Source organism: Psychrobacter sp. K31L, assembly GCF_017942195.1.
GTDB classification, from domain to species: domain Bacteria; phylum Pseudomonadota; class Gammaproteobacteria; order Pseudomonadales; family Moraxellaceae; genus Psychrobacter; species Psychrobacter glaciei.
This window is the reverse complement of record NZ_JAGKSC010000004.1, coordinates 230,686-288,356: the sequence shown is the minus strand read 5'-3', so window position 1 is coordinate 288,356 and position 57,671 is coordinate 230,686. Positions and strand designations below refer to the sequence as shown.

The following is a 57,671-nucleotide window of genomic DNA, read 5'->3' as shown; positions in this document are numbered from 1 at the left end:
CCGCTGACAAACGCCACAATATGGTTATCTTGGGTAATATCAAGCTACAGTTGTCTGAGTCAGCGCTTATTTTGACCGCTTCTGATTTAGAGGTAGAGCTGACATCGACGTTGAAATTGCCTGCTGGTGCTTGCGTGGAAGCAGGTACATCCACCTTACCTGCGACCAAGCTGAGAGATATCTGCAAATCTTTACCAGCACAAGCACAAGTTAGTCTTGCCACCCAAGAAAACGAGCGCTGCTTGCTGACCAGTGGTAAGAGCCGTTTTACCTTGGGTACATTGCCTAGCGAAGATTATCCAAGCTTGGGCAATCCTGAAAATATCACACCGTTGACCATCAGCCGTAGCCGTCTTACTGATTTGATTCATAAAACCCAGTTTGCCATGGCGATTCAAGATGTCCGTTATTATTTAACTGGTATGCTGTTTGATGTTTCACAGCAGCAGCTAACCACCGTTGCGACTGACGGACATAGACTGGCATTGGCGCGTAGTGTCATTGATGTGAGTGCAGATCTGAACATGCAAGCCATCCTGCCGCGTAAAGCGGTGATTGAGCTTGAGCGTTTGGCCTCTGAGCTTGGTAAAATGCTAGGTGATCAAGATAACGCAGTAACGCTAAGTTTCGGTCGCGAGTTTTTGCAAGTAAGCTTGCCATTCGGTGAGGTGGATAGTGCAGGGCAGGTGAGTGATAATCTAATGGTTACCTTTACCGCGCGTCTGATCGACGGTAAGTTCCCTGACTATCGCCGTGTCATGCCAAGCAATACCGATAAATTGGCTTTGTTTAATCAAGAAAAAATGACGGATGTGCTACGCCGTGTCGCGATTTTGAGTAACGAAAAATCACGTGGCGTGGTGTTTAATTTTGCCAGCGACGGTATGGTAGAAGTACGCGCTAATAACGCTGAGCAAGATGAAGCAGTTGAGATGATACAAGCTAAGTATCAAGGAGAGCCGATGGAGCTGTCCTTTAATGCCGCCTATCTGCAAGATGTGCTAGGTGTCATCCAAGGTGACCTACAAATGCATATGAGCCAATCTAACGCCTCAGTGCTAGTGAATCAGCTGAATGATGAATTTCATCAATATGTCATTATGCCAATGCGTATATAGTACTTTTAGTTTTGTAGAAAGCTGTACAGTTAGACCGTGGCACTTATCGAGTTAGACGGTGTCGCTATCTTTATAGCGTTGTTTTAAAGACCGTTTTTACATTCAAAACTAACATCTGCAACCTCGAAAAATCTTTAATTAATTAAACTTTTGCCTGCTAAAATGTAGGTGGCGAAAATAGGCGGCTGTCGACATTATGATTGAACGTCTACAAATCTCACACCTACGTAACCTCAGCCAAGTTAATCTACCTGCCACTGCTTGCAACGTCATTATCGGCGCGAATGGTAGTGGCAAAACCTCGCTATTAGAAGCGATATTCTTATTATCAAGAGGTAAAAGCTTTCGTCATCACCAGCCCAAACGCTATATTCAGCATCATAAAGACAACGCGACGGTACATGCTAAGCTCAGTGACAGCAGTGCTTTAGCGATTCAAAAGCAAGCCGATGCGACGACGATACTACGCCTCAATCAAACCACGGTCTACAATCAAAGCATCTTAACCGAACAGCTCCCCACACTATTGATAGATCCTTCTACGATGGACATGTTAGAGCAGGGCAGTGCCAGTCGTCGACAGCTATTGGATTGGTTGGTGTTTCACATGAAACAAGGATTTCATCCGCAGTGGGTGGCTTATCAACGCCTGTTAAAACAGCGCAATAGTTTGCTAAAAAAATCGCGTCATTTGACCCAAGTTCAACTCGCTGAGCTAAAAGCATGGGACAAAGGTCTGAGCAATCATGCCGCACTTATCCATCACTATCGAGAACGAATATTTAGCGAATGGCAGCCTTATTTTGCTCAAAGCATTGCTCAGTTATTGCCTACTTATGCGGAGCAATTAAGCTTGAGCTATAGCGCCGGTTACGACACCAATGTTGCGCTCGATGTGCAGCTTAATGAACGCTTAGAGCAGGATTTGCAGCTGGGCTATACCCGCATCGGTAACCACCGTGCTGATATTCATGTCCATTGGCGCTCTAGCGAGCCGCTAGCCATGCATGAAGGGCAGGAAGCTAAAAGCACGACAGTAGAAGGTGATGTGCACACGAAATTACCCGTTTTAAAAGAGCAGGCCGCTAATGTGTTGTCGCGTGGTGAAAAGAAACTATTGATTACCGCATTGCGCTTATCACAGTTGCCGCTGCTACTTAATACTGAAAAAGGTACTGATACCTCTAATAATGATTTTAAATCACGAGTGACACCCGTGGTACTGTTAGATGATATCACCGCAGAGCTGGATGATAGGGCGATTGAGATTTTATTGTCAACGCTAGCACAGCTGCCCTGTCAGGTATTTATGACCAGTTTGACCGAGGATATCGTGCCGCTAGTCAACAAATTATGGTCAGAACCTAATTTGTTTCATGTGAAACAAGGTCAAATCTCATCTGCCCAATAGCAATTATTTTTGACATTATTGCCTCCTTGCTTTGTCGTCAACTCTGCATTTGACCTATAAACTCCACCCTTACTCCAGCATAATTTTCACTATCCTAAAATACTTGACGAATAGTGATAAAACTGCCAGTAAACAGTGACTTAGAAGGGAAAAAATGCTAAAATGGGGCTTTATTTTTGTCCTATTCTCAGCAAGTTATCTTATGGCGTGATATAGAGTTTTTTTATTATCTATAAAATTCTAAGTGGCTGATAAACATGCGTTTTATTTATTTTACTTGGCTTCAATAATGTTCAAAAAAACAGAAGCTAGTATTAAAAAACTGAGCGCTAATTTTATGTCTTTAAAGACACGCCACAAAGTTGTAGCTAACGCTATTTAGCTACTAATACGCATGAAAGACTTTGACCATAAAACGTTAAGTCTAAGATAACATCGTGAGGCGTCACCGTAATGGTGCGCCCGTGATGGGCTGATGATGGCTAGATTAAGGAATGCACATGAGTGATTCATTACCTACCGATTACGAGCAATTGACAGCCGATACGACAGTTTCAGATGCTATGGTGTCAGATACTGTCGTTGACACGATTGTCCCTGCTGCCGTTCCTGAGAGTTTACCTTCTGATTATAGCTCCAAAGATATCCGTGTCTTACGCGGTTTAGAAGCCGTGCGCGTGCGTCCTGGGATGTATATCGGTGATACCGATGACGGCACTGGCTTGCATCATATGGTCTTTGAGGTAGTGGATAACTCTATCGATGAAGCATTGGCCGGTCATTGTGATCAGATCGATATCGTCATTCACGAAGACGAGTCGGTCAGCGTCATGGATAATGGTCGCGGTGTCCCTGTCGACATCCATCCAGAAGAGGGTGTGTCAGCGGCGCAGGTTATTATGACTGTCCTGCATGCAGGCGGTAAGTTCGATGATAATAGCTATAAAGTCTCAGGCGGTCTGCATGGTGTCGGCGTTTCGGTCGTTAACGCCCTATCTAAAAAGCTGGAAATGAATATCTGGCGTGAAGGCTATCACTACCATCAGACGTATACCGATGGTGTGCCTGATGCTGACATTCAGCAAATGGAAGCGACGGATAAAACCGGTACTCAAATCCGCTTTTACCCTAGTAACGACGTATTTACTGGCACTATCTTCGAATATGATATTTTAGCCAAGCGTTTGCGTGAGCTGTCGTTTTTGAACTCAGGTGTACGCATCGTCTTGACCGATGAGCGCATCGATAAGCGTCATGAGTTTGAGCATAAAGGTGGATTGTCAGAGTTTGTGAGCTATATTAATGCGGGCAAAGATGGCGTCAACGAAGTCTTTCATTTTGATAGTGAGCAAGATGACGGCATCAGTGTCGAAGTGGCCTTGCAATGGACTGATACTTATAACGAAAAAGTATTGTGCTTTACCAACAACATCCCGCAGCGCGATGGTGGTACGCATTTATCAGGCTTTCGTTCGGCATTGACCCGTTGTCTAAACAGCTATATGGATCGTGAAAACTTATTTAAAAAAGAGAAAGTGACCGCGACGGGCGACGATGCGCGTGAAGGTTTGACCGCAATTGTCTCGGTTAAAGTGCCTGATCCGAAATTCTCTAGTCAAACCAAAGATAAGCTGGTCTCAAGTGAAGTAAAGTCTGCTGTTGAATCGGCAATGCATGATAAGTTCAACGACTTTTTGTTAGAAAATCCAACGGCTAGTAAAGCCATTGCAAATAAAATCATTGATGCGGCACGCGCTCGTGACGCAGCTCGTAAAGCGCGTGAAATGACGCGTCGTAAGACTACTTTGGATATCGCCGGTTTGCCTGGTAAGTTGGCCGATTGCCAAGAAAAAGATCCAGCGCTTTCAGAACTTTATATCGTGGAGGGTGACTCTGCAGGTGGTTCAGCGAAGCAAGGTCGTAGCCGTAAGACTCAAGCGATTTTGCCACTAAAAGGTAAAATTCTAAACGTTGAGCGTGCGCGTTTTGACAAGATGCTGTCGTCTGCGGAAGTGGGTAATCTAATTACCGCGCTTGGCTGTGGTATCGGCCCTGATGAATATAATCCTGATAAAGTACGCTATCATAAAATCATCATCATGACCGACGCCGACGTTGATGGGTCACACATTCGTACCTTGCTGTTGACCTTCTTCTTCCGTCAAACGCCAGAGCTGATCGAGCGTGGCTATATTTATATCGCTCAGCCACCACTATATAAAGTGAAAAAAGGTCGTCAAGAGCTGTATCTAAAAGATGATGAAGCGCTTAAAGCGTATCTACTGTCATCGACAATTGACAATACCAAGCTACATATTAGTGAGGATGCACCTGCAATTACTGGGCAAGCGTTAGAGACGCTATTGAATGATTATAACCAAACGCAGCTGATTAAAGCCCGTTTGCAAATTCGTTTTCCAGCGGTGATTTTGGATGCTTTAACGCATACGCCGAAGCTTAGCACCGACATGACTTACGATAAGTCTGCTATGCAAGGGTGGCAAGAGACTATGCAAACTCAGCTTGAGCACTTCGGTAGTGATCTGAGCCCTGAGATTGAATTGATTAATATTCATGCGCCGCAACCAAAAAATATGGATGCAGCCGCTGCAGATTTATTGGGTATGAAACCTGCCGTAGCAGCTGAAGATGGCGACACTTCTGACGGTGAAGCGTTATCGGCTAAAGCACAATGGTTACCTCGCATCACGGTTTATGTGCATCAATTGGCCCATCATTATCTGCTAGATGCAAGCTTTATCAATTCAGGCGAATATACCAAGTTGCTACGCTTATCGGCGGAATGGAACACTTTGCTTGAGGATAGCGCATTTATCCGCCGTGAGAATACTACGGGGGCTAGCAAAGATATCCCAGTCCGTGACTTTGATTATCTCTGGCAGCAGATGATGCTTGATGCGCGTCGTGGTCTAGCCATCCAGCGCTACAAAGGGCTAGGGGAGATGAACGCCGATCAGCTGTGGGATACGACGATGGACCCTGAAAACCGTCGTATGCTACGTGTTACTATTGAAGATGCCATCGCCGCGGATCATATGTTTACCTGCCTAATGGGCGATCATGTTGAGCCACGTCGTATCTTTATCGAAGAGAATGCGTTAACAGTCTCTAACCTAGATATTTAAATAGCATAATATTGTGACTCGCTAAAAAACCACCGCTTTGGTAATCAATGCGGTGGTTTTTTAATGTTAAGGTTGTTTCACGTGAAACTTAATCAAAAATAATATCCTGCTGATATAAAATTTTCTCGCTTGCTGTGCGCTGCGCACTCTAGAGGCTTCGAAAAATTTATTTCAGCAGCATTGTAGTCTTTTTAAATTGAAACGACTATAAACCTTCATTAAACTGTCTCAGTTATAAATTATTAGCATAAGTGAAAAAATAAAATGATTGAAGTCGTGCTACTTGCTGTTGCTCTAGCCATGGATGCATTTGCCGTCGCGATTGGGCTGGGTGCTAAGTCGCAAAAACAGAGCAAGCAATATTTGCTGCGTTTAGCTGTCTATGCGGGCTTATATTTTGGTATTGCGCAGGGTATTATGCCGCTTATTGGCTATTTGTTAGGTGCGGCTTTACTAGGTTGGCTGGCTGCTGCTGCACCTTGGATCGGTGGCATTATACTGATCGGTCTCGGTGGCAAAATGCTGTATGAGGTGTTTGCTGGCGATGGGGAGGATGCGGTAGACAGCGCGCTTCATCTAAAAGCCCATGATATTGATATGGCTGGTGACGAAGTGGCAGTCATTCATACTGGAAACAACCATATCAATCATCGCACTATGCTTACGCTCGCAATTGCTACTAGTATTGATGCCATGGCGGCAGGGTTTACGCTTAACTTATTGGCGTTGAATGCTTGGTTGGCTTGTTTAATTATCGCTGTAGTCACTGCTGTATTTGGGCTGTTCGGTGTTTATTTAGGCTGGCGCTCTGGCACATGGTTAGAGGATAAAGCCGAAGCATTAGGTGGTTTGGTGCTTATTTTAATTGGTGTAAAAATCATGTTTTTTGGCTAAATAACTATAGTGAGTGAAAAGTAATATCGATACATGACGCACTGCTGATATCAATTTTTCTTGCTTGCTGTGCCTGCGCAGACAGAGGCTACAAAAAATTGATATCAGCAATACCGACGCGTTTTTAGAATATTTTGACTATATTTCATTTCAACCCATTTTCTCAATAAAAAGCACCGCTCTGGGTTCTAGAGCGGTGCTTTTTATGTTTCACGTGAAACTTTAAAAATTAAAAACGGTTGTTGCTACTCTTCGTCAGTGTTAAAACGCCATGCCAATATACGGGTATTTTTCTGCCCTTGGCTCATCTCAATAATGCGCATCTGTGTGACATCGAGCTGCTTTAACAATAGTTGTAAAGGCTTAACATTTTCAGATTTTGAGACCAAGCTAGTAAACCAGCCAACATGCTCAGCAAAGTCTTGGCTCTCTTTTATCATTTTGGTTAAAAAGGTAATCTCGCCGCCTTCACTCCATAGCTCTTTATGCTGACCGCCGAAGTTTAGATTTTGTGCGGCATTGCCAGATTTCGTTGAGCTACGGCTTACTTGCTCGCTTTCGTTCTTACCACGATGTCTTTGCAAATTATGCTGCTTGCGAGTATTGGATTCCATCGCTTCTTCTAATGAAGCGTGGAACGGAGGGTTACAAACGACCACATCGAAGTAATCTTGACGACCGATGATGCCTGCAAAAAACTTTTTGGGGTTGGGTTGTAGTTTAACTTTCACCGCGCCTTTTAGCTTCGGATTGGCATCACAAATCAATGCTGCGGTATTGACCGAAATAGGGTCGATATCGCTCGCGGTAAAGCGCCAACCATAGCTTTGACTACCGATAATCGGATAAATGGCGCTGGCACCCGTACCGATATCTAAAGCGTGGATTTCTTTGCCCGTTGGCGGGAGGTTGTCGTTATTTGCATGACTGGTTTGCGCAAGTAAGTCGGCAACATAGTGAATGTAATCTGCGCGTCCCGGAATCGGTGGACATAGGTAACCTTCGGGAATGTCCCAAAACTTGACACCATAGTAATGGGCCAATAGCGCCTGATTAAGCACTCTTACCGCTTGATGATCAGAGAAGTTAATCGTTGGCTCGCCATTAGGATTGGTAATGGTATGCTTGGCAAGCTCTGGCAAGGCACGGGTCAATACCGCAAAGTCATAGCGACCTTGGTGCGGATTGCGCGGATGTAGCTGACCGAGTTTTTTAGCAGTCTCAGGCGATCTGTTTCTGTGATTGTTGGCGGTCGGGCGACGGTTCATAGGCTTACTGGTCATAGTATCGGGCTTTGATGTTTGAATATAATGCACCATTTTAGCAGATTTCGTAGGTAACGAAGGTCTTATCGGCTACGTAAGATAAGATTTAATCCCAATACAATCATCGCTGTACCCAAGACGCGGTCTATCCAATGCTCAAAGCATTGAAAGCGGCGATGAATCGCAGGGATAGAAAGTAACATCACCACCGTGCTAAACCATGCCATCTGCAAGACCATCATCCATACGCCATAGATTGCTAACTGCCAAAGCGGTATGTCAGGTGACAGTACTAAGGTAAATATGGCGACAAAATACACCGGCGCTTTTGGGTTAAATACATTGCAAAAAAAGCCGCGACGTAGAATGGCGAAAGTTGAGTCGCTATTAATAGAAGGTTTTTTGGTAGAAAGCAGCTGTGCTTGCTCGGTAGACTTAGTGTTTGAAGTATCAATGCCTACATTTTCTGAATCTGCTAAATCTAATGGTTTTTTTGGTTTGGCTTGAATACCTTGCCATCCGAGATAAATCAGATAGCTACCACCCAACCATTTAATAGCAGTCAATAGCGGCTGTGAATGGGCAATCACTGTTGCCAGTCCCAGCACCGAATAGATAATGTGTATTGCTAAACCAAAAGTGATACCAAGGCTACAAATCAAACCTGTGCGTCGACCTTTTGCCAATGTCTGCTGTGATACCAAGACAAAATCAGGCCCTGGAGAGGCAGCAGCGAGTAGATGGACGCTAGTGATCAGCAAAAAACCGTGCCAAAATTCCATAAAATACTCTGAGTCATGTCTTAGTTTGAATAATAGTTGCACTTATCGCAAATCAGGTCAACTAATATTGATGTCAGCTATTCATCAACGCGAAAACGGTGCTTGCGTTGCAGAGGGTGTATGTCTATATTAAAAGTAAGTCGAATAAATCTTTAGCAATATTGATTTGGCATAGGGTGAACCCTGCAAACTAGCATTCTAAAAAGGATAAGACCATGACTATGGAAAATAATAACTGCACAGACAATCGCATTACCCAAGAAACAGACGACCATATTTGCCTGATCGGGCTAAATCGAGCCGACAAACGCAACGCCTTTGACAGTCATATGATAGCGCAGTTATCTGAAGCGCTCACTCGCTATGAGGAAGATGACAATTTACGCTGTGCCTTAATATTTGCTCATGGAGATCATTTTACCGCAGGTCTGGATTTGGTAGAGCTGCAAGACAAGCTAAATGACGGTGTGTTTGAGTTTGACGATAACCAAATCGACCCGTGGGGCATCAGTGGAAAATTGCGCACCAAGCCAGTAGTAGTAGCAGTAAAAGGCACTTGCTTTACTGTGGCTATCGAGCTGATGCTCAATAGTGATGTGGTCATCGCTAGTGATAACTGCAACTTTGCACAAATGGAAGTCCAGCGCGGTATCATGCCATTTGGTGGTGCAACAGTACGGTTTGTAGCAGCAGCTGGCTGGCAAAAAGCCATGCCGTATCTACTCACGGGTAAGGCGTTCGATGCGCAAACGGCTGACAGGCTGAATTTGGTCAGCGAAGTGGTGGCTAATGGGACTGAGTACGATCGGGCATTGACGTTGGCAGAAGAAATTTGTAAAGCCGCGCCTTTAGGTGTGAGAGGTGCTTTATCATCCGCGCAAGATGCCAGTCGCAATGGCGCAGCAACGGCATTGGCCAATATTCATAGCTATCTGCCGCCGCTCTTTCATTCAGAAGATGCAAAAGAAGGCGTGATAGCGATGGTTGAGAGACGTGAGGCTGAGTTTGTGGGGAAGTAGGAATTTACGACGTTTAATGTCGTATATCAAAGTATTCAACTTGCCATCTAATTTTGTATCATTCACAATGCTCTACTATCGTAATTTTTAAATTCCATAAGGTTTAGACTAGTCCATGAGCATGGTTCAAGAAGATATTTTTGAAGAGCAAGTACCGTTTCCAGCGCCTATAAATCCTGATTTTACATTTATTGACTTATTCGCAGGAATAGGTGGGTTTAGACTTGCTTTGCAAGATTTAGGGGGAAAGTGTGTTTTTACTTCAGAGTGGAATAAGTTCTCTCAAGTTACTTATGAAGTAAATTATGGTGATAAACCTCTTGGAGATATTACGTTAGAAGAAACTAAACAAGATATACCTTCTTCATTTGATGTTTTATGTGCTGGCTTTCCTTGTCAGCCATTCTCTCAAGCAGGTTTGAAAAAAGGTTTTGAAGATACAAGAGGCACTCTATTTTTTGACGTGGTGCAAATACTACAAGAAAGGAAGAAAGCTGGTAATCCAGTGAAAATAGTTTTTCTTGAAAATGTTAAAGGACTAAGAAACCATGACAAAGGTAGAACACTTTCCATTATAACTCGCACTTTAAATGAGCTTGGTTATGAAGTGAAAAATGAAGTGCTCAATTCTAAATATTTTGGTGTACCTCAAAATAGAGAACGAATTTTCATCGTTGCATGGCTGAAAGATTCTAATAAAGAGTTTTCTTTTCCTTACGGGCTAACACCTAAAGATGAACTAATTTTTGATAAAGAAACTCTTCAAACTAATGCTAAAAAAGTGAGTCTCGGCGATATATTAGAAGAGAATGTGCCTGAAAAATACACAATATCTGATAAGTTATATGCAGGTCATTTAAGAAGAAAAGAAGAGCATAAAAGAAAAGGCAATGGTTTTGGCTTTAGTTTGTTTGATGCAAGCTCGCCTTACACAAGCACGATATCAGCACGTTACTACAAAGATGGTAGTGAAATAATGATAGATCAAAAAGGAAAAAATCCTAGAAAGGTCACACCTAGAGAAGCTTGTCGCTTACAAGGATACGATGACAACTTTGTTATTCCAGTGTCTGATACACAGGCTTACCAGCAATTTGGTAATAGTGTGTCAGTGCCCGTGATTAGATCTGTGTTTTCAGAGATTAAGAGGCAGTTATTATGATTAAGGAGTTAGAACATTATTTAAAAGATATTTCAGAACATGAGAAATTTAAAACGGAGATCAATACTCGATGGGGTTATTTGAGGTTTAGTAATACAAGCGATAAGTATTTTGCAATAGGTATAGATGCAGTTTTACAGACTTTAAAAGATATTAATCAGAATCTGAGTTTATTCCAAGGTAATGAAATGTATGTTGAAAAGACTTGGAGAGATTTAGGTAGTGAATTCTATACTGACAGTACAGCTAATGCTATGGCTACTGTACAGACTAAGCCACTATTTTGTACGCTTAGTAAAATAATTAGCTGGGCTAATAACTTTACTATTGAGGATTATGAACACAAAAAAATATTTTTAGATTTACAAGAGCTTGATATTACAATTGCAAAACTTGAAGATTTATTAATTGAATATCCTGAGCCAGATGCTGATATAAGGATATATTTCCCTAATAAAGAACCTAATACTATTTACTATGGTGCACCTGGTACTGGTAAGTCACACACTATCAAAGAAAAGCTTGAAGCTGTACCTAATGGAAATAAAGAGACAGTTACCTTCCATCCTGACTATGATTACGTATCATTTGTCGGTGGCTATAGACCTACCAGTGATGAGAATGATGAAAACAACATCAAGTATAGGTTTGTTCCTCAAGTTTTTACAAACATGTATGTTAGAGCATGGAAAAATCCTCAAGAGCAATTTTATTTAGTTATAGAAGAGATCAACCGTGGTAATTGTGCTGAAATATTTGGTGATATCTTCCAATTACTAGATCAAAATCAAAATTATACGGTTACGCCATCTAATGAGTTAAAAGCTCATCTAGTTAGCGAACTTTCAGATAGTCATGAAGGGATTGTTGATGGCCTAAGAATGCCTAATAATCTGTCAATTTTGGCAACCATGAATACCTCAGATCAATCGTTATTTCCAATGGATAGTGCTTTCAAGCGTCGTTGGGACTGGGAATATATACCTATAAATTATGAAGTTAGTGAAGATAACCCATCGTCGAAATTCAAGGTTTTTGTTAATGATCAAGAATATTTCTATTGGTTAGACTTTATCAGAAAAGTTAACTCTGAGATTAAGACTAATCCTAATTTGGGTATGGATAAATGCATAGGTAATTACTTTATCAAGCCCCAAACAGATAGCATTACCCTGAAAATATTCATAAATAAAGCAATGTTCTACTTGTGGAATGATGTGTTCAAAGATGAGTTTGGAAGTGAGTCAATATTCGCAGAAGATGTGACTTATGAAGACTTTTTTCCTATTGAGACGAACGGTAAGTCTCAAATTGAAAGTATATTAGTAAGTTTAGATATTGAAGTTCATACAGTAATGGATACAGCTTCAAATGAAGATACTAATTGAAGGCGAAGCCTACCCACTGCTGCTTTTAGCAGAAATACTAGAAGACGCTAGCTTTTACACGCAAGATAACTTTAAGGGCACAATAACCACAGTAGGTTATTACTATTCGTCTAAAAAGAAATCTTTAGTTTATATGTTGCCTAAAGTTTTTATGCGTGAAAATGGAAACACAGTATTTGATATAGATGTACTAGAGTTAGTAAATATAGACTCAAATGATACTTTTAAGCACGATGATAAGTATCAATGGGTACGTCAACTATTGGTTTATTTCTATAACAGTCTTAAGGAGTTTAAACGCAGACACAGTGAAAGTATTTTACTTCATAAAAGCGATCAGACTCTACTAAACTCAAATATTACTGAGCAAGAATACACTTATTTAGACTTGTTACTTACTTTCGTAAATTTTTATAAAAAAAACAAAAACCCAATCCTATATAGGCATATTCAATCAATTTCCAAGACAGCTAAGCGAACTAACTGGCCTAAAACTATTCGTAAACAACTGCCTCTGATAAATAGTGCAGGACAACCTGTATATCATCAGTTTTTAAATAAAAACAAAACAGTAAATAGACAAGAAGAGCTTTTAATATATTTCTTCTCTATCTTGGAGTATTTTAACCAAGAACATGGCTTAAATATAGCTATTGATAAAAGTTATAGTCTTATAAAGGGCAAAGCTTTTGAAACACTCAAAAGTAATGGGTTGAGCAAGTTAAAAAAAATAAAATATCGTTACTTCTCTGACGTCTATAAAAAAATGTACCGCTTATGCGAATTATACTTTACTAAAAATGATTTAGGTTCAAGATCAAATATCAATCAAGAATTTATAACGATCGATAATTATAATATAGTGTTTGAAGACATGGTAGATAAGCTGTTTTCCAATCCTACAACAGACAATATTTCTGTAGAGAATAGAGAAGGGCTTTCACTCAAGAAATTGAAAAACCATCCAGATGGAAAAATCATAGATCATATATATTCTGATAAATCATTGATTGATAACTCTAATATTTTTTATATTGGTGATTCTAAATATTACAAATCTGTGAATAGTGCTGGGCAAATTTCAAAATTTAAGCAGTTCACCTATGCTAAAAATGTCATTCAATTTCACATTGATGTTTTAAACCAAAAATCGAAGCTACCTGATGGATTAAGATATAGAGATGATATTACAGAAGGTTATAATATAAGTCCTAACTTCTTTATTTATGGGTATATTGATAATTACCGTATATTTGAAGAGCCCCTGTTAAAGGTGAAAGGCAACAAACCTACTAAATCAGCACACTTTCCTGAGCGTCTGTTTGATAGAGATACCTTGTTTATTCATGAATACAAATTAAATTTTTTATATATCCTTAAGTCATATACTTCAAGCAATGAGTCGTCTATACAAGAGTTTAGAAATAAAACCAAAAAGCACTTCCGAGAAAAATTTGTACAGTTTTTTAACTCTCCTAGTGATTCTGGCTTTTTTGTTGTTAAAGATGAGTTTGAAGATCAATCGAAGCTTAAGAGCTACGTTGATGCTAACTTTAAAAACTTAAACGGTAGATGTATAAGCGTTGGCAATACATTATTAACTGCTAAACCATTTAAACTTCCTATAACAGAAGATGATAGAAGTAAGCAGTATCTTTTTGAATAAACCTTTTTTATTTTATCGGTAAACTTAGCTATATAGAGGTTTTTTAGCCGTGACTGACGCGGTATCCTGTGCGACTAAGCGAGTTGTGGGCACTCGACTGAGGGTAGTATCGAGAATACAGGAATGCCATCAGCCGTTAGTGCCCGCCTCGCTTAGGGGTGCAGATACAAGCAAAAGGCGCGATCAGCTCCAACCCTTTATTAGGATTATGACTACCTTCGATTTTTAGATGATTCTCAACCTGTTCGGCGAGTTACGCCGCGCCAACCACACCTTACGACCTTTCTAATACTTTTAACCTGAACAATAAAAACCCCGCCATGGCGAGGTCTCATTATCTTATCGAGTGTGTCTGGTCATAGTTGCACCAGCGTTAGCAACTTAGCTCTGATTGATTATTATTTAGCCGACTTGTAGTAGTCAACCATCATAGTGCCTAACGTGCCGTTGTCATCGATAGTGACGATTCTGACCGTACCTGACTGTGCTGCGGTACTGGACTGCACTTGTCCGGCATTACCTAAGACGACTTGGTTGGTTTTGGCTGCCATTGCTCCGTTACCGATAGCGATGCTATTCATGCCAGCTGCCATAGATTTATTACCAACAGCGACTGAGTTTGCACCTTGTGCTGCAGCCGCTTCACCGACTGCCGTAGCACGAACACCACTAGCGTCAGCTAAATGACCAAACGCTTGTGCGCGCTCGCTTGTGGCTTTGGATTTCCAACCGATAGAGGTTGAGCCTAAACCTGCGGCATTGGCTTCGCCGCCGACAGCCGTTGCTGAATTCAGACCTGCATTGGCTTTATTACCAACAGCGACTGTGTCATTGGTGCCACCAGCCATAGCGGCTTCACCGACTGCGGTAGAGCGAACACCGCTAGCATTGGCCAGATGACCAAATGCTTGCGCGCGTTCGGCAGTGGCTTTTGACTGCCAACCGATAGACGTTGAACCTAGACCTGCCGCATTGGCTTGACCACCGACAGCGGTTGCTGAGTTCAGACCTGCATTGGCCATATTACCGATAGCAACCGTGTCGTTAGTGCCGCTAGACATAGCACTATTGCCTAAAGTAATGGCAGTAGAGTTAGCGTTTGCCATCATTTGAGCGTTTGCAGTAATGGGCTGAGCCTCAGCGCCTGTTGCCATAGCAGTGCATGCAGAAGTGGCAGCAATGGCTAGGGTAAGCGCACTAATTTTTAGTGCTGAGCATGGTAGAAAATCCGTTTTCATAATGCTATATCCTTTTTTAAAAGCCCTCGGGGCTAATTGGTTGGTAGAGGTCAATGTCTATCTTAACGCTCGTCATATCAGCGTACTCTGACGTAAACGACTAGGGCGTGTCATCATTTAGATTGTGAGGCTTAAACTGAGGAAAATTGCAGCCAAACAAGAAAGAAATTGCCGTAAATATGAACATATTGACAAGGTTTCTGACGATGTTTGGCTAAATTTAGCCATTTTAAAACCACTAAATGTATCCATGTGTTAATTGATGACACGCCCTAGATACTATTCAGAATTCGCAATATAAATGTAACATTAATATTTGATGAAAATTTAATTATTGTTAGCATTATTTACTCAAAGGTCGTTTAAGCCGATGAATAGATAATTACGGTTGAAAGAGGCTAAGACTGCTAGGGCGTGTCCTAATCATTCAAACAGTAAAGACAACGCTATTATCTAGACTATAATAAGTGACCACTATCTGTTAGGAGAATGTCAGTGCTATATAACTTTGATGAGATAATTGATAGGCGTGATACGGGGTCAGTCAAATGGCACTATACCGATGACACGATTCCACTATGGGTGGCAGATATGGATTTTAAGGCCGCCCAGCCGATATTAGACGCGATTGAGAAAATTGCGCAGCATGGCATATTGGGCTATACCAAACCTACTGCGGCTTTGTATAAATCGATTATTGGCTGGCATGGTAGTCGTTATGATTTGTGGTTGGATGAGCAGCATATTTTGTTCTCACCCGGTGTCGTGCCAAGCTTGGCGCTGATGATGAGCGTATTTACTGAAGTAGGGGATGCGGTACTGGTCAATGATCCCATTTACACCCCTTTTATGACTAAGGTGGAGCAAAACGGTCGCAAGCTAGTGACCTCTGCATTAAAAGAAATTGAGGGTAAATATCAACTTGATTTGGCCGATATCGAAGCCAAAATAGTTGAGCATAAGGTTAAGCTTTATCTCCTTTGTAATCCGCACAATCCTGGCGGGCGCGTGTGGACGAGAGAGGAGCTAGCAGCACTGCTTGCGGTTTGCAAAAAGCACAATGTAGCGATTGTCAGCGATGAGATTCATCAGGATTTAACCTTACAAGGTTACACATTCACGCCTTTTTTGACGCTAGCAAAAGATTATGAGCACAACGTAGTAAGCCTTACTTCTATGACCAAAACTTTTAATATCGCTGGTATCAAAGGCTCACTGATATTTGCTAAAGATGAGTCATTAATCAAAAAAATCAGCCAACGGCAGCAATTAAATGACGAGTATGAGCTGAATTTATTTGCTTATGCAGCTATGCGTAGTGCTTATGAACAGGGCGATGAGTGGCTTGAGCAGGCGCTTGGTTATATTGAAAAAAATATCGAATTAACGATTCACTTTTTAGAAGAGCATTTACCTAAAATTAAGGTGATGCGCCCAGAAGCGTCGTATTTAATCTGGCTCGATTGCTCGGCATATGGCGAGGATGATCAGACGCTTTATGACACGCTTAGAGACGCTAAAGTTGAGCTAAATTCTGGTATCAAATATGGTAATGAGGGACACCTTAAAATGCGTATTAACGTGGCCTGTCCTCAAGCGGTGTTGGTAGAAGGCTTGAACCGTATTTATACAGCCTTAAATAGTGATGACAATTAAACAGCAACGCAAGCCATCACTCCTAATCAATATTAAGGTTAGGCTGACGCAGACGTTTTATCTTATTTGGCAGGGTAGCCGGTGATGTCTTGAATACTATGATACAAGGGCTGTAAGCGCTCGTACATCTTTAGATAGACTTCATTATACAAGCGCTTGTAGAGCTGGACATTGGCATCAATGGGTAAGAATTCATCGCCCAAATGGGTCATCGCTTGTGTCGCGGTTAAATGGTCAGGATAAACGCCAAGACCCACCGCACAGTTGATGGCAGCGCCTAAGCCTGAGGCTTCATAAGTATGCGGTCGGTAGGCGGGCATGCCAAAAATATCTGCTGTGAGCTGCATGGCTGAGTCACTTTGGGAGCCGCCGCCAGAGACGCGCAAGTGTTTGATGGGCTTGCCCGTGCGCTTCTCAATGGTATCAAAACCAAGCTTAAGCTCGTAGGCCAACCCTTCTAAGATAGCGCGGTAAACGTGCGCTCGCGTGTGCACGTCACCGAAGCCAATGAGCGCGCCTTTGCCCTCAAGCCCCGGATGACGAACACCGGGCGACCAATATGGCTGCATCATCAGACCCATAGACCCTGCCGGAATGTCTTTGACCGCTTGATCGAGGAGTTTTTCGGTATCGATACCTTGAGTCTGCGCCAGCTGCTCCTCGTAGTGAGCAAACTGCTCTTTAAACCAGCTGACCATCCAAAAGCCACGATAGATCATATACTCATGGTTGTAATAGTTTGGCGCGGCGGCGGTGTAGGCGGGCATGTGCTTGAGGACTTCGACGTAATCGGTAGAGATGGTGTTAATAGTGGCAGTGGTACCAAAGCTTAAGCAGGCCGTATCAGTAGCGAGACCCGCTGCCCCTAGAGCTTCGCAAGCTTTATCGCTGGCGGCAGCAATCATCGGTGTGCCCTCAAGGATACCTGTGGCCTCGGCGGCTTGAAGACTAATTTGACCGAGCTTTTGACCGGGCGAGATAATTTTGGGCATTTGATCGGGGGTACAGCTGAATAAGCGCCATTTGAGATCTGTGGGTTTTAGCCACTTTTGTGCTTTAAAGTTGTAAGGCAGGTAGCCAACCGAATGGCCTGTCGAATCAGCGAGTTCGCCTGTGAGCTGGTAGGTGAGGTAGGCGGAGAGATTGACATAGTGCGCAGTCTTCGCCCAGATTTCAGGCTCGTTTTGCGCGAGCCAATTACAGCGGGCTTTTTGCTGCGCCTCGGAGACTAGCTCGCCCATGCCGATGATTTTGGTCAATGGATTTAGGAAACCAATATCATTGGTCTCAGCGCGGCGCAAATCCATCCAGACGATAGCAGGGCGCAGCGGCTGTTTATCCTTATCCAAACAAATCATCGTATAGCGCTGGGTCGCGAGACTGACACCGGCGATTTGTGCTGGGGTGACATCGCAGCTTTGCCATAACTGCTGACATGCCTCGCTGAGCTTTTGCCAATAGTAGTCGGCATGTTGCTCGGCATAGTTGGGCTGCTTAGAGAAATACGGCTCGATAGGCACACGGGCTTTGGCGATCTCAGTGCCGAATTGATCAAAGATAAGCGCTCTAACGCTTTGGGTGCCGTTATCGATAGCTAAGAAATAAATCGGGTCATCAGGAGTGGTCATAGTTGTCCTTAACTATGTGGTGATAATCGTAAATGTCAAAACGTGCTACTGAAATAAACTTTCCTTGCGTGCTGTGTCTTATCTGCTTTGGCGCTGACAGAGGCTGCGTAACTTTTGTTTTAAAAGCAGGTATTCCAGTAGCACTGACTTCGAATGTTAAGTTAATTGAGAATATTAAGCCGCAGGCAGATGATAATAACGCTGCCATAATTGTTGATAACGCTCTGCTTCTTGCTGCCACCTTTGCTCATCCCATCCCAGCTCCTCTTGGCAGATTTGCTTCAATCTGGCGCTAATCAATGGCGTCATCGCGCCGTGCGGTAGTATCAAACCTAAGCGCGTACGCCGCAATAGTAAGTCATCTAAATGAATCACTTGCTCATAATACGCGGCAAATCGAATCTCCGCCCAAATGGTATTGCTATCGGTGACGTAAGCTAAATCTTCGTCGTGGGCGAGTTCAAGCAAGCTGTCAAGTTGCCTGCCATAGAACCCTTGTAAGCGCTGTTGTAAAGGTTTTGGTAAAGCCGCAAATTTAGGATTGGTTGGGATTTGATTACTAAAAACTTGATCGCTGTCTAGGTTGTTGTTTTGAATAACTGATTCATCAAGGGCGAGCACTTCTTGACACTTTTTAAGGACATCAAGCGCAATGAGGCGAAAGGTCGTGAGCTTACCACCGCTGACGGTCACTAGGTTGTTATCTAGCCACACGCTATGGTCGCGTTTTTCTTTGCTCGGACTGACGCGCTTACCATCGCCGCCTTCTGATATCAGCGGACGCACGCCTGCCCAAGTGCTGATCACATCCTCTTGGTTTAGGTTGACGTCATCAAAGAGATCGTTGGTCGCGGTCAACAGATAATCCACCTCTTCGCTGGTGATGCCGACCTCTTCATCGCCTAATGGCGGATGATCTAAATCGGTGGTGCCAAGGACGGTGCGGTTCTCCCAAGGAAAGACAAACACTGCTCTTTTATCGACAGGGTGCAAAAAGGTATAGGCTTGCGTAAGCGGTAAACGCTCTTGGCTAACCACCAAGTGACTGCCGCGAGACGGACGAATTTGCTTATTAAAGGTTTGCTCGGTTTGTTGGCTGGCTTGCATCCGTAAGTTATCCGCCCAAGCGCCCGTCGCACTGACCACGACTTTGGCATGAACGTTATAAGTCTGAGCGTTGTTAGCAGTTATAGAATCTGAATCAGCGGTATCTTTTAGCGCTGCACCTATTACTAAGCCCTGCTCATTAGTGAGTAACGACTCAGCTTTTAAGTAGTTAATCGCCTGCGCACCGTCATGTATCGCTTCGTCTAGCACGCGCATCACGAGTCGCGAGTCATCGGTCACCGCATCACTAAACTGACTGGCACCCAAAAAATTATTTTGCTTGATATGAGGATTCAGACGCAAAAAAGCGTCCTTTTTAAAGTAGGTAAAATAGCGCTTACCTGCCAGCTTATCGTAGACACGAAGCAAAGTATTAAATATCCATGGCGGTGGAAACTTGCCTTTATAATGCGGCATAACGAAATGCATCTCGTTGACCAAGCCGCCAGCCTCACTCAGCATGCGCTCACGTTCACGCACGCTAAGCAAAGTGGTCTTATAGTCGCCTGATGCGATGTAGCGCAGCCCACCATGTACCATTTTACTAGAGCGGCTGGACGTGCCCCAAGCAAAGTCTTTTTGCTCGATAAGTAATACCGCCAAGCCGCGCCGTGCTGCTTCGCGGGCAATCCCAGCACCAGTAATACCGCCGCCAATAATGAGCATATCCCAAGGTTCTGAACGTGATAGAGCGGCTAAAGCTTGTTGGCGTTGTTTGGTTTGGTTCATAGATGATTCATCTTAGTTATCCATTGATATGACATAGGCAGTTTTAAACAAAAAAGCGTCATGATTACGGTGTGCTACAGCAATAATTTTTTCTTGCGTGCTGCGTGCTGCGTGCTGCGTGCTGTGCGCTTCGCCAGACAGAGGCTGCGTAAAAAATATTGCTATAGCACTTATCGTTCCTCTTTTTAAGCAATCACTCTGCAAGTAAAACGCCCGGATTCATACGTTGTTCAGGGTCTAAGCTTTTAATCATATCACTGGTGACTTGTAGGCCAAGCGCGCCTTTTTCAGCGCCAAGATAAGGGGCGTGATCACGACCAACGCCATGCTGATGCGATATCGTGGCTGTACCATTAGCCAAACTAACACTGGCGGCATGTTTGATTTTTTGCCAGCGTTTTAAGGTAGCAGCGTGATCTTTTGCCGCTCTAAAAAAGTAAGTGGTATAAAGACTGGCACCTTGCTTATAAACGTGCGAGATATGAGTAAAGGCCATCACTTCTTCGCCTTCATCCGCGAGCGAAGTTTTCACCGCATCCTGCATCTGCGCCATTTGCTCATCGATATTAATCCAGTTGGTCGCGGTTTCAAAGGTATCGACCATGATGCCTTTTTCCCACAACGTACCACGCAAATAAGGAAACTTAAAACGTCCATGTGCCCAGATATTGCCCATGATATCGGTCAGCTTACCAGTGACACTACCGTGCTGCTTTAGTAGTTTTTTAAACTGGGTAAGTGCCAATTTATTCTGTGCTTTGTCACCTGAGACGCCATAAGTCAGCATGACTTTATCTGAGCTGAGTCCGCGCGCTTTTAGATAAGTGCTAATAGCCAAGAATTGACTAGGCGTAGTGCCCAGATGCAAGTGCGCGTCAGTCTCGACCGCATTGCTCAGGCGTAGCATAGACAGGCGAATGTTACTTTGCACGGCTTGTTTTAGTACGGCTTTACCTGCTGCCCAATTGGGTAAAAAAGCAACTTTGAATAGCTCTTCTTCTGGTTGTGACTGTACGCGCATTTTGACTGTCGTAAAGATGCCAACACGACCTTCGGTGCCCATCATCATCTCACGCAAATCAGGCCCTGCCGATGACGCCGGAATATCAGCGATATTTAGCACACCTTGTGGGGTAACTAGCGTACCGCCCGCAAACATCTGCTCGATACGCCCGTAGCCCAACGACTGCTGACCACTAGAGCGCGCGGCGATCCAACCGCCAAGGGTTGACAGCTCCCAAGACTGAGGATAATGTCCTAAACGGTAACCGTGCTCGTCCAATTGTGCCTCAACCGCAGGCCCTTGCGTACCCGCACCAAAAGTCGCGATTTGACTCTCGGTATCTAAGTCAATCAGCTGATCCATCTTGCTCATGGCGATAGTTAATACGGCACGCGAGCCTTTTTGTGGATTGATATGACCGACGACTGAAGTACCGCCGCCAAACGGAATGACGATAAGATCATGCTCTTGAGCTAATTTAAGTAATTGCTCGACATCATCAGTCGATTCAGGGAAAGCGACACCATCAGGGAAGACTTCAAAGTCGCCACCATGCATAGCGATCCAATCGGGGAAGCTTTGCCCACGCGCGTGTCTGAGCCTGACCTCTTGATCGACCGACACCGTATCAAGATCGGTAAGGGCAGTAGGCAAGCGCGATTTGGGCACAGTTTTGAGCACTTGTTGCAAGCTCACAGATTTTAGCTTATTGGTTTTACCGATGTGTGATTTGATCAATTTTGCGCCATGTGGCGAGACTTTTTTATTGATACTGACATTGCCCCAACCATTCCATCGCGTTTGCTCGATGGGGGTATTTAAGGAGGTATTATCTTTTGAGACGCTATCTACATTGATGTTATCGATATTTTTATTATCAGAATTTACGGCGATAGGTTCAGACTGGTCAGATTTAGGACTTTTACGGATAAGGGATTTGATTTTGCTCATAGAGAGTTAGCCTTTCGATTTATTATATAGTCAAATCCTATATAAATCGGATGCGAGGTCAGGCGCGCTCAGTCTACTATCCTGTAGACACTTCACTCGTCTTCCTTGTATCCAAATTATCCTGAACCGACTATCACTTTTATTTAGGTTTGGATTGAGATCTGGTGTTAATTATTAGAGCCAGTTTAGCGACCGCCCAATGTCTGGTAATGAGTGTGAGCTAACGATACTAAATCTATCGCATTAAAGCCAAACTGCTTATCATTCGAGCATATCACAATATAAACAAAACTTTTATAGGTACTCGTCATTTGTATAATAAAAATTTATCGTCTTTGGTGAATAATCATCAATATTCACTAATAATTATCGATAACCATCAATAATCGCGAACAATTACGCATCTAATAGCCAATAGAGGGCGTAAACTTGTTAAAATAGGGCACCAATTTATTTATTGATGGACATCGATTTATGACCACTGCCGCTGCCACTTCTGCAATACCGACTATCAAGCAAGATCGCATTCTTATCCTCGATTTTGGCTCGCAGTACAGCCAGCTTATCGCCCGCCGTGTGCGCGATTCTGGGGTGTTTTGTGAGATGCTACCTTTCGATATCGACACTCAGCGAATTACTGATTTTGGTGCCAAAGGCGTCATCCTATCGGGTGGCCCTGAGAGCGTACACGCAGAGAATAGCCCGCGTATCAACGATGCGGTGTTTGATTTGGGCGTACCAGTACTGGGTATTTGCTACGGTATGCAAGCGATGGCAGATCGTTTTGGCGGGCAGGTTCATGCCAGTGATATCCATGAGTTTGGTGCAGCGACGATCAACATCAATGGTACCTCGACCTTGATCGATGGTATCGAAGATGCGGCTGGCACGCTCAATGTTTGGATGAGTCATGGTGATAAAGTGATTGAAGCACCACAAGGCTTCGATATCGTCGCCAGTACGCCAAGCTGTCCGATTGCGATTATGGCCAATGACGACAAGCAATATTATGGTCTACAGTTTCATCCAGAAGTGACGCATACTCTACAAGGTCAAGCGCTGCTTGGTCGTTTCGTGCATCAAATCTGCGACTGTGCAGGCGATTGGACGCCAGATAATATCGCTGATATGCGTATTGCACAGTTAAAAGAGCAAATCGGTGACAAGCAAGTATTGCTAGGTCTATCAGGCGGTGTCGATAGCTCAGTGGTCGCAGCGTTATTGCACAAAGCCATCGGCGATCAGCTTACCTGTGTATTTGTAGACAACGGCTTGCTGCGTTTGAACGAAGGCGACCAAGTGATGCAAATCTTTGCAGAAAACATGGGCGTTAAAGTCATCCGTGTTGATGCAGAAGATTTATTCTTAAACGCCCTAGCAGGCGAGTCTGATCCAGAAGCCAAACGCAAAATCATTGGCAAAACCTTTATTGACGTATTTGCTGAGAGCGCGCGTCAAGTGAGCGAGCAGAGCGATGGTAAAGTCGTTGAGTTCTTGGCGCAGGGTACGATTTATCCTGACGTGATCGAATCTGCCAAATCGCATCAAGGCAAAGCACATGTGATTAAGAGCCATCATAACGTTGGTGGTTTGCCAGATGACTTGGCATTTAAGCTGATTGAGCCATTACGTGATTTGTTTAAAGATGAAGTGCGTAAACTGGGTGTTACTTTGGGTCTACCAGCCAAAATGGTCTATCGCCATCCTTTCCCTGGTCCAGGTTTGGGCGTGCGTATCCTTGGTGAAGTGACCAAAGAATATGCGGATATCTTGCGTCAAGCTGATGCGATATTTATGGCTGAGTTAGAAAAATCAGGCTGGTATGACAAGACTGCACAAGCATTTGCCGTATTCCAACCAATCAAATCGGTCGGTGTGGTCGGTGATGGTCGCCGCTATGCTTGGGTAATCGCGCTACGTGCGGTTGAGACTGTAGACTTTATGACGGCTCGCTTTGCGCATCTGCCGTATGATTTGATCGAGACGGTATCAAACCGCATTATGAATGAAATCGCTGAAGTATCACGTGTGACTTATGATGTTTCGAGTAAGCCGCCTGCGACGATTGAGTGGGAATAACATCAAACTAAAAATCTGATTAGCTCAGTATAGATAGAAAAAGCACTCAACTTGGTTGGGTGTTTTTTTTGGTTAAGATTCAGTAAGTAAAAATTAGTTTGCAAATATGCTTTCCTAAACTGTACTATTCGATTGTATTAATACTTGGTTTGCATAAATGAGATATCAAGATGACTAATGAACCTTTGTTAAAACAGATTCAGAAATGGACAAACACTGTACCACTTGTTGTACTTGGTAGTGGAGCTTCTGTTCCATATAAGCTACCTTCAATGTGGGTGCTTGGGGATCACTTGATAAATACAATTCATTTCAGTGAAGATATCAACAAAGACTCGTTCGAAGACTTTAAAAGAAAATTTGATGAAACAAATGATTTAGAAAGAGCTCTTACTGAGGCTAATCCTAATGCGGAAGTAGTGTCCAAAATTGTTAATGCAACTTGGTCATTTATAAATGAAGCAGACTTAATAGCTTATGATTACATTATTTGTTCAACTAACGATGTTCCACTTTCAAGGTTAATCAAACATTACTTAAACACTGCAAATAGTAAGTTATCAATAATTACTACGAATTACGATAGAATCGCAGAATATGCTTCAAGTTTAGCAAAAGCTTTTATATACAACGGATATACGCAAAATCACATAGGATATTTTTCTGAAAAAATCAGAAATAATCAATTAAATAAGCTTAGAGGGTTTAACGGACAGGTTAATATTTTAAAGGTACACGGATCACTAGATTGGTTCAAAACAACCAATGATGATAATGTTCAATTACCTTTAAGAAGGTGTATACCTGACGGATTTAGCCCATCAATTGTAACTCCAGGAAATAGTAAGTATTTACATACTCACAGTGAACCGTATAGAACTATTTTTACTATGGCAGATGAGGAAATAAAAGCAGCTGAAGGTTATTTATGTATTGGTTACGGTTTTAATGATGTACATGTACAACCGAATCTAATTGATCAGATAAGGAACGGAAAGCCTATTATCGTAATCACAAAAAAATTGACCGACCAGACTAAGCAAGCAATCATAAATAATAATTGTAAAAACTACGTTTTAGTTGAACAAGAAGGAGAGTCCGCAACGAGATTTATTTCTTCATATTATGGTGAGTATATAGAAGATAATTCAAGCTACTGGGAACTTAGTGAGTTCTTAACGTTAATATAAGGTAAATTTCATGTCGATTTTTAATTTTGAAGATGGGCTATCGATTGGTAGTGTTCACAGTGTTGATACTGCGACAGTAATTATTAGAGTGGATGAGATAGAGAAACTGCGTAGACTTCAGGTAAACCACTTAGTAGCAGTTAAAAGTTCAAAGGCTGGCCAACATCTTATTGGAATAATAAACAGAATAACGAGAAAATCGACAGATGAAATAGTGCCTAGTGAAGATAATGATGAGCCCACATATTTTTTGACTGAAAATATACTCAAAGTAAATCTTATAGGCACACTGCTTGATAAATACGGTCTGAAGAAAAATGTTTTTAAACGAACACTAGATACAGTACCTGAGATTGATGCGAGTTGTTTTCCTATAATTGGAGATAATATTACAGAGTTTATGAAGGTAATTTCTTCACATGAAAATTATAATAATCCGCTTTCATTAGGTAAATATACTATAGATGAGAATGCTGAAGCTTTTTTAGATGGCAATAAATTTTTCCAAAGACATGCTGTTATCGTAGGAAGTACGGGTTCTGGTAAATCTTGGTGCGTGGCAAAATTAATTGAGCAAACAGCTAAACTGCCAATGGCTAATGCTTTACTCTTTGATATTCACGGAGAGTACAGTGGTAAGGATTTCAAAGCTGATGGAATTCAACATATTAAGATTGCCAATCCTGAAGACCTAGGGAAAAAAGATAATCTTTTAAATAATATTTTAATGCTTCCATATTGGTTGTTAACTTATGAAGAAATGCTAGCTATGCTCCTTGATAGAAGCGATAGCAATGCACCTAACCAAGCGATGATCTTTTCGAAAACTGTATTTGAAGCAAAAGAAGCATATTTAGATAGTATTGGAGATACTGAATTTAAAGGCCATATAACTATTGACAGCCCAATACCGTATTCATTAAGTAATGTTCTAAGTATAATTAAAGATTTAGATACGGAGATGGTTGCAGGTAGTGGAGCAAAGGGCAAACAAGGTCCATTCTATGGAAAGCTAACAAGGTTTATTCAAAGATTAGAAGCTAAAATCCAAGATAAAAGACACGGGTTTTTATTTAAGATTGTAGAAGAGGAGTTGGAAATTGAATGGCTTAATAGGCTATGTAATTTGTTAATGTGTGGCTCAAAATTAAATGATAAAAACTGTGGTATAAAAGTAATTGATTTTTCTGAAGTACCTTCAGATATTTTACCTTTAGTAATAGGCTTAGTAGCGAGGTTGATTTTCACTGTTCAGCAGTGGACGACAAGTGATAAAAGACATCCTATTAGCTTACTATGTGATGAAGCCCATTTGTATATCCCTGAAAGAATAAATCAAGATTCAGCTTCTGAGTTAGGATTAAGAACTTTTGAACGAATCGCTAAAGAGGGTAGGAAGTATGGTATAAGTCTCGTAGTAATCAGTCAAAGACCATCAGAAGTTAACAGAACAGTTTTAAGTCAGTGTAATAACTTTATCTCTTTAAGACTTTCTAATGCTGAAGATCAAGCGGTTATTAAGAGATTATTACCAGAAAATCTTTCTGGATTAACCGATATATTACCAATTCTTGATATAGGCGAAGCTTTAGTAGTTGGCGACTGCTTACTCTTACCTACAAGAATACTAATTGATGAACCTAGTATTAAGCCTGATAGCGCAACTATACAATTCTGGAAAGAGTGGAGCAATGATGGAGCTGAACAAGATATAGCTAATGCAGTAAGTGGTTTAAGAAAACAATCTAAAGTAGTGTATTAAGTAAAGTGGACTCAAGAAGTTAAATAAAAGGCAGCACCTCAAAAGAGATGCTGCCTTTTTTATAATATTTAACTGCTAAGCTAAAAATTTAACCCTTCACATTCACCACATAACGCCCAACTGTCTTGCTCGCCATAAAGCGATCTAAGTATTCAGGTGTTTGCTCAAGCGTAATCTCTTCAGCATACTTTTCGAGATCAGGCAGTTTCATATCGGATGAAACACGCTCCCAAATAGCCTTTTTATCCGCCAGTGGAATATAGACCGAATCGATACCGAGTAGGGATACTGCACGAGTGATAAACGGCATGACCGTCATCGAAAACTCAGCGCCACCCGCCAAACCACAGCTAGTCACCGCGCCGCCCGCTTTGGTCTGCTTGAGCAAGTTGGATAAATAGTCGCCGCCTATCGTATCGATAGCATTTGCCCACAGTTCACGACCAATAGGTTTGCTACCGATTTCATTGATGGTATCGCGATGACGTACTTCGCTTGCGCCAAGCTCTTTTAAATGCTCGCTTTGCTCTGGCTTACCTGAGAATGCAATGACCTCGTAGCCTAACTGCTTCAAGATAGCAATACTGATGCTGCCCACGCCGCCCGTCGCACCTGTAACAGCGACTGGGCCATCGCTTGGTTTTGCGCCCATTTTTTCTAACTTTTGCACACTTAATGCTGCGGTTAGGCCGCCCGTACCGTAAATCATCGCTTCTTTTAATGTGAGCGACGACGGGCAGGGAAGTGCCCAATCGGCAGGGATAGAAATCATTTGCCCCAAGCCACCATCGGTATTCATGCCGAGATCATAGCCAAAGACCACGACTTCTTGCCCCTCTTTAAATGTGCCAGACTTATCACTGACCACGACGCCTGCCGCATCGATACCAGGAGTGTGTGGATAGTTTTTAGTGATTCTTTTATTACCTGATGCTGACATCGCATCTTTGAAATTTAACGAAGAGTAATGGACTTCGATCAGCAGATCGTTCTCAGGTAAATCGCTGACGTTACGGGTTTGAATGCTTTTGTCAAATTTGCCATCGCTGGCCTCGTGAACGACCAAGGCTTTAAAGGTTTTATTATTAGACATTATATTATTCCTATTTTATTGCTTTTATATTAAATGTATTTTAAACGAATCTCTTAAACGAGTAGCTTAAGGCTTAATCAATACTTTGCCTTTTTTGCCAGATTGTACCTTACCAGATACCGCTTCGTTAATATTGTCCAGCGTATAAATGCCGCCTGTTGGTAGCTTTAACTTACCGCTAGCGGCGCGCTCGATAAGCTCTTTTATTAAACGGCTTTTATTATCTGCATCCATCTTTTGCATCATCGCACCGCCCCAAAATCCTTTGAGTGTCGCTTGCTTAAAGATGAGATGAGTCGGATTGAGCGCGAGTGGCTGACCAGACATCGCACCCACTGCTGCTATGATGCCGCCATGACCGAGCAAGCTTAGTAAGTCACCACCAGACTGACCGCCGACAGAGTCGACCGCACCGCTTATTTTTGCATCGCCGATAAGTTGACGGACTTGATCTTTCCAGTCGTCATCATCGCTCACCACGTTGTTTTCGGTGATACCAATCTCGGTCAGCTCGTTTGCTGACTCTTTACTACGCACGACGTTGATGGTATTGATACCGCGCTCAGCTGCCAACATCGCAAGCGATTCACCAACTGCGCCATTAGCGGCGTTTTGAATGACCCATTGACCTTTTTCTAGTTCTAAAAACTCAATGAGCATCAAGGCGCTCATCGGCATGGCAATAAGCTGCGCGGCCATTTCATCATCGATGGCGTCCGGTATAGGGATGACGCTGCTGGCAGGCGAGGTGAAGTACTCGGCCCATGTGCCTTCGACACCGGTGACCACCACACGTTGACCCGCTTGCATACCTTTGACGCTAGTGCCGATAGCATCAATAGTACCCACGGCTTCGCTACCAGCAAGAGCGGGCAGTTTTGGCTTGGTGCCATATTGGCCTTGGATAGTGATGAGGTCGTGGTTATGGATGGAGGATAAAATAGTCTTGATACGGACTTCGTTTTCTTTTGGCACTGGCATTGGGCTGTCAGTGATCGTTAGTACGTCTGACGGTTTGCCAAATTCGTTGTAGGTTACGCTGCGCATACTTATATCCTTTTTTATTGTTAGATAGCTATCGTTAATTATTAATCTTTAAATGATGGTGATTAATCACTCATCAACCTTAACAAGTAGGGCTTGATACCCGCAACCTGACTTTGGTAAATGAACGTTGCCCGCTGTTTATCAATATACTACTAGGTAAGTTATAAGCGGTAAGCTATAAAAAACTGTCATAAAAAATGACAGCGCTCTCACTGTAAAGAACGCTGCCATTATCAATAAAAGTAAGGCTGGCTAAATGACAAGTTAACGACAGTTTAAGGCTTTAGCAGTACTTTACCTTTTTTACCCGACTGCAATTCGCCATCGACCGCTTTGGTGATATCAGCCAAATCAAAAGTGGCCTCAACAGGTAGCTTTAATTTGCCATCGACCGCCCGTTCAATGAGCTCATTTACTAGACGCTGCTTATGCTTCACGCTCATCTCTTGGCTGAGCTTGCTGCCCCAAAAGCCTTTCATTATGGCTTGTTTAAAAATCATATCAGTAGGATTGATGGCCATGGGCTTACCTGACATCAGACCAAAAGAGGCCAAAGTACCATAATGACCTAGCAAGGATAATAGCTCGCCACTGTTCTCACCGCCGACGGAATCAACCGCTGCACTGATGGCTTCATCACCGACGATATGACGGACTTGATCCTGCCAGTCTTCATCTGAGGTGTTGATATTGTTTTTGATCCCCAACGCTTCTAATTCTTTTATTGCGTCACTACTGCGCACCACGTTAATGGTTTTGATACCGCGCGCCGCTGCCAGCATCGCAAGCGACTTGCCGACTGCGCCATTAGCAGCGTTATGGATGACCCATTGACCCGGTTGTAATTCTAGGAATTCGATCATCATTAGAGCGCTGAGTGGCATCGCGATAAGTTGCGCGGCCATCTCATCGTTCAGACTGTCGGGTACAGGAAATATCATATCGGCTGACGCTACGAAGTATTCCGCCCACGTCGCTTGTACGCTCGCTGCTGCCACACGCTGCCCGACTTTTAAGCCTTTGACTTCACTGCCAACCGCATCGATGATACCAACTGCCTCAGAGCCACCAATCGCTGGCAATTCTGGCTTGAAGCCGTACTGACCGCGAATAGTGAGCAGGTCATGGTTGTGAATGGAGGCGAGGGTGGTTTTGACACGTACCTCATTGGCTTTGGGTTCTGGAGTAGGACTGTCGCCTAAACTGAGGACTTCTGTTGGTTTGCCAAATTCGTTATAAGTTGCACTACGCATAAGGTATTCCTTTATTTATTTTTGAGTGTAGTCAATCCTATATAAATCAGATACAGCGTCAGGCTCGCTTAGTCTACTACTTGTAGTACTTTCACTCGCCTTTCTTGTATCCAAATTATGTTGAATCAACTATATTTTTTGATTATGTATAGGGATTGGTCATGGCTGCTAGGGCATGTCCTCATATTAAAAATGAGGATGCGCCCTAGTCATAAGCCAAGATCTACAGTAACAAGGGATGCTTAAGTACCTCAATATTACTTTGGTTAAGTGATGTTGTTGCTTACTCTTATTTGAATGTTCAACACACCCTAACTTTTAGGATTATTTTGTATTGCCTCATTTTCAACACTCTTAACTTCAGGCTCAATCACTTTAAACACTCCATCAACCATATCTGTGAGTAGCGGCTCGCCCTTATCATTCACGCGAAACAATCCATACTCTGCCATCTCAAACGCCTCAGCGTGACCTTCTTGAAAGAAGAAAGCGTTGGTCGCCAGCTTCAATTTGTTATTGCGCACGCGATAATGAAGCGCCATTTCATTCGATGCTAGATGGTTAGGCTTAGTATCGACTAAACGGCTGAATGTACCGACGTTATTTTCATCTAAAGTGACGATGACATAGCCTTCACTAGCTTTAATATAGTATTCGTTTTCTGGAAGTCTCTCGTTTAATTGGTCAAACACATCACGCTCTAACGCATAGCTTAAGGTCATATAATCGCCTTGCATAAAGCCGCGCGGATCAATGGGCGCAAGCTCTAATAGCACGGTATCACCAGTAGCCAAATGGGTCTCAAACTTTGCGACATTAATGGTCATTATGGCTAATATTATAATCAAACCCAGTAGCGCAACGCTGATGGTGAATGTACGCTTTTGCCACCATGGTAGCGGCTTGGCTACAGACTTTTGCCCTAGCAATGAATCATTTTTTTTATTCATGACAAGCGCTCCTTCTCGTTAGCCACCAATGCTTCACCACCCCCTTTGCTAATCCCTTTGCTAATCCCAAAATAACGTTTAATCAGCAGCCAGCGCATCAGTAATAAGCCGATACCAATGGTGAGCATCGAAGCGGACTTCAATAGCAAGGACGTATCAAGCTGATAATAATACCAAAAGACATAGCTCACCAACGCCACTATGCCAAGCCCTAATAGCACCCGCTGGCTATTGGCAATCGCGATGACGATGATAAGGCTGGTCGCGAGTAATCCTGAGACATAGATTGACATAGCACCTAATATAACGATGGCAAAAGCGATGATGACTCCTGCCGCTGACAGCCGTTTGACTGAATAGCGTTTAAGGATAAGCAAAGCAGCATAAAGGCTGGCGAGCGTTAGCAAACCTTGTGCGAGATAGTAGTTGTAGCTAAAGGTATCGCCATAACTATCAAGGCTATCAAAACTGCCTCCATATTCAGCCGTGATAAAATAGACCGAAACGCTGAGCAACACCAAAGCGCTGGCATAGGAGAGCGCTTTGCTAATAGCAAAGGCAGCCAACCGCCATTTAACAGAAATGCGCTGTAATATTGAATAGCGTTGTAAGTTGGCAACGGCAGTCATAAGTGCCAGTAGCCCTAAGCTTAACTCGGGCAGGTGATAGAATTTGAGTAGATAGATTACACAGCCCAGCGCTACCATAGCGCTTAATAGGCGGTAAATAAAATTGGGCATGACGATCGTCATAAACAGCTGTATAAGTAGCAAGATGACTACATTTACGGGCTGTTCAATCTCGTTAGTCAATAAGGCAAAGGCGATATAACCTTGACCAGCGATAGTAATCGCAAAGGCTAAGCTGTTCCAAAATGGGCTATGACGTAAATGCGCGTTATAAAATAAAGACCAGCCAATAGCGCTCAATATGCCGCCAGTAACCAATACTCCAATGATACTGTCAAAAATCTCAGTCTCAAATAATATTAACGTCAAAAATCCAATGAATAATAAACTGGCAAATATCCCACTAAAACCAAAAAGGACGTTGATAAACCAAGGAGTATGCTCTTCAGATTCAGTTTGGTTTAACAAGCTATCGTTCCCATTTTGCTCGTTAATAAATCCGTGTTGCTGTAATAGCAAAAGGCGACGACGTTGCTCATCGTTCATATCATTGGTCATAATTGCTCCCCTTTAACGGTGGTATGGGGTAAATTGTTCTCGTTTTTAAGACGTGCAACTTTGCGTAGCCAGACGACGGCATAGGAGCTCATACCGATCAGTACCAGCCCTAATAATAAGAAACCGCCAGCGTCAAAATCACTCAGCAGTGCTTTGCCTAAAATAAAGACAACAACCGCAATCACTGAGCCTGACAAGTAAGTCAACATCAGCAAATCAGTCGTACGCTTGCGGAAACGCCAATGCATAAATACACACCAACCTAGCCACAAGGAAACCGCGACTAAGAACAGCAGAATATTTTTATTATCAAAAAAAGTGCTTATCGTCAGATAAGTGATGGTATACGTACTGAGTAGACCGACGACATAGGTACTCCAATGTAGGCTGGATTTGGCGGCAGTATGGAGAGTGGTTGAAGAATTGGATTTGCTATTGATAGCAATATCAGCAGTAACGCTAGAAAGGCTCAAATCAGAAAGGCTTAAATTAGACGTCTTTAAATTAGATGTCTTTAAATTAGAAAGCCCTGAATCACGTTTGTCTTCAAAGCAGATCAGCCATAAATAAAAAGCGATAACATTAATAACTGTGATTAAGGTGAATTGCCAAAAGTCTTGGTAATAGTAATCTATGCCAAAAAACAATGACGTATCGATATAAAACAAAGTGACAGTATTAATGAGCCCAAGCCACAGCAGCCACAGCGCAGGGAAACGGGCGATGATGACCCACGGCAAGATTAATACTGCCCAGCCAAAGAACAGCTGCCACGTATCCGCACCGGTCTGATAGACCTGCCCAAATAGCGCCAATAAACTACCCGTAATAATACTAGCGATGAGCAATAATAGTTGGCGAATAAAGGCAAAGCGCTGACGAAAAGACAGCGCTACATAAAGCGCGATAGTAATGGCCAAAGCGCCTTCGACTAAGGCGAATTTACCCATTTTGCCCATGTATAGCCAGTTGTAGGCGATAAAGAAAACCAGCGAAAGTACCAACGCTATCCCACCGACAATCAAAAGCGCTTTATCAAAAAATTGCAGCCAAGTGCGCTTGCTGGGATAAGCGTCTAAAAGTAGGGCTGCGGTATCTGCCTTTTCTGTAGGAAGTGTACCTTGGTTGAGCAACTGCTCGATTGTACGCCTTGATTGAGTCATAGCGCCCTCTATATAAAAACGGTGTGGCTTATCTTAGCTGTTTTTATATGGTAGGGGTGGACTTAAGTTTAAAATTCATCTTGCTCGTTTAACTTAATAAAACTCAATTTTACTCAACACATGCTCTTGCACTAGGTAGGCACAGATATAAGCGCTGGGCCACGCAAAAACAAAGGCCAGTCCCCACGAGTGCAGTAGCTCCATAAAGAAACCATCGATAAAGCCTACCTTGACCAATATCAATGCCGTCGAGATAATGAGCGACATCATCATCGCCATCAAACCCGTAAAGATAAGTCGGTAGTACTTACGGCGCGTGCGTATTCTAATAGTGGGAAAGTTGGCCATAGTATTCGGTTGTCCTACATGAAAAACCACGCTCAAATAATAATACCAGCATGACTTTATAGTTCGGTAAAAGGTTGAGTAAAGCATTATTCTAAATTTTATTAGCGACATTCTATTAGAGGCTATGATATAGCGTGTAAAGCTATTGAGAAAACGATTATTATCAATCATAAGCTTTGTTATATCTTAATAATAATGACTATGTTCTTAAAGAAATATCAATTTAGGCAGTCGATTTTGCTACGATAAGTAAAATAAAAAACAGCTAGGAGAATATCATGACCGCTCAAAAGCAACGACACTCTCAACAAAAAACATTAGGGATCATCGGCGGTATGAGTTGGGAGAGTACCGAGAGCTATTATCGTCTGATTAATGAAGGGATAAAGGATAAGCTGGGCGGATTACATTCAGCAGATTTGCTCATACATAGCGTAGACTTTGGCCCCATTAATGAGCTCCAAGAGCAAGATGAATGGGCTGAACTGGGTGTAATAATGGCCAGTAGTGCTCAGCGTTTACAAGCCGCTGGCGTAGACGGGATAATGATTGCTTCTAATACGATGCACAAATTGATTGATGACGTGCAAGCCGTGACCAGTGTACCCGTGATTCATATCGCTGATGCGACGACTGACGCTATCAAAAAGCAGAATCTAACTAAAATCGCATTATTAGGTACGCAGTTTACGATGACCCAAGATTTTTATAAACAGCGTTTAATCGATGCAGGTTTGCAAGTGTTTATCCCTGAAAGTGATGAGCGCGCGGAGGTACATCGAATTATCAAAAAAGAGCTATGCGTCGGTCAATTTAAAGACAGCTCGCGTCAGTATTATAGCCAAGTCATTAAAGATTTAGCCGCACAAGGGGCAGAAGGCGTGATATTAGGCTGTACTGAGATTGGCTTGCTGATTAAACAAGACGATAGCCCAATACCAGTGTTTGATACTACTGCCATTCATGCGGCAGCAGCGGTAGCATTTTTGCTGGATGAAGACTAACGCATTTCATCTATTCGCTTATTTAAAACACTATCAATTGCATAGAACATTGTCGATTGAATAAAGTAGATACCTTAATATCCTCGTTGTCGTAAAAACATTGACTTGCGCGTAATCATAAACCAATTTGCCATAAATGGGCTTATGCTAAGATTAAGTATTCAAGATGTTTTGCCAACCATAAACGAGGATGTTTCAATGACATTACTGCGCACGAGTTTAGCTGCTCTACTGACTCTTTCTGTCGTGGGATGTACGACGCCCAATAGTTTTACCGTCGCCACGACCCAAAAGCTCGTACAGTATGAGCGCAATAAATCAGATCTTGAGACCAAAGCTATGACGTTGGCATCTGGCGAGCAGATGACTTATCTAGAGGGCGGCAACTTAGCTGGCGAGCCTTTACTATTGATTCATGGTTTTGGTGGTAATAAAGACAACTTTACCCGTATCGCCGATAAATTAGGAGATTATCATCTGATTGTCCCTGATCTACTAGGTTTTGGTAACTCTAGCAAGCCATCAGAGGGAGACTACCGCGCAGATGCTCAAGCAAAGCGCCTGCACGAACTACTACAAGCCAAAGGGTTGGCATCCGCTATTCACGTCGGGGGCAACTCGATGGGCGGTGCTATCAGTGTCGCCTATGCAGCGATGTATCCTAATAGTGTCAAAAGCCTATGGTTATTGGACAGTGGCGGATTTTGGTCAGCCGAGACGCAACGAGAGTTCAAAGCATCAGACCTTGATAATAGCCCGTTATTGATTGACAACACTGAAGAGTATTTTGCGATGTATAAGACGGTCATGTACAAGCCGCCTTATGTTCCCAAAAGCGTGCAAGCGGTCTTTGCACAAGAAAGCATCGCCAATCGGGCGCTAAATACTAAGATACTCAAGCAGATCATCGAAGACAATGTAGAGGCACGCGCCAAAGTTGTCGCTCAATACAACATCCCGACGCTAATCGTTTGGGGAGAAGAGGACAAGGTCATAAAACCTGAGACTGCTAAAATAATGAGCGAGCTGATGCCACAAGCACAGGTCATCATGATGTCGGAAGTGGGTCACGTGCCGATGGTAGAAGCGGTGGAAGATACGGCGAAAGATTATAAGAAGTTTCGTGCAGGACTAAAAAAGTAGTGATTTAGAAAAATTGTGCTCAAAAAAAAGGAACACTAGAATCAATGTCTGGTGTTTCTTTTTTTGTTTAGGGTAATAATTTGAGTGATTTGACTATATCACAGAGGCTACGAAAAATTCATCCTAGTCGTACTGCATCTGTTTTAAAGTGAATCCACTGGATATAGTAAGGCCTGAGATTTAGCTATTGTAAGCTGGGTTTTTAACCCTGAAAAGTAGGGTCTGTTGAACATTCAAATATTAGGACTGCTGATCGCTAAAATTGCACCAAACTAGGCGTAAACCGACGATAATGTCGAGACCTTAGCTAGGTTTATAACAACGTTTGGGGTGATTTTAGCATCAGACCTTCGGGGCGGGACTATTTTTTGCCAATACATGGCGAAATTGTCTAACCTAGAATGACTAGGCGTCAAAAATTTCACTGCGTATTGTCTAAAAAATAGCCACCGCCAATGCCACATTTGAATGTTCAACAGACCCTATTAAAAAATGGCAAAATTAAAATGCTGGATTAGAACCTAACTGACGTCAATCACACTATAACGTCTTCACCAGTCGCTCTAACAACTCAATCGTTCTTTCTTGTCTGACCAAAGCGACCCCTTGTCCTGCCCATAAAGACTGATGCTCTGAGTCAAGATTATTGGTCGCATGGCCACGTAAAACTTTGGTCATCGCATTTAATTGCGGGTAAGGCGGCAGCTCATGCGCGCTTTCAAATTGTGCAAAGTCACGTAGATAATCGTTCAATAAACCACGTGCCTGCTTACCTGAAAACAGTCTCGTCAAGCGCGTTTCAGCACTGCGCTTATCTTGACTGGCATCGAGTAGCGCTTGCTTATAGATATCATTGATACCGCATTTATCGGTGGTCAAAAAAGCCGTACCGATTTGCGCCAGCTCAGCACCCGCGGTTTGAATCGCTTTGATGTCTTGCCCAGTCATGATGCCACCTGCTGCGATTAACGGAATATCGGTACATGCACGCGTTTGACTGATCAGCGTCAATAATCCCAATGGATCATTTTCACTTTGCGCTAACCAACCACCGCGATGTCCACCCGCTTCGACCCCTTGTACACATACCGCATCTGCACCAACCTCTGCCCATGCTTTCGCTTCTAATGGATGATTGGCAGTACCGATGACGCGCGTACCTAGACTCTGCAAACGCTGCACTTGTTCGGTGCTGATAATGCCAAAGGTAAAACTGGCAACAGGGACAGGATTGTCATAGAGCACTTGTAGTTGCTCTGCAAAGTTTGGCGCTGGGCGTTCAGGTAGCGCCATGTCTATATCATTTACTTGATAGTACTGGCTCAACCAAGTAGGAATTTTGCTATCCAAGGTATTAGAGTCGTGCTCAGATAACACCATTAGGTTGATCATAAAAGGGCGATCGGTGAGCGATTTAAGGCTATTAATGTGATCATGCAAAACATCTGGTGCCGTCGTCCCACTCCCTAACGACCCCAGTCCACCAAAGTTACTCACCATCGCCGCCAGCTCAGGGGTGGTTGCGCCTGCCATGGGCGCTTGAACGATAGGGTAGGTTAAATCAAGGGTGTTAAGTAAGGTCATGATGGGCCGCCTTTTTATTTTATACCAAACCCAAAAATACGATTAGCGGTGTCAAACTCGCTTAGTCTACCAAATGTAGTACTTGCACTCGTTTTCCTTGCTACTCTGATTTTTAGGAATAGTATTATTAGAAAATTTTCATGACTTACTTTAGCAAAGCTGTATGGCGTGCGTGTTAGATAATGTGTATTTAGTTGCTGAATATGGATGTCGGTTTTGACTACAGTTTTGTAGTCAAAATATTTGACTACGGTTTTGTAGTTAAGTATTATGACTACATAATTGCAGTTAAATAAGGACACAAAAATGAGCACAGGGAATATAGTGACAGGCGATAATTATTTTCCAAGACCTGCTGATGAAAAAAAACTATGGAGACATTTGTCAGATGGTGCTCATGTTCTACTGCTTGCACCTAGACGAGTAGGAAAATCTTCAATGATTACTCATATTAAAGACCAACCTAAATCAGGTTATGCAGTCATATATGTTTTCGTGCAAGCTTGCGATAATGAGCAAAGCTTTTATCAAAAAATGCTACGTGAAATCTACCGTTCCGACCATATTAAAAAATCTGCAAAGATAAAGGATAAGCTCTCAGAGTGGGCAAAAGGTATTAATTTTAGTTTGTCAGTTAGTCCAACGAATATCGAAGCTGGGTTAGGTAAAGAAAAAGGTGAGACCAAAATAATTACTCATGAAATGATTCGAGATGTGCTGTATGAGAGTCTAAAATTAAGTGAAGAGACCATCATTATTGCGATTGATGAATTTCCTGATGTACTGGAAAAAATATTTGATGAACATGGAAGAAAAGGCGTAGAGCAGTTTTTATCTGGTATTCGCGCACTGTGTCAAGACCCTGAGTTCAACGAAAAAGTACAATTTATCTTAACAGGCTCGATAGGGTTAGATACATTAGCAGAAAAATTGGCAGTTACTGACTTAATTAATATGTTGGTGAATATGAGTGTTCGTCCTTTTAAAGACGATCGAGCAGTAGAATTTATAGACTTTTACATTAATAAGCATTGTTCAGAAGTTATTCTAGATATAGAGATTAAGCAAGCAATCATTGATGAAGTAGGTTGGAATATGCCCTACTATTTAGGATTGGTATGTGAGCAGCTTATTGAAATATTTGATGAAGAAGAACGTCAAATCGAGCATAGTGATGTAAAGGTAGCTATCAATAGTTTATTTAGTCCAGCAATGAAAACTGTCTTTTCTCATTGGCGTGATAGATTAAACCGTCTAGAAAAAATTGAACGCCATTATGCTCAACAGGTTTTAGATTTGGTAAGCAAAACAGATACTAGCGTGGTTCATGGAGAGTTATTTAACCTGTCGCAACATATTGACTTTAAAGATCAAATGAATAGTAGATATGTCATTAACTGCCTTTTACACGATGGTTATCTTTATCAATCAGAAGATAGTACTTATCAATTTACTTCTCCTTTACTAAAACGTTGGTGGACTCGTTATGGAAAATAACAATATAAAAAGCCATTCAGTCTTACTTTATAACACGCAAAATATAGATGCTCAGCTACTAAAAGCAGGCTTTAGTATTCGCAAAAAAGAATACCAACGCATCTGGAAGGATATTCAAACGAGTAAAATGACTCATCCAGAGACCCATTATCTTATTCAAGGTGTAAGAGGCGCAGGTAAAACTACTTTATTATCTCGTCTTTCCTATGAAGTTGCAGAAGACAAGAAGTTAAGCGAATGGTTGATACCTATTTTATTGAATGAAGAAGAGTACGGTATATTATCGCTATTTACTTTTTGGCTACGTATTGCTGAAAAGCTAGCAGAATATGATGCTCAATTATATTCAGAGCTGTTTCAACAAGTCTTGAGCTTAGACGATGATGCGGTAGTTGCTTGGGAGCTTATACAATATTACTTAGATAAAAATAAGCAAAAAATTATCGTTTTTGTCGATAACCTAGGAGAGTTATTTAAGGATTTTGATAAAGTTGAGCATGCTCAACTGCGTGAAGTGTTGAGTCTTCATCCGTATATTCGTCTTATCGGTGGTTCAAGTCAATCACTAGAAGCACACTTCGATGTATCGGCTCCGTTCTACCAGTTTTTTAAACTGATAAACCTTAAGTCAATAGATGAAACAGAGATGCACGAACTACTGCGCTCTCTAGCGACACAAACTGGTGAAGAAGCGATCAAAACGATTGAAGAAATTATTACTGAGCACCCTGAACGTATTGAAGCGGTCAGACGTTTAACGGATGGCGTACCCCGTACTATTGTATTGCTATTTCAAATTATTATGGAAGGGGCGAAAGAGAGTAGTTACGCTTATTTAGAGGAAACTATAGATAAAACCACACCTTTGTATAAACATCGAATGGATGACTTATCACGCCAACAAAAAGCGATTGTTCATACCATAGCCATGAATTGGGATGCGCTGAGTACTAAAGAAATCTCGGAACAAACACGCTTGCCAAGCAAGACCGTATCTGCGCAGTTGGTGAAGCTACAACAGCAGTGGATAGTAGATAAAATTGAGACAAGCACTAAGAACCATCTTTATATTGTTAAAGAACGGTTTTTTAATATTTGGTACTTGATGCGCTATGGCAATCAGACAGATAAGCGTCGTGTTCTATGGCTTACTAGGTTTTTAGAGAGTTGGTGTGACGTGAGAGAGTTGTCTTCGAGGTTTATTGAAGCGGCTTTTAACATTGAAACTAAAAATATTAAGTCAGGTAGTATGTATTTTAATGCTCTTTTAGCTTCTGAAAAAATTGATTTAGATATAAAAGAAGGAATTATAAGGCAAATAACCAATGTAGATAATACTCAATTTATAGGTTTTGAAAATGAATATTCAGTCAAGGTAGCAAGCGAAATAGATGCTCTTCTTGATTCTAGAAATATAGAAGAGGCTTACTGTTTTTTAGAAAATAATTTTGGAACTATGACTATAAGAGATTGTATAGAAAGCGGCCATAAATTATATTTAGTTGATAACAGTAAGATTAAGCCTGCTGAGTTCTTCAATAAAATTCTAGAAAAGGTCAATTATTCACATTTAGAGGTGGTTTATTTAGTCAATATTATTTTCTATAATGACTTTTCTGAATATAAGGAAATTGTGTATGATGCTTTGCTAGACGTCATAATGAGACTTTCTTATAAAGCTAGTGAGATATCGGTAATACATATTATTCTTCTCTATATGCTATGGTGCGAAGAGTTTAATGAATTTAAAGCTTTCGTTAAAAGGCTGAAAGAAATTGGATTCCTCTCTGAATTACTAAAAATAAATATAGAGGATAATTTAAATATCTTTTTCGAAGATATAGTTATAATGCTTCTTTCAAAAAATCAAATAGAAATGACGTTAAATTTATTTACCAGCTACGATTTGAAAGAAGAGCTTAAGCCTCTCTACTACGCCACAGTATCTTTATTAAAAGATGAACGTGATCAAGAATACCTGCGTATGGGTTCAGAGCTACAAGGGACAGTAGATGAGATAATACAAAAAGTTGAGGAGTATCGCGTTAAGTACGTTTAGATAAAATAAAGGTCATAGTTTAGTCTTAAAAACTAAACTATGACTTTTTAATTTTAAAACTAACTTTGCTTACTGTTTAACTCAACTGCAATGACCCTTTCGCATTCATCAGCAGCTCAACCACATCATCACCACTGATGACCGTGAAGCGTTTATCAATGGCCGACTCTTCTACGCCACCATGTTTCATACACGCGCTACAGACCAATACTTGACCGCCTTTTTCGATAAAGGCTTCTAACAACTCGCCAGCAGGTTCAAATGGCGCGCCAATATTGACGTCATCTAAAGCGTTCGGCAATGCCAAATGTACCGCATCTACCATCAATATCACTGAGGCAGAATGACCTTTTTTAAGCGCCACGCCTGCCATCGTGAATGCTAGGGTGATTTTGCTTGGGTTTGATTCACTATTATCAAATAATGTACCGACATAATCTGTTGAGTTAATCATATGGTTCTCCTATTAGCGTTTTGTCATAGTAAATAACTGACTGACTAATAGACTATCATTTATTATACTTTCTTATATATTGTATTGTTATCAAATAGTATTGCTTAAGTTACTTAGCCTATCGGTGGCCATGGACGATCACTGTCACTTTCAATCCATTCAGCGACATAACCAGTTGGCGGTAGCTCCCAGTCAGACTGATCTAACGCCGCAAGCACACGCGCCGTTTCGATGACTTTACCGCCTTCGGTCACGCCCGTACGTAATAGGGCAGACGAGCAGGGTTTGCCTTTGACCCACATCGACTGCTCGATATACATCCAGCGTTCATCGAAGCCTGCAATGTGCGTTTTCATCGTTACTTTATCAAAGGCGCGAATACGCTTGCGATACTGAATGGTACTGCCTGCGACCACCAAGCCCCAGCGATTTTTTAACAGCTGTTTGCCCAGTCCGGTGCGTACTGCAAAGTCCGTACGCCCCATGTCATAGAGGGTTAGCACGCGCCCATTATTCATCTCAAGGAAGTTATCAATATCTGACAACCGGCAGCGCAACTTAATCTCGCTGGTATCTTTAAACGTTAAGGTATTGCCCCTCTTTACTTGCAGCGCGGCATAGGCGATGGTACTGGCATAGCGAAGAAAAGGATACATAGAGCAGTCTCAAAAGTTAAAAGGTAGGATTTGGCGTGTCAGATTATCATTTATTATTAGAAGGTACGCCAATAGAGTTGAAATAAGCACTGACGGTTTCGGGTATCCAATTGATATCGAATTTTGAGGCTTTGGCTTTTTTACCCTTTGCCTGCTCACTCTGTGACTGTTTTTTGTCTGAACGATAACGCAGATAGCCGATATGACCACCGTGCTTAGTGTCGAGGATGGTGACGCTGTCAGACACATCATTTGGCGTGGCGGTAAAGCCAATAAAAGGGTCGTCCTTGGCGCTGATTAATAGTAAAGGCTTGGTAACATTGATCAAATACGGGAGGGCAGAAGAAGATTGATAATAGTGATTGTTGGAGCGGTAGCCATGACGCGGCGCGGTGAAGATATCATCAAAGTCGCTGATACGATTGACCGCTTTGATCGCATCGATTTCTTCTTTGGTAATGTCGTTTGCCAACGCTTTTTTGATAATTGGGTTGAGTAAGTACGGCGTGTAGATGCGATGGCTCAAAAAGCTGTGCATACTCAGCGCAGCCGATGACATATCGACGGGCGCAGAGATGACTGCCGAGCCTTTGCAAATGGCTTTATCTCCATACTCGCCCATGTATTTTGCCAAAGCGTTACCACCGAGTGATACCCCAGCCGCATAAACATTGGCGTATTGCTCGCTGAGATTTTGTAGCGCGTGATGCACTTCATTGGTATCACCCGCATTATAAAACACTCGACCATTGGCTGGAATACCGCCACAACTGCGAAAGTGCGCCACCACAAAATGCCAGCCTTGTGCATGCATTTGATACGCTAAAGCGCGCGCATAATGGCTGTCGCTACTGCCTTCCATGCCATGGAACAGCACAATTAAAGGTGTCTGTTCACGCTCGCCATTTTCGGTTGCTTTTACAGGATGCGCATCATAAAAGTCATAAGCGATATCGGTTTCACCTAGTGAGTCTTGCATCACCATCCGACGATACTTCGGTGTTTTTGGCGCAAAAAACTTGGGCAAGATACTTTGCAGATGCGGATTGGTCAGCCAAAATGGGGGGTTAAAAGGGGCGGGTGAGAAAGGTTTGGTGGATTTTGAAGTTGACATAGGGTGGTCTTATTTAATTATCATTGAAAAGCAATGGCTTATCATAACGCTAGCAATGGTGAAAACCAATGGTTTTCAGTGAACGCATGGATACTCAAAATCATCAAGAGTTTAAGAGTCATCCAACACCCGTCCATCCATCGCAAGGCGTTCTTTTAAAGTCTCAATATCTGCCTCAGCAAGCGTCACAGTCAGGGTGACTTGCTTACTATAAGTGACCTCATCGATACTGCCGTTTAGACTCTCGACCACATAGCGGCATTGCGCTTCGGTTGCAAACTCTGCGAGTATCTGTACTTGGCTCATGGCTACATAAGGGCTTAAGGTCATCTGGTCGACCGCCGCTTGCGCAGAACCTGCATAGGCACGGGTCAGACCGCCAGCGCCCAGTTTAATCCCGCCAAAATAACGCACCACGATGATGATGACGTTGCCAATAGATTTGTGTTGTAGGACATTTAATATCGGACGTCCTGCGGTGCCACTTGGCTCGCCGTCGTCGTCGAAGCCTGCACTGGTGGTGTTATCGGGGTCGCCAATGATGTAGGCCCAGCAGTAGTGACGGGCATCGGCATATTGTATACGCAGCTGTTCCACGTGAAACATTGCTTGCTCGCGTGAATGCACTGGATAGGCATAAGCGATAAAATCAGATTTCTTGATTTCTAGGCGCGCAGTGACGGCACGTTTTAGCGTTTGATAGCTCATATTTCATCAGGTCTAGGTAGGATATGGTAAACTTGTCTAACTTTCACTGTCGCCATATTGGGTGCAGTGTTCATTTAATTTTTCATTATAGTACCATTTCTCACGCTTAAAGATAACGAGCGAGTCGCGCCTAAGTGCTAATCTAGTAGCCTTGGTGTGGCGGATAGAATTAGCGATTTCGTTAAGTTCATCCCGTTAGCGGCAGGGTTGGAAGTGGTAACATAACACTGATGGTAGTCAATCGTATGCGTTTAGATAAATTTATTAGTAAGGCCACCGAGCTGTCGCGCAAAGAATCCAAAAAGATTATGCACGCGGGTGAAATCACGGTCAACGATCAGATAATCAAAGATCCTGGCGTCCATGTCGATATCGTCAATGATGATGTCATGTGGGCAGGCGAGCCGCTGTCGGTCGCGGCGGGCAATCGCTATATCCTATTGCACAAGCCTGAAGGCTTTGAATGTACCTTAAAAGCGAAAGAATACCCCATCGTCACCGAGCTGATTTCGGTACCAGAATTGGGTAGCTTACGTATCGCGGGGCGTTTGGATGTCGATACCACGGGTGCTTTGCTCATCAGTGATGATGGCGGCTGGTTGCACCGTGTCACTAGCCCCAAGCACGAGCATGCCAAAGTTTATGAGCTGACTTTAGCTGATGCGATGGATAGCGCAGCGCAAGAAAATGCGGTCAAAGAAGTCGCTGAAGGAATTCTACTAGAGGGCGATCACGAAGAGACCAAACCTGCCGTCCTTGAGTTCATGGATGAGACGCATGCCCGTCTGACCCTAGAGCAAGGCAAATATCATCAAGTCAAACGGATGATGGGCTACTTTGGCAATAGAGTGACGGAGCTGCATCGTGCCAGTATCGGCCATATCAGTTTAGACGGTCTCGATAAAGGCGATAGCCGCTTCTTAACCGAAGAAGAAGTTGCCAAATTCTAAATTTTCGCCTTATTGAACTTTAAGATAAGTCGCGAAAATAAGATTTAACGTGAGCAGCCACTATTAAAGTGCGCTGCTTTTTTGCTGCCTGTTATTTCTTTCAGCTATAGTCGATAATGAATAAAGTAGATACACGATATAACGCATGAAGCTGGTACAAATTTTTCTTGCTTGCTTGCTTGCTTGCTGTGCCTATGCCGACAGAGGCTGCAAAAAATTATCCCAGCCTCGCTTTATCCTTTTTATATTGACCTATCTATATTTGTATTGCCTGTCTCTTAAAGCTCAGTAGCAATTTTGCAAATTTGGCCTTTTAATCGCTGTCAAAGTTAGCGCATATGCTAAAGTCCCGTTATCTTTTTAATCTATGTTTTTGCATAATGAAGTGGATGCTCGTTAGAGAAACTTGCCAAACACGTCTGTTAAAACACTTCTTTTATAACAAATGGGACTGTCTCCGTGAAACAATTTTTATTAAAGTCTGCTGGTTTGATGAGCGCGATACTATTGGCGACGACAGCTTGTGCCGAGCCGAGCGCCACTGATGCTACTAATGATGAAATCAGCTCAAGCGCGCAAACCACGCCAGCCGCTGGCACGGTAAGCCAGTCGGTGGACAAGCGCTTGCGCCAGTTGCTAACGCAAGCAGGGATTAAGACGCAGATAACCTCAATTGTGCCTTCTAAGTTGCCCAATATGTATCAAGTCAACCTAGCAGGACAGCTGCCATTGCATATCACTGAGGATGGCCGCTATGTCATCCAAGGCGAGCTACAGAAAAACCCCAGCAAGCGCGTAGTAACCAAAACGCCAGTACGCAGTAATCGTGACCAAATAGGCAAGCCAGTTAGTGCTGCCGTCAAATCATCGTTACTTGCCAATATGAGTGCGCTGAAGAATATGAGCGCTAAAACGCCTTTCTTTTATACGGCAGTGCCGGGCGTTATCTGGGGAGCAACGCTAGAAGGAGTGCCTTTCTTACTATCGGACGATGCGCAGTACATCACTGACAGTGAGATATCCGTCATCGAAAACGGTCAGTTTATTGGGCTTGATGAAACGTTTGAAAAACGCAAAAATCAATCGGTGTTTGCCGCTTTAGATGAGTCGCAATTGATTACTTATCCAGCCATCAGCGCAGAAAAAGCCATTATCTATGTGGCTACCGATGTCAATTGCCCTTATTGCCGTAAGCTACATCAACAATTTCCTATGCTCAATACCAAAGGCGTCACAGTAAAAACCATCGCCTATCCGATATATGAGCAGTCACCTGCGCAAATGCGTGGTATCTGGTGTCAAGCTGATGAGGACAGCCGTCGCAAAGCCCTTAATAAAGCCATGCTAAGTGGAAAAATGACGCCAGCCGCTGCCAGCTGTAATGTTGATTATGTGACGCCCAATCGCGAAAAAGCGGCGGGACTGGCAGTCATAGCCACGCCTGCTATTTACCGTGAGGATGGCGTACTCTACCAAGCGAGCTTTGAGAGTCCTGAATTTTTAGAGTTTTTGGGCATCAAGTAACTTATCGTCTGTCAATTTTCATAAGTTATTTTTCATAAGTTACTTTTAAAATGACCTTTTTTATAAGTTACCTTCTTTAAAAAACGCATACCAAAGGCGACGACCTTCACTATTGAAATGCCTGACGGTATCAAAAAACTGTTGCCGTGCGCGCTCATTGACCAGTGGTGCAGGCAGCAATGGATCAAAAATCACACTGCGGATACCAGAATCACCGAGCATATAGACTTCACGTAAGGCAGTATCACGCGGTAGTGTATCTTTAGCAGCCGACCAGTCATGCAACCGTTGCGAGATTTCTTTATAGCTTGCTTCCAGCTGCATATCGGACCAGAGTGACAACGCCTTGTCCTGTCGAACGCTATCAAAGGCGCTGGCTTTAAAGACGGCGGCTTCCTCTCCTAAGCCGAGATCTAACAGTCGCGCGCGTATGGTTTCGACGCCGCCCGATAGATTGTTGGGGCGCAGATAAAGACCGGTCTGCAGCTCGCGGAAACCTAACAAAGAAAGCGCGCGAGCACGGGCGCGGAGCACTTTACGGTCGCTACGTGGTAGGCCGCCCGTGGTAACAGCAATCCATGAGTTGTCCCACTCTGTCACGCGCTGATCAGCCGTCGACCATGCCGCTACATCAGCACCCAGTTTTTGCCCCTCAGCACCCAAGCGATAAATAGCAGCATCGACTGCCTCGACCAGTCCCGCTTGCGTCAGCCGTGCTATGGTCACGCGCACGCTATTTTCGGTCATATCAAATAGCGCACCCGCACGAACGGCCTCAGCAGCCGTCAAAGTTTCCTCATCCGCTACAGTCAGTAGTCGCAAAAGGAGAAGACGCGGCGTTGGCCAAGAAGTATTACTATTTTTGACAATATTTGATTTCATATGTAATATTAACATTGTACTATGGAAGGTACAAGCCAAAGCGATCTATCAAATAAGGATGTTGTCGATAATGAATCAATTTAATACACATGAGGTGTGCAATCAGCCGGTTGCGCTAGAAAATTATAATGCATGGCAGACCGACATAGCCTTGATGGAAGCGGTTGCTCGCGAGGGCGGATCATGGGCGCAGGATCATCTGAGCGCATTTGGCGTTCGTACTGGTGGCGATTTGATTGATAGTGGTTTTGCTGCCAATGAAAATCCTCCTACACTTCGCAGTTTTGACCGCTATGGTCATCGGATAGATGAGGTCGAGTTTCATCCTGCCTATCATGAGCTGATGGCAGCTGGGATGGAATACGGCATGAGTAGCTTTGCTTGGCGCCATGAAAATCGTGAAGGGGCGCATGTGGCACGGGCGGCGGTGATGTATCTTGGCTCGCAGGCGGATGCAGGCTTTGGTTGCCCGATGTCGATGACTTATGCAGCGATTCCTGCGCTACGCCATGCACCAGCTCTGGCAGAAAAATGGTTGCCCAAGCTGTTATCAGCAGAATATGATCCACGTAGCCTGCCGATGGAACAAAAGACGGGCTGTACTATCGGTATGGGCATGACTGAAAAGCAAGGCGGCTCAGACCTACGGCGCAATACCACCAGAGCGCTTCGTCAAAAGGATGGAAGCTATGAGATCATCGGTCACAAGTGGTTTTTTTCAGCGCCGATGTGTGACGCGCATTTGGTGCTGGCACAGACCGAAGGCGGTCTTAGCTGTTTCTTAGTACCGCGCTTTTTGCCCGATGGTACGCGCAACGCGGTTCGGATACAGCGCTTAAAAGATAAGCTGGGCGATTGGTCTAATGCCTCATCCGAGGTCGAGTTTCATGGTGCGTTCGGTGAATTGGTTGGTGTAGAAGGGCGCGGCATCGTCACAATTTTAGAGATGGTAGCGTTAACCCGTTTGGATTGTATGATTGGCTCGTCAGCGCAGATGCGCCAAGCCGTTGTGCAAGCGATTCATCATACCAGCCAGCGCGAGGCTTTTGGCAAACTGCTGGTCGATCAGCCTTTGATGCGCAATGTATTGGCGGATTTGGCGTTGGAGTCTGAAGCCGCCGTTGCTCTGACCATGCGCGTTGCTCGCGCGGTTGAAATGAGCGGCAAAGATCCGCATGAGACTGCGTTGGCACGCATTGCGACCGCCATTGGCAAGTACTGGATATGTAAGCGCGCACCCGTATTAATCAATGAAGCGCAGGAGTGTCTAGGCGGTATCGGCTATGTAGAAGAGAACATTTTGCCACGCCTTTATCGGCAAGCGCCATTGAATTCTATCTGGGAGGGCAGTGGCAATGTGCAGTGCCTTGACGTACTACGCGCCTTACGCAAAGAGCCAGAAACGCGCGAAGCTCTATTCGCCGAACTGCAAAATGCTGCTGGCAAGAATGCGCATTATGATGCCGAACTTAAATGCTTGGCGGCACGTTTCGAGGATCTTGAGACGCTTGAGTTTCGAAGTCGCTATGTGATTGAGCGCTTGGCATTGATGCTACAGGCGTCGATTTTTCTGCTGGGAGATCATACAGACATCGCGACAGAATTTTGCCGCTCGCGTATTGCAGGTGAGCACGGGCTAACCTTTGGCACCTTGAGCCCCGATGCGCCAGTGGCGCAATTAATTGAACGTGCTGCGGGCGCAACCACAGCAGTGCTATAGATTATCCAGCTAGGGTGGCGTTGTGTATGGCGATTGTGAGAACTTTAAGATAGCTCGTAGTATAAATACCAGCGTCACTTTTTTACGGTGTATCTTTTATATGCTGGGCAAGTAAGGCAATGTGCTCGACGCCAATCCCGCAGCAGCCACCGATGATATCCGCGCCAGATGCTTGCCAAAGTGTGGCCCATTTTAGGTAATGCTCAGGTGTGGTGTCTGTGCGTATTTGGCGCAATTGAGCGTTGGCTTGCTTATGGACTTGCTTGGAAGCAAAGGCATTGGCGTAGACACCAAGTTGTTGCGTGCCTCCTGCTTCGTTGACAATGGCTTTGGCGACCTGCAGTGCTGAATCCATGACCTCAGGTTGACTACAGTTGAACAGTATTGCCGCCACATCCAAAGCCATCATGGTGCGAACGGCCTCTGCTACTGTTTCGCCAGAGCGTAACGTGGGTGTATTTACTGGGTTTGCTTCGCTGCTGTTATCAGTGATGTCTAGCTGACTGTCGTCTAGCGTAAAGGCAATCCAAATAGGTTTTGGCGTCGCCTCGTTTTCATTCTCTGTAAATTCGGTAATCAACTGCTGCCATGTTGTCGCTTCTATAATGCTGCTTTGGGTTTCCACCAGCCAAATATCCACATAAGCTATTTGCGCGGCTAATAATGGACGGGCTATCACTGGTGCTTGCTTTGGGTCGAATAAATCGGGTCGATAAGAGCCAAACAATGGCGGCAAACAACCAGCGATTTTTACAGGGGCTATTATAGGGGCAGCACTGGCAATAGAGGTTATGCTAATAAGCTTTTTGCTTTCTTGTACAGCTTCAAAAGCGAGCTTGGCGGCCGTTTCTATCAGCTGTTCGCCATCACTAAAGAATTTAGCGCCTAAATGGTAAGGGGTCACCGCGTAGCTATTGACCGTAATGACAGTAGCACCAGCTTTTATATAATCTAAATGAATATCACGAACGCTCTTTGGTGCCAAACTCAATGCCAGCGCCGACCATTCAGGCTGCCGAAAAGGCGCACCGCGCCGTTCAAGCTCACGTCCCATTCCACCATCTAACAACGTGATTGGAGGACGAGCGTCAGATTGAGCGCGAATGCCCTGAGGTCTTATTTGAGTTGGCATGACAATCTCACTTCTAAGATAGTGCAATAGTAAATTAGGCGTATTAAGGCAACACGATATCAACGATTTTCCAATGAATCAGACCGTCGCGCTGCATCTCTATCGTGAGCGGGTAGCCTTTTACTTGACCGCTAATAGTGAAGCAATTAATACCGCAATAGCTCAATGTCGGCTTGTCGCTGTCTGATCCTTGTGCCGCCTGCTGCTCGAGTTCCGCTGCTTGTTTTTTCATGATTTGCTGCATCTGGTTTTGAACCACTGCATTGACATCGCCGCGCTGGATGATTAAGTTTTGAATCAGGTTTTTGAGGTCGACTTGATTGCTCGCGATAGCCCATGCAGCGGCTAGCTCTTTTGTTGCGCTATTGGCTTGACCTTGAGTATTGATGACTTTTTCGATGTTTTGCGGGGTGATGGCACCAGCAACTGCTTGCGTGATAAAGCCATTGGCTGCGTCAGTTAACGGCGCACCGCCCAGCTCAGCAACCAATGGATATTGAGTCATGGTATTGGCAAATTGATCGGTCAATTGAGTTTCGATACTTGGACGCAGCTGCTCATAATCAATGGCGGCAGCGATAGCGGCACCGTCTTTGGCATCGTAAGCGTTTTTGAGCTGATAAGCACTATAATAAGGTGAGCCCGCATAGATGGTCACAGCAATTATGATCAATAAAACCAGCAGTTTTTTCATAAAAATTCTTACCTTATCGCAAACTTAATCGGCATCAATATGGCGCTAAATATTAGCACGACTTAACCTTGGGCGGGTATAAAAAGCTTTGTCCATTTACTACCAAAATCTTTTTTGATCTGACCAAACCTAGCGAGTCGGTAATTTCATGAGGTCAAAGCTTGATAAATTACTCAGCTATCTCCATAAATAGCGCAAACTTTTAATAATTGATTTGGCTAAGCAGCATCCCGCCGTATTCGCTTATAAGATTCATACCATTATTGCTTCCATTCGCTCGTGTTCTGCTATGTTTCATGTGAAACCTAACAGAACAATCGAGTACAGAAACAAGGCGATAGTTGATTTGGTTTGGTGAATCGACCAGCAGGCGGCACTGTAAAGACGATAGGAGAGCCCATGAGTAAGCGCGATTTTTATGAAGTATTAGGTGTCAATAAAACCGCTGATAGTAAGGAAGTGAAACGAGCTTACCGCAAGCTGGCGATGAAATATCATCCAGACCGCAATTCTGATGATCCTGATGCCGAAGACAAGTTTAAAGAAGCGTCCATGGCTTATGAAGTGCTTAGCGATGAAAGCAAGCGCTCTGCTTACGATCGGATGGGGCATTCAGCCTTTGAAAATGGCATGGGCGGCGCTGGCGGTGCTGGTGGCGGCAACTTCCAAGACATCTTTGGCGATATCTTTGGTAACTTTGGCGATATCTTTGGTCAATCACGTGGCGGCGGCGGTGGACGTTCACGTCGCGGCTCAGACTTGCGTTATGTCATAGAGCTGACCCTAGAAGAAGCGGTACGCGGCTGTAAAAAAGAAATCAGCTTTACCGCGCCTGCACCTTGCGATACTTGCGATGGTAAGGGTGCAAAAAATGCCTCTGATGTCGTGACTTGCCAGATGTGTCATGGTCAAGGTCAAGTTCGTATGCAGCAAGGATTCTTTGCCGTTCAGCAAGCTTGCCCACAGTGTGGCGGCTCTGGAAAACAGATTAGAAACCCTTGTTCTGACTGTCATGGTAATGGCGTCAAAGACAAATCACGCACGTTAGAAGTATCTATCCCAGCAGGCGTTGATGATGGTGATCGCGTCCGTTTATCGGGCGAAGGTGAAGCTGGCGGGGCAGGTGTGCAAAATGGCGATCTATACGTTGAAGTACGCGTCAAACCGCACAATGTCTTTACCCGTCAAGGTGCCGATCTCTATATGGACGTGCCAGTGAGCATTACCGATGCGGCATTGGGTAAAGAAGTTGAGATTCCAACCCTAGATGGCAAAGTCAAAATCAAGGTCGCCGAAGGGACGCAAAGTGGTAAATTATTACGTGTCCGCGGCAGAGGTGTGACGCCAGTACGTACGACCATGAAAGGTGATTTGATTTGCCGTGTGGTCATCGAGACGCCAGTTAATTTGACTCGCGAGCAAAAAGACCTGTTACGTCAATTCCAAGATACGCTCGACGGTGATAGCAAGCATCAACAGTCACCGCATAAAAAATCATTCTTCAAAAAGATTGGTGACTTATTCGATTAAGTGAGTTGTTTCAATCACTCGTTTGATTGGATGACTAAATAAAAACCCCCAGTGTTTCACATGAAACACTGGGGGTTTTTATTGGAAGTATAAAAAACCATTCAGGCGGTGATATTTGCTAAACTTACGACAAATAGCATTCAGAAATTGATCTATTAATAATAAAATTTTTAGGATAAAAATATGAGTCAACAGATAACTGAGCAAGTAATCACTAGCGCAAACAAAGAAGCCATCAAAGTCGGTGTCATCGGTGCTGGCGGTCGTATGGGGCGTATGCTCATTGAAGCCGTACAAGATAACACGCAAACCACGCTTAATGCCGCGATTGAACGCCAAGGATCTAGCCTTGTGGGTGCGGATGCGGGCGAAGTCGCTGCTATCGGACGTTTAGAGGTACAAATTGTCGATGATTTGCAGACAGTGATAAATGACATCGATGTGCTGATTGATTTTAGTTTGCCTGATGCGACTGAACAAAATATGCAGATTTGCGCGGCCAACGATGTGGCGATGGTCATCGGCACGACTGGCTTCAATGAGCAACAAGAGCAAGTATTGGCAACGGCAAGTGAAAAAATTGCCATCGTCTACGCGGGCAACTATTCAACAGGTGTTAATCTGTCATTAAAATTGCTCGGCATGGCGGCAAAAGCATTTGGCAATGATGCAGATGTAGAAGTCATTGAAGCGCATCATAAGCATAAAATCGATGCACCATCGGGTACGGCTTACATGATGGCAGAAGCGGTCGCAGAAGCACGTGGACAAAACTTAAAAGACGTTGCCGTTTATGGTCGTGAAGGGCAAACGGGCGAGCGCGAAGCAGGCACTATTGGTATTCATGCCATTCGCGGTGGTGAAATCATTGGTGATCATACCGTGATGTTTATTGCTGACGGTGAAGTCGTCGAGATTACCCATCGCGCGCGCGCACGGATGACCTTCGCTGCTGGCGCTGTACGTGCCGCAACTTGGGTTATTAAGCAAAAAGTTGGGCAATACAATATGCAAGATGTTTTGGGTCTAAATGACTAAAATTTGAATGACTAATGACTAATGACTAATGTTTGAGTGATTATAGCTTCTTGATTGCTGGTTTGATGGATGCTGAATAGTGGTGAGGATAGGCGTATGAATAAGGCTAAATTGACTATAAAAGCTAAGCTCAGTAGCGCTTTGACTTCTCTCAAAAGTGTTAGCTACGTACGTCAAACAGCATTTACCCTGACCTTTAGCGTAATCATAGCTATCTTACCAGCCACCGTACAAGCGGCCACTTACCAAACCTACGTCATTCATACCTATGGTGGCGATGCATTATTGCCATCAGTCCGTCAGCAGCTAAATACCAGTCGCGATGGCGGCACGGTTGCAACCTATCAGGATAAGCTGGTACTCCGCACGACTGCCGCCAACTATCAAGCAATACAGCAGCTATTGAGCAAAATTGACCGCCAACCACAAGCGTTAACGGTCGTTGTGCGTGTGGGCAATAATAGCAGTACCCAAGGTAGCATCCAGCAAGGGCGAGTTATTATCACCAATCGCGGTATTCAAGGCGCAGGCGTGATTAACCAGCGCAACAGTCAACAGCAAGGCAATAATTTATATCAAGTACAAACGCTGTCAGGCAGTGCCGCGAGTATCAGCACAGGCACGCTCTATGCGCTGACTCAGACTAATACGTACCCAACTTATAATCGCCCGTCGGGACAGATTATTATTCAGCAGCAAGTATTATTGCCAACGACGCAAGGTATTGCCGTTACGCCAAGGCTGCTTGCCAATGGTCAAGTCGAAGTGCAGTTATCACAAGTTGAAGAGAGGCTCGTGCGTTCTAATGCGTCTTATAATCAAAATAGCCATCAAGCCATTCAAGGTCAGCGCTTAGATAGTACTATTATCGTGCCACGTGGACAGTGGGTGACTATCGGTCAGATTTCACAGAATAGCCAAACCCAACGCTCAACTTATGCAAGTAATCGCGCTATGAATAATACTAACAGCATGCCAATCTGGATAATGGTGCAATAGCATTGCATGGATTAATCTTGTTTTTGACATAAAAAAGCGCGGCACTGCGAATCACAGTACCGCGCTTTTTTTAAATAATACTGACGAAATGCTAGTCAATATAAATCACTTCTAACGGTGGAAAACCATTGAACTCAACAGACGAATACGAGTTAGTATAAGCGCCAGTGGTTAGCCAAAAGATTTTATCACCAATTTCCAGCTCTTCTGGCAACTGATAGCCTGCTTCTTCATACATGATATCCGTTGAATCACAAGTTGGACCGGCTAACACGACCGTACCTTCGCTGGTTGACGTTTCCATCTTAGGCGTATAAACAGGATACTTGATCGCTTCACCCAAGGTTTCAATTAAGCCTTGGAATAAGCCCACATCGGTGTATACCCAACGCGTCAAATCGGTGTTCGACTTACGCGAAATAAGCACCACATCGCTGACCAGCACCCCTGAACCACCAACCAATGAACGACCGGGTTCTAGGATAATCTCTGGCATGTCTTCGTCATTATAGTCATCCGTCAAATAACGAGTGATTTCTTCAGCATAGACTTTTACCGGATTGACTTCGCTGATATAGTTGGCTGGAAAGCCGCCACCTAGGTTAATCATTTGCAGCTTAATATCTTCTTCGTTTTTCATCCAGTCAAACATATATTTAACTTTGGCTAAGGCATCATCCCAAGCGGCAACGTCTTTTTGTTGGCTACCCACATGGAACGAGATGCCATAAGGCACCAGACCCAAATCACGGGCTTGAATCAACAGCTCAATCGCCATATTCGGATGACAACCAAACTTGCGTGATAATGGCCATTCAGCGGTCTCAGAGCCCTGTACTAAGATACGCACAAAGATTTTTGAACCAGGGGCATGCTTAGCAATATTTTTTAGATCGGCTTCTGAGTCAGTCGCATACAAATCAATGCCTTTCTCAAATGCATATTTGACATGTTCTGCTTTTTTGATGGTGTTGCCGTAAGAAATACGCGATGGCTCAACACCGCAGTCAAGGACACGGTCAAGCTCATAAATGGACGCACAATCAAAGTTTGAACCAAGCTCGGCCAGTAAATTAATGACCTCAACTGCAGGGCTGGCTTTCATCGCATAATGCAACTTGGCATTCGGAAAGAAACCAACCATTTCGTGATATTTGGTTTTGATACGGCTAAGGTCCACCACTAAAAATGGGGTTTCGCGACCTTCGGCAGCTTTGGTGAATTTCTGCCAGCCGGCAGGGTCAAAATATTGGTCAATTTTGATCATGGTCATGGTAGGAAACCTCTAATAAAAACAATATGTGGTGGATAATAAAAAATAGCGCTGCTTTAGAATGGTCGAGCAAAAAGCCCCAAACGATCTAAAGGCGGGTTGTATTAAGCATTGGTGGTTTGCGGCTGTTTTTCAGCGGATTGCTCGCCCTGTTTTTCACGTATTTTAAGCACTTTACGAACTTTGTCACGCGCTCGAGTTTGTTTGAGACGTGATAAATAATCGACGAATATGACCCCGTTCAAATGATCCATTTCATGCTGAATACAGACGGCAAGTAAGCCTTCTACTTCTTCATCGATTTTTTCACCATTCTCATCTAAGGCTTCAATACGCACTTTGTTTGGGCGCTCAACACTGTCATAGACTTCAGGTACAGACAAACAACCCTCTTCGTACGGTTGCTTTTCTTCCACCAATGGCGTGACTTTCGGGTTAACAAAAACCTTAGGATCATTTTTGTCTTCTGACAAATCGATAACGATGAGCTGAATATGACGATCTACTTGACTGGCAGCCAAACCAATACCTTGGGCATCATACATGGTCTCAATCATATCAGCGATTAAGGTTTTTATTTCAGCAGTGACTTCCTTGACAGGCTTTGCAAGGGTGCGTAAGCGCGGGTCTGGATAGCTTAAGATAGGGAGTAATGCCATACGGCTCACCTCAATAATAAATATAAAATAGTGGAGCTATTATAAGATAAATGGGGACAAAAGTAATGCTTATCAATGCCACCTGTTGATATCGCTGTGTTTATGTCGCTATGGATAAGCGCAATACAGCCAGACAATAAAAAAGGTCTCGCTTATCGCCAGACCTTTTTTTGTCAATCGTATATCACATTAAACGTGATTAGATACGACGCTTGCTCATAATCATCTCATAGATGAACAGCAAGATTATGGCACCAATTACTGAGAATATTAGACCAGTAAAACCGCCATCAGCATTTATACCGATTAGTCCGGCTAAGAATCCACCTACTAAAGCACCAACAATACCCAATACAATGGTCATTATCCAACCCATAGGGTCGCTACCTGGCTTGATAGCTCGTGCCAATAAACCTGCAACCAAACCTACAATAATCATCCAAATAAAGCTCATATCATTCTCCTAAATTTATTATCAATTATATGTTATTTATTAATTCGTTTATTAATTTCGATAACTACATTGTAGGGACTGTCTAGAACTAAAGGTAAGCGCGAAATGTTACCAGTGTATGAGCTGTGTGAGGAAAACCCTCGATTTGCTAAGATACACGTAGGATAAGTAAATGAAAGGTTAAGAAGGTAGCGAAGTCGCAAACGTAGCTCATAGTTTATGACTTATGAGTTATGGCTATTGCAAATGCTGAGACATCCCAAAGTAATCAAAAAGTCTGATAATAAAAAAGCGTTGCTCATTCATAATAAGCAACGCTCTTATTCAAAACCAAATCTGCACTAGCTAGGGCGTGTCATCAA

General features: G+C 43.3%; 46 protein-coding genes (1 of these 46 running past the window's edge). 22 read left to right on the top strand and 24 right to left on the bottom strand.

What is annotated here, in order from left to right; all coding sequences use genetic code 11:
- The 4 genes from dnaN to J5X94_RS08845 form a co-directional block, all read left to right on the top strand.
- A protein-coding gene (gene dnaN, locus J5X94_RS08860; RefSeq protein WP_210540998.1) for a DNA polymerase III subunit beta crosses the window boundary here: on the top strand, positions 1-1,118 show its 3' portion. It extends 58 nt beyond the left edge of the window; the window shows 1,118 of its 1,176 coding nt (coding positions 59-1,176); its start codon lies beyond the left edge, outside the window; its stop codon occupies positions 1,116-1,118.
- A gap of 196 nt (positions 1,119-1,314) precedes the next feature.
- On the top strand, positions 1,315-2,529 hold the full coding sequence (gene recF / locus J5X94_RS08855; RefSeq protein WP_210540997.1) for a DNA replication/repair protein RecF: 1,215 nt from the start codon (positions 1,315-1,317) through the stop codon (positions 2,527-2,529).
- 500 nt (positions 2,530-3,029) lie between these two features.
- Positions 3,030-5,675, top strand: coding sequence for a DNA topoisomerase (ATP-hydrolyzing) subunit B (gene gyrB / locus J5X94_RS08850; protein WP_228293212.1), 2,646 nt, complete (start codon positions 3,030-3,032; stop codon positions 5,673-5,675).
- Positions 5,676-5,939: 264 nt separating this feature from the next.
- Positions 5,940-6,569 (top strand): manganese efflux pump MntP family protein, encoded by a 630-nt coding sequence (locus tag J5X94_RS08845; RefSeq protein WP_210540996.1) that lies wholly within the window; start codon positions 5,940-5,942, stop codon positions 6,567-6,569.
- Between the two features lie 245 nt (positions 6,570-6,814).
- Here J5X94_RS08845 and rlmF read toward each other — a convergent pair whose 3' ends face one another.
- Together rlmF and J5X94_RS08835 are read right to left on the bottom strand one after the other, a co-directional pair.
- Positions 6,815-7,852 (bottom strand): 23S rRNA (adenine(1618)-N(6))-methyltransferase RlmF, encoded by a 1,038-nt coding sequence (gene rlmF / locus J5X94_RS08840; protein ID WP_210540995.1) that lies wholly within the window; start codon positions 7,850-7,852, stop codon positions 6,815-6,817.
- Between the two features lie 65 nt (positions 7,853-7,917).
- Complete coding sequence (locus J5X94_RS08835) at positions 7,918-8,616, bottom strand: LysE family translocator (protein ID WP_210540994.1); 699 nt, start codon at positions 8,614-8,616, stop codon at positions 7,918-7,920.
- Between the two features lie 215 nt (positions 8,617-8,831).
- Between J5X94_RS08835 and J5X94_RS08830 the strand changes: the two genes are divergently transcribed.
- From J5X94_RS08830 to J5X94_RS08815, 4 genes are all read left to right on the top strand, one after another.
- Positions 8,832-9,635, top strand: coding sequence for a crotonase/enoyl-CoA hydratase family protein (locus J5X94_RS08830; RefSeq protein WP_210540993.1), 804 nt, complete (start codon positions 8,832-8,834; stop codon positions 9,633-9,635).
- Positions 9,636-9,750: 115 nt separating this feature from the next.
- Positions 9,751-10,797, top strand: a complete 1,047-nt coding sequence (locus J5X94_RS08825) for a DNA cytosine methyltransferase (protein ID WP_228293211.1) — start codon at positions 9,751-9,753, stop codon at positions 10,795-10,797.
- Complete coding sequence (locus tag J5X94_RS08820; protein ID WP_210540992.1) at positions 10,794-12,185, top strand: McrB family protein; 1,392 nt, start codon at positions 10,794-10,796, stop codon at positions 12,183-12,185. Before J5X94_RS08825 ends, J5X94_RS08820 begins: the two co-directional genes overlap by 4 nt.
- On the top strand, positions 12,169-13,851 hold the full coding sequence (locus J5X94_RS08815; protein ID WP_210540991.1) for a hypothetical protein: 1,683 nt from the start codon (positions 12,169-12,171) through the stop codon (positions 13,849-13,851). The genes J5X94_RS08820 and J5X94_RS08815 overlap by 17 nt, the downstream gene beginning before the upstream one ends.
- A gap of 398 nt (positions 13,852-14,249) precedes the next feature.
- On the opposite strand, the gene J5X94_RS08810 is transcribed toward J5X94_RS08815, so the two are convergent.
- Positions 14,250-15,089 (bottom strand): hypothetical protein, encoded by an 840-nt coding sequence (locus tag J5X94_RS08810; RefSeq protein WP_210540990.1) that lies wholly within the window; start codon positions 15,087-15,089, stop codon positions 14,250-14,252.
- A gap of 489 nt (positions 15,090-15,578) precedes the next feature.
- Between J5X94_RS08810 and J5X94_RS08805 the strand changes: the two genes are divergently transcribed.
- Positions 15,579-16,745, top strand: a complete 1,167-nt coding sequence (locus J5X94_RS08805; protein ID WP_210540989.1) for a MalY/PatB family protein — start codon at positions 15,579-15,581, stop codon at positions 16,743-16,745.
- Positions 16,746-16,807: 62 nt separating this feature from the next.
- Here J5X94_RS08805 and J5X94_RS08800 read toward each other — a convergent pair whose 3' ends face one another.
- The 3 genes from J5X94_RS08800 to J5X94_RS08790 all read right to left on the bottom strand — a co-directional run bounded on the left by J5X94_RS08800 (position 16,808) and on the right by J5X94_RS08790 (position 22,163).
- The gene (locus J5X94_RS08800; protein ID WP_201589032.1) at positions 16,808-18,373 is read right to left on the bottom strand and encodes an FGGY-family carbohydrate kinase; all 1,566 of its coding nucleotides are present in this window, start codon (positions 18,371-18,373) and stop codon (positions 16,808-16,810) included.
- A gap of 174 nt (positions 18,374-18,547) precedes the next feature.
- Positions 18,548-20,209 (bottom strand): glycerol-3-phosphate dehydrogenase/oxidase, encoded by a 1,662-nt coding sequence (locus J5X94_RS08795; protein ID WP_210540988.1) that lies wholly within the window; start codon positions 20,207-20,209, stop codon positions 18,548-18,550.
- Between the two features lie 193 nt (positions 20,210-20,402).
- Positions 20,403-22,163 carry an FAD-binding oxidoreductase gene (locus J5X94_RS08790; protein WP_210540987.1) on the bottom strand — a complete coding sequence of 587 codons (1,761 nt, stop codon included), beginning with the start codon at positions 22,161-22,163 and terminating at the stop codon, positions 20,403-20,405.
- Positions 22,164-22,637: 474 nt separating this feature from the next.
- On the opposite strand from J5X94_RS08790, the gene guaA reads away from it, so the two are divergent.
- From guaA to J5X94_RS08775, 3 genes are all read left to right on the top strand, one after another.
- Entirely contained in the window at positions 22,638-24,242 is a 1,605-nt protein-coding gene (guaA, locus tag J5X94_RS08785) for a glutamine-hydrolyzing GMP synthase (protein WP_210540986.1), read from the top strand.
- A gap of 170 nt (positions 24,243-24,412) precedes the next feature.
- On the top strand, positions 24,413-25,432 hold the full coding sequence (locus J5X94_RS08780; protein ID WP_210540985.1) for an SIR2 family protein: 1,020 nt from the start codon (positions 24,413-24,415) through the stop codon (positions 25,430-25,432).
- Positions 25,433-25,442: 10 nt separating this feature from the next.
- Positions 25,443-27,194, top strand: a complete 1,752-nt coding sequence (locus tag J5X94_RS08775) for an ATP-binding protein (RefSeq protein ID WP_210540984.1) — start codon at positions 25,443-25,445, stop codon at positions 27,192-27,194.
- Between the two features lie 88 nt (positions 27,195-27,282).
- Here J5X94_RS08775 and J5X94_RS08770 read toward each other — a convergent pair whose 3' ends face one another.
- The 7 genes from J5X94_RS08770 to J5X94_RS08740 all read right to left on the bottom strand — a co-directional run bounded on the left by J5X94_RS08770 (position 27,283) and on the right by J5X94_RS08740 (position 34,235).
- Positions 27,283-28,287, bottom strand: coding sequence for a YhdH/YhfP family quinone oxidoreductase (locus J5X94_RS08770; RefSeq protein ID WP_210540983.1), 1,005 nt, complete (start codon positions 28,285-28,287; stop codon positions 27,283-27,285).
- A gap of 66 nt (positions 28,288-28,353) precedes the next feature.
- The gene (locus J5X94_RS08765; protein WP_210540982.1) at positions 28,354-29,334 is read right to left on the bottom strand and encodes a zinc-binding dehydrogenase; all 981 of its coding nucleotides are present in this window, start codon (positions 29,332-29,334) and stop codon (positions 28,354-28,356) included.
- 275 nt (positions 29,335-29,609) lie between these two features.
- Positions 29,610-30,587: a zinc-binding dehydrogenase gene (locus J5X94_RS08760; protein WP_210540981.1), complete on the bottom strand. Its 978-nt coding sequence runs from the start codon at positions 30,585-30,587 to the stop codon at positions 29,610-29,612.
- Between the two features lie 311 nt (positions 30,588-30,898).
- Positions 30,899-31,537: a GDYXXLXY domain-containing protein gene (locus J5X94_RS08755; RefSeq protein WP_210540980.1), complete on the bottom strand. Its 639-nt coding sequence runs from the start codon at positions 31,535-31,537 to the stop codon at positions 30,899-30,901.
- Entirely contained in the window at positions 31,534-32,724 is a 1,191-nt protein-coding gene (locus J5X94_RS08750) for a DUF4401 domain-containing protein (protein ID WP_210540979.1), read from the bottom strand. Before J5X94_RS08750 ends, J5X94_RS08755 begins: the two co-directional genes overlap by 4 nt.
- Positions 32,721-33,887 (bottom strand): DUF2157 domain-containing protein, encoded by a 1,167-nt coding sequence (locus J5X94_RS08745; RefSeq protein ID WP_210540978.1) that lies wholly within the window; start codon positions 33,885-33,887, stop codon positions 32,721-32,723. Before J5X94_RS08745 ends, J5X94_RS08750 begins: the two co-directional genes overlap by 4 nt.
- 93 nt (positions 33,888-33,980) lie before the next feature.
- Positions 33,981-34,235, bottom strand: a complete 255-nt coding sequence (locus J5X94_RS08740) for a DUF2798 domain-containing protein (protein WP_010197607.1) — start codon at positions 34,233-34,235, stop codon at positions 33,981-33,983.
- Between the two features lie 278 nt (positions 34,236-34,513).
- Here J5X94_RS08740 and J5X94_RS08735 point away from each other — a divergent pair, with 278 nt between their 5' ends.
- Together J5X94_RS08735 and J5X94_RS08730 are read left to right on the top strand one after the other, a co-directional pair.
- Entirely contained in the window at positions 34,514-35,239 is a 726-nt protein-coding gene (locus J5X94_RS08735) for an aspartate/glutamate racemase family protein (protein WP_194620544.1), read from the top strand.
- A gap of 198 nt (positions 35,240-35,437) precedes the next feature.
- Entirely contained in the window at positions 35,438-36,382 is a 945-nt protein-coding gene (locus tag J5X94_RS08730) for an alpha/beta fold hydrolase (protein ID WP_210540977.1), read from the top strand.
- 540 nt (positions 36,383-36,922) lie between these two features.
- Here the strand turns inward: J5X94_RS08730 and J5X94_RS08725 are convergent.
- On the bottom strand, positions 36,923-37,966 hold the full coding sequence (locus J5X94_RS08725; protein WP_210540976.1) for an NAD(P)H-dependent flavin oxidoreductase: 1,044 nt from the start codon (positions 37,964-37,966) through the stop codon (positions 36,923-36,925).
- 306 nt (positions 37,967-38,272) lie between these two features.
- Between J5X94_RS08725 and J5X94_RS08720 the strand changes: the two genes are divergently transcribed.
- Together J5X94_RS08720 and J5X94_RS08715 are read left to right on the top strand one after the other, a co-directional pair.
- Positions 38,273-39,463: a hypothetical protein gene (locus J5X94_RS08720; protein WP_210540975.1), complete on the top strand. Its 1,191-nt coding sequence runs from the start codon at positions 38,273-38,275 to the stop codon at positions 39,461-39,463.
- Positions 39,453-41,522 (top strand): hypothetical protein, encoded by a 2,070-nt coding sequence (locus tag J5X94_RS08715; RefSeq protein WP_210540974.1) that lies wholly within the window; start codon positions 39,453-39,455, stop codon positions 41,520-41,522. Before J5X94_RS08720 ends, J5X94_RS08715 begins: the two co-directional genes overlap by 11 nt.
- Positions 41,523-41,598: 76 nt before the next feature.
- Here the strand turns inward: J5X94_RS08715 and J5X94_RS08710 are convergent, their stop codons facing one another.
- The 4 genes from J5X94_RS08710 to J5X94_RS08695 form a co-directional block, all read right to left on the bottom strand.
- Positions 41,599-41,976 (bottom strand): DsrE family protein, encoded by a 378-nt coding sequence (locus tag J5X94_RS08710; protein WP_210540973.1) that lies wholly within the window; start codon positions 41,974-41,976, stop codon positions 41,599-41,601.
- 113 nt (positions 41,977-42,089) lie between these two features.
- The gene (locus J5X94_RS08705; protein ID WP_210540972.1) at positions 42,090-42,632 is read right to left on the bottom strand and encodes an acyl-CoA thioesterase; all 543 of its coding nucleotides are present in this window, start codon (positions 42,630-42,632) and stop codon (positions 42,090-42,092) included.
- Between the two features lie 46 nt (positions 42,633-42,678).
- Positions 42,679-43,746 (bottom strand): YheT family hydrolase, encoded by a 1,068-nt coding sequence (locus J5X94_RS08700; protein WP_210540971.1) that lies wholly within the window; start codon positions 43,744-43,746, stop codon positions 42,679-42,681.
- Between the two features lie 111 nt (positions 43,747-43,857).
- Positions 43,858-44,454: a YigZ family protein gene (locus tag J5X94_RS08695; RefSeq protein ID WP_210540970.1), complete on the bottom strand. Its 597-nt coding sequence runs from the start codon at positions 44,452-44,454 to the stop codon at positions 43,858-43,860.
- A 245-nt stretch (positions 44,455-44,699) separates the two neighbouring features.
- On the opposite strand from J5X94_RS08695, the gene J5X94_RS08690 reads away from it, so the two are divergent.
- Together J5X94_RS08690 and J5X94_RS08685 are read left to right on the top strand one after the other, a co-directional pair.
- Positions 44,700-45,404, top strand: coding sequence for a pseudouridine synthase (locus tag J5X94_RS08690; protein WP_210540969.1), 705 nt, complete (start codon positions 44,700-44,702; stop codon positions 45,402-45,404).
- A gap of 459 nt (positions 45,405-45,863) precedes the next feature.
- Complete coding sequence (locus J5X94_RS08685) at positions 45,864-46,928, top strand: disulfide isomerase DsbC N-terminal domain-containing protein (RefSeq protein WP_210540968.1); 1,065 nt, start codon at positions 45,864-45,866, stop codon at positions 46,926-46,928.
- Between the two features lie 60 nt (positions 46,929-46,988).
- Here the strand turns inward: J5X94_RS08685 and J5X94_RS08680 are convergent, their stop codons facing one another.
- Complete coding sequence (locus tag J5X94_RS08680; protein WP_210540967.1) at positions 46,989-47,810, bottom strand: PaaX family transcriptional regulator; 822 nt, start codon at positions 47,808-47,810, stop codon at positions 46,989-46,991.
- A gap of 70 nt (positions 47,811-47,880) precedes the next feature.
- On the opposite strand from J5X94_RS08680, the gene J5X94_RS08675 reads away from it, so the two are divergent.
- A complete protein-coding gene (locus J5X94_RS08675) occupies positions 47,881-49,530 on the top strand; it encodes an isovaleryl-CoA dehydrogenase (protein ID WP_228293210.1) in 1,650 nt (549 codons plus the stop codon).
- An 82-nt stretch (positions 49,531-49,612) separates the two neighbouring features.
- On the opposite strand, the gene J5X94_RS08670 is transcribed toward J5X94_RS08675, so the two are convergent.
- Together J5X94_RS08670 and J5X94_RS08665 are read right to left on the bottom strand one after the other, a co-directional pair.
- On the bottom strand, positions 49,613-50,662 hold the full coding sequence (locus J5X94_RS08670; protein WP_210540965.1) for a homocysteine S-methyltransferase family protein: 1,050 nt from the start codon (positions 50,660-50,662) through the stop codon (positions 49,613-49,615).
- 43 nt (positions 50,663-50,705) lie between these two features.
- On the bottom strand, positions 50,706-51,356 hold the full coding sequence (locus J5X94_RS08665) for a DUF2939 domain-containing protein (RefSeq protein ID WP_189583761.1): 651 nt from the start codon (positions 51,354-51,356) through the stop codon (positions 50,706-50,708).
- 399 nt (positions 51,357-51,755) lie between these two features.
- Between J5X94_RS08665 and dnaJ the strand changes: the two genes are divergently transcribed.
- From dnaJ to J5X94_RS08650, 3 genes are all read left to right on the top strand, one after another.
- Complete coding sequence (gene dnaJ, locus J5X94_RS08660; RefSeq protein ID WP_189583758.1) at positions 51,756-52,886, top strand: molecular chaperone DnaJ; 1,131 nt, start codon at positions 51,756-51,758, stop codon at positions 52,884-52,886.
- Between the two features lie 183 nt (positions 52,887-53,069).
- Positions 53,070-53,924 carry a 4-hydroxy-tetrahydrodipicolinate reductase gene (gene dapB / locus J5X94_RS08655; RefSeq protein ID WP_210540964.1) on the top strand — a complete coding sequence of 285 codons (855 nt, stop codon included), beginning with the start codon at positions 53,070-53,072 and terminating at the stop codon, positions 53,922-53,924.
- 96 nt (positions 53,925-54,020) lie between these two features.
- Positions 54,021-54,923: a hypothetical protein gene (locus J5X94_RS08650; protein WP_194620558.1), complete on the top strand. Its 903-nt coding sequence runs from the start codon at positions 54,021-54,023 to the stop codon at positions 54,921-54,923.
- Positions 54,924-55,014: 91 nt separating this feature from the next.
- On the opposite strand, the gene J5X94_RS08645 is transcribed toward J5X94_RS08650, so the two are convergent.
- The 3 genes from J5X94_RS08645 to J5X94_RS08635 form a co-directional block, all read right to left on the bottom strand.
- On the bottom strand, positions 55,015-56,190 hold the full coding sequence (locus J5X94_RS08645) for a type III PLP-dependent enzyme (RefSeq protein ID WP_010197659.1): 1,176 nt from the start codon (positions 56,188-56,190) through the stop codon (positions 55,015-55,017).
- 110 nt (positions 56,191-56,300) lie between these two features.
- Positions 56,301-56,855 (bottom strand): peptide deformylase, encoded by a 555-nt coding sequence (gene def / locus J5X94_RS08640; protein ID WP_201589135.1) that lies wholly within the window; start codon positions 56,853-56,855, stop codon positions 56,301-56,303.
- Between the two features lie 199 nt (positions 56,856-57,054).
- Positions 57,055-57,309, bottom strand: a complete 255-nt coding sequence (locus J5X94_RS08635; protein WP_010197661.1) for a GlsB/YeaQ/YmgE family stress response membrane protein — start codon at positions 57,307-57,309, stop codon at positions 57,055-57,057.
- Positions 57,310-57,671 lie beyond the last annotated feature (362 nt).

Bases quoted from the DNA above. Each gene is read 5' to 3' on its own strand.
- recF (WP_210540997.1), top strand. From the start codon at position 1,315: ATGATTGAACGTCTACAAATCTCACACCTACGTAACCTCAGCCAAGTT.
- gyrB (WP_228293212.1), top strand. From the start codon at position 3,030: ATGAGTGATTCATTACCTACCGATTACGAGCAATTGACAGCCGATACG.
- J5X94_RS08845 (WP_210540996.1), top strand. From the start codon at position 5,940: ATGATTGAAGTCGTGCTACTTGCTGTTGCTCTAGCCATGGATGCATTT.
- rlmF (WP_210540995.1), bottom strand. From the start codon at position 7,852: ATGACCAGTAAGCCTATGAACCGTCGCCCGACCGCCAACAATCACAGA.
- J5X94_RS08835 (WP_210540994.1), bottom strand. From the start codon at position 8,616: ATGGAATTTTGGCACGGTTTTTTGCTGATCACTAGCGTCCATCTACTC.
- J5X94_RS08830 (WP_210540993.1), top strand. From the start codon at position 8,832: ATGACTATGGAAAATAATAACTGCACAGACAATCGCATTACCCAAGAA.
- J5X94_RS08825 (WP_228293211.1), top strand. From the start codon at position 9,751: ATGAGCATGGTTCAAGAAGATATTTTTGAAGAGCAAGTACCGTTTCCA.
- J5X94_RS08820 (WP_210540992.1), top strand. From the start codon at position 10,794: ATGATTAAGGAGTTAGAACATTATTTAAAAGATATTTCAGAACATGAG.
- J5X94_RS08815 (WP_210540991.1), top strand. From the start codon at position 12,169: ATGAAGATACTAATTGAAGGCGAAGCCTACCCACTGCTGCTTTTAGCA.
- J5X94_RS08810 (WP_210540990.1), bottom strand. From the start codon at position 15,089: ATGAAAACGGATTTTCTACCATGCTCAGCACTAAAAATTAGTGCGCTT.
- J5X94_RS08805 (WP_210540989.1), top strand. From the start codon at position 15,579: ATGTCAGTGCTATATAACTTTGATGAGATAATTGATAGGCGTGATACG.
- J5X94_RS08800 (WP_201589032.1), bottom strand. From the start codon at position 18,373: ATGACCACTCCTGATGACCCGATTTATTTCTTAGCTATCGATAACGGC.
- J5X94_RS08795 (WP_210540988.1), bottom strand. From the start codon at position 20,209: ATGAACCAAACCAAACAACGCCAACAAGCTTTAGCCGCTCTATCACGT.
- J5X94_RS08790 (WP_210540987.1), bottom strand. From the start codon at position 22,163: ATGAGCAAAATCAAATCCCTTATCCGTAAAAGTCCTAAATCTGACCAG.
- guaA (WP_210540986.1), top strand. From the start codon at position 22,638: ATGACCACTGCCGCTGCCACTTCTGCAATACCGACTATCAAGCAAGAT.
- J5X94_RS08780 (WP_210540985.1), top strand. From the start codon at position 24,413: ATGACTAATGAACCTTTGTTAAAACAGATTCAGAAATGGACAAACACT.
- J5X94_RS08775 (WP_210540984.1), top strand. From the start codon at position 25,443: ATGTCGATTTTTAATTTTGAAGATGGGCTATCGATTGGTAGTGTTCAC.
- J5X94_RS08770 (WP_210540983.1), bottom strand. From the start codon at position 28,287: ATGTCTAATAATAAAACCTTTAAAGCCTTGGTCGTTCACGAGGCCAGC.
- J5X94_RS08765 (WP_210540982.1), bottom strand. From the start codon at position 29,334: ATGCGCAGCGTAACCTACAACGAATTTGGCAAACCGTCAGACGTACTA.
- J5X94_RS08760 (WP_210540981.1), bottom strand. From the start codon at position 30,587: ATGCGTAGTGCAACTTATAACGAATTTGGCAAACCAACAGAAGTCCTC.
- J5X94_RS08755 (WP_210540980.1), bottom strand. From the start codon at position 31,537: ATGAATAAAAAAAATGATTCATTGCTAGGGCAAAAGTCTGTAGCCAAG.
- J5X94_RS08750 (WP_210540979.1), bottom strand. From the start codon at position 32,724: ATGACCAATGATATGAACGATGAGCAACGTCGTCGCCTTTTGCTATTA.
- J5X94_RS08745 (WP_210540978.1), bottom strand. From the start codon at position 33,887: ATGACTCAATCAAGGCGTACAATCGAGCAGTTGCTCAACCAAGGTACA.
- J5X94_RS08740 (WP_010197607.1), bottom strand. From the start codon at position 34,235: ATGGCCAACTTTCCCACTATTAGAATACGCACGCGCCGTAAGTACTAC.
- J5X94_RS08735 (WP_194620544.1), top strand. From the start codon at position 34,514: ATGACCGCTCAAAAGCAACGACACTCTCAACAAAAAACATTAGGGATC.
- J5X94_RS08730 (WP_210540977.1), top strand. From the start codon at position 35,438: ATGACATTACTGCGCACGAGTTTAGCTGCTCTACTGACTCTTTCTGTC.
- J5X94_RS08725 (WP_210540976.1), bottom strand. From the start codon at position 37,966: ATGACCTTACTTAACACCCTTGATTTAACCTACCCTATCGTTCAAGCG.
- J5X94_RS08720 (WP_210540975.1), top strand. From the start codon at position 38,273: ATGAGCACAGGGAATATAGTGACAGGCGATAATTATTTTCCAAGACCT.
- J5X94_RS08715 (WP_210540974.1), top strand. From the start codon at position 39,453: ATGGAAAATAACAATATAAAAAGCCATTCAGTCTTACTTTATAACACG.
- J5X94_RS08710 (WP_210540973.1), bottom strand. From the start codon at position 41,976: ATGATTAACTCAACAGATTATGTCGGTACATTATTTGATAATAGTGAA.
- J5X94_RS08705 (WP_210540972.1), bottom strand. From the start codon at position 42,632: ATGTATCCTTTTCTTCGCTATGCCAGTACCATCGCCTATGCCGCGCTG.
- J5X94_RS08700 (WP_210540971.1), bottom strand. From the start codon at position 43,746: ATGTCAACTTCAAAATCCACCAAACCTTTCTCACCCGCCCCTTTTAAC.
- J5X94_RS08695 (WP_210540970.1), bottom strand. From the start codon at position 44,454: ATGAGCTATCAAACGCTAAAACGTGCCGTCACTGCGCGCCTAGAAATC.
- J5X94_RS08690 (WP_210540969.1), top strand. From the start codon at position 44,700: ATGCGTTTAGATAAATTTATTAGTAAGGCCACCGAGCTGTCGCGCAAA.
- J5X94_RS08680 (WP_210540967.1), bottom strand. From the start codon at position 47,810: ATGAAATCAAATATTGTCAAAAATAGTAATACTTCTTGGCCAACGCCG.
- J5X94_RS08675 (WP_228293210.1), top strand. From the start codon at position 47,881: ATGAATCAATTTAATACACATGAGGTGTGCAATCAGCCGGTTGCGCTA.
- J5X94_RS08670 (WP_210540965.1), bottom strand. From the start codon at position 50,662: ATGCCAACTCAAATAAGACCTCAGGGCATTCGCGCTCAATCTGACGCT.
- J5X94_RS08665 (WP_189583761.1), bottom strand. From the start codon at position 51,356: ATGAAAAAACTGCTGGTTTTATTGATCATAATTGCTGTGACCATCTAT.
- dnaJ (WP_189583758.1), top strand. From the start codon at position 51,756: ATGAGTAAGCGCGATTTTTATGAAGTATTAGGTGTCAATAAAACCGCT.
- dapB (WP_210540964.1), top strand. From the start codon at position 53,070: ATGAGTCAACAGATAACTGAGCAAGTAATCACTAGCGCAAACAAAGAA.
- J5X94_RS08650 (WP_194620558.1), top strand. From the start codon at position 54,021: ATGAATAAGGCTAAATTGACTATAAAAGCTAAGCTCAGTAGCGCTTTG.
- J5X94_RS08645 (WP_010197659.1), bottom strand. From the start codon at position 56,190: ATGATCAAAATTGACCAATATTTTGACCCTGCCGGCTGGCAGAAATTC.
- def (WP_201589135.1), bottom strand. From the start codon at position 56,855: ATGGCATTACTCCCTATCTTAAGCTATCCAGACCCGCGCTTACGCACC.
- J5X94_RS08635 (WP_010197661.1), bottom strand. From the start codon at position 57,309: ATGAGCTTTATTTGGATGATTATTGTAGGTTTGGTTGCAGGTTTATTG.